Origin of the sequence: Pseudomonas fuscovaginae SE-1 (assembly GCF_000364705.1) — a bacterium.
GTDB lineage: Bacteria > Pseudomonadota > Gammaproteobacteria > Pseudomonadales > Pseudomonadaceae > Aquipseudomonas > Aquipseudomonas fuscovaginae_A.
Genome location: NZ_AQOH01000243.1, coordinates 1 through 55912, shown reverse-complemented (window position 1 = coordinate 55912; position 55912 = coordinate 1). Strand labels below are relative to the sequence as shown.

Sequence of the window (55912 nt, the reverse complement as noted above, 5' to 3'; positions counted from 1 at the left end):
AGGGGCCGCGATGGGGTTTCAAAGGTTTTCATACAGAACCTAAGAGCCCCTTGGACGCCTACTGGCGAGCTTTAGAGAAAAGGGCGGATCGATTCGTCAGCCCAATGCCGCTTCAAGTGACTTCCGCCCCCAATGACTCGCAAGTAGCTTGCGGTCGGCCATTGATCCGACCACTCCTGCCAGATGAAGAACCTCAAGGAAAAAGGGGCAGAAATCCTAATGTTTCCCAGCGTGCAAACCAGCCGAGAGTCGGATCCAAGCGCAAATTCTTTCGAAATTCGGAACGTCCATCCTGCTAGCCCTGTGCTAGCCCGCCCCAAAAATAAAAAAGGCCTGCATCGCTGCAAGCCTTGATTTTACTGGTGCCGGAGACAGGAATCGAACCTGCGACCTTCGCGTTACGAGTGCGCTGCTCTACCGACTGAGCTACACCGGCGTGGCGCTAACGCTAGCATCGGGCGACGAACGGAGCAAGCTAATCGGGCTTGATCGCGATTACGCCCTGGGCCCAGAAACGGGGTTGGAGATGTCCGCCGTATTGCTGCTGGTAGAGTTTGTTGCGCTCATCCAGGTGCGGCACATCGCGGATTGCCACGTAGGCCAGGAACAGTACGGCGGCGGTACTGATGCCCATCCATGACCAGTGGATGAAGGCATTGGGTTTGGCGGGCTCGCTTTTCCAGACATGAATGCCCATCAGCCAACCGACCACCAGGGACAGCCACAACTGGGAGTACGGCATCACGATCACGCCGTCGACCATCGATTGGGCCAGGGCGCCGATCAGGCTGGCGAACAGGCAGACGCGCAGCAGGTCGACCGGGTCGTTGGAGTCGGCGCGCTCGCGGACCAGGCGGAAGGTCGCCCAGAGCCCGCGGCCGACCAGCCACATTACCAGCAGGGTGGAGGGGATACCCCATTCGCAGGCCCATTGCAGGATGGCCTGGTGCGGGTGGGCGGCGATGGGGTTGTGGATATCGGCGAAGTGCATGGGGCCGAAGCCGAGCCAGGGGCGTTCGCGGATCATGTCCCAGGCTTGTTGCCAGATGACGTCCCGAGCGGAAAGGGAAGTGGTCAGGCGTTCGCTGACGACATTGGTGACTTCAATGCCAAGGTAGCCCGGAAAGGCACTGAAGAGGAGACAGTAGAGGGTAATGCCAGTAAAAATGGCCAACAGCTGCCATATTATCCAGCGTCTGCCGGAGCGGCCCACTGAAGACAATACGCAGGCCGCTAACGCCATTCCAAGCCAAGTACCACGAGTACCTCCGGTTATCGCGATAAGCCACCAAAAGCTCAAAAAAAAGAAGACCACAATACGCGAGGAGCGCTTGAGTGCGAACAGCAACAAGGGTAGAGACAGTATAGGGATAGTGAACGTCTGAAACTGACCATAAAAGCGTCTATTTGAAAAACCCTCAAAAAGCAGACTTGTATCTAAAATCCCCGCCCCGCCCCAAAAAACAGAGGTCACGCCAACAAAAAATTGAGCTATCTTGGCCGCGCACAAAAAAAAAGTAAAACCCAAAAATAACTTGTCACCCCGCTCCCCGGCAGACACCCTATAGCTATAGAACATCAGCGCAGAAGCTCCCAACACAATAAAAACCGAAAGCTCTACGAAAGCCCAGCCAACCTGATTACTGTCTAATGAAGAAAAAAAACCCAAAAGCACAATAAAAAAAAGGACACTAGCTACTCCCCCGCCCCAAAAACCACGAAACTTTTCCTTAGAAAAAAAACAAAAAAACACTATAAAAACCTGCCCCACCCTCTGCAAATCATGACCATACGGGGCGCAAGCAATGTAAACCATCACAAGAAAGCAAGAAAAAACCGCCCACCGAACATTGAGCACATGAAAAAACATTCGGCACCTCAAGCCAAAACAAAAAAGCGCCTCGAAAGACGCTTATATTGAAAACCAAAACTCTCAATCAACTGCCAACTTGTTTACACAGAACTGGCACAGCACCACTATTTTGAGTAGAAAGGCAACCACTTGCCGCATCAACACTCCAAGTCAAAGCCGCCGTACCCAAAACTGGATTAAGAATGAGAGTAGAGGCAGTACTTGTAGTCGCTGTAGGTGTTACGGTTATCTTCCCGTCGGTCACCGCGACACTACCCACGTGGGTCGTTGCGACACTCCCTGGAATCCCATTCGTCCCCAAGCTGCATCCAGTAAGTGTGCCTTTTTCCTGAGCACAAGAGGCCACAGCCGTTTGGTAAGTATTAGCGACAGACGTAACCTCAGAAAATTTTGCTCTGTATGTATAGTTTTGATACACGGGAAGCGCGACCGCTGCCAGAATCCCGACGATCGCCACAACGATCATCAGTTCGATCAAGGTGAAACCCTTTTGAGCATTCATATTTCGTCTCCAGACGTGAAAAGGCCGTGTGGCTCGTTTACACCAAAGCACGCGCCGTGCCATGCCTGACAGGACTGATCCACGCCGGCGATAAAGCATCTTCCGATGGCAAAGACTGCTCCGGAACAACAAAACCTGACATTTTTTGTCACTCCCCCATCCCCGATTTGGCACCACCGCCCGACTACGCTATAAAACTCGCAATGTCCGTGTCTGGTACCTACATGAACGATATCGCCCTCTCCGGCCTCGCCAAGCAGTTGGTGGCAGCCGAGCTGATTACCGACAAGAACGCTCAGCAGGCGTATCAGCAAGCCCAACGCAATCGGATGTCCCTGGTCAGCTACCTGGTGCAGAACAAGCTGGTGAAAAGCCGCGAGGTCGCGGAGATTGCCTCCGAACACTTTGGCGTCGCCCTGCTCGACCTGAACTGCCTCGACAAGGAAAGCCAGCCCAAGGGCCTGGTCAGTGAGAAACTGATCCGCCAGCACCATGTTCTGCCTCTATGGCGACGTGGCAACAAGCTGTTCGTCGGTATCTCCGACCCGAGCAACCACCAGGCGATCACCGATATCCAGTTCAGCACCGGCCTCAACACCGAGGCAATTCTGGTGGAGGACGACAAGCTCACCGACGCCATCGACAAATTTTTCGACAGCGGTACCAGCGGCCTCGAAGAGATGGCCGATGTCGATCTCGATGGCCTGGACATCGAATCAGCCCATGACAAGGAACACGACCCCATCGCCGGCCAGGACGCCGACGACGCCCCCGTCGTGCGCTTCGTCAACAAGATGCTGCTGGATGCCATCAAGGGCGGCTCTTCCGACCTGCACTTCGAGCCCTATGAAAAGGTCTACCGTGTGCGCCTGCGCACCGACGGCATGCTCCGGGAAGTCGCGCGGCCGCCGATTCACCTGGCAGGCCGGATCGCCGCCCGCCTGAAGGTCATGGCCAACCTGGATATTTCCGAGCGCCGCAAGCCGCAGGACGGCCGGATCAAGATGCGCATCTCGAAGACCAAGGCCATCGACTTCCGGGTCAACACCCTGCCGACGCTGTGGGGTGAGAAGATCGTGATGCGGATCCTCGATCCGTCCAGCGCGCAGATGGGCATCGATGCACTGGGCTACGAACCGGATCAGAAAGACCTCTACATGGCGGCCCTCAAGCAACCGCAGGGCATGATCCTGGTCACCGGCCCCACCGGCTCGGGTAAAACCGTTTCTCTGTATACGGGCCTGAATATCCTCAACACTGTGGATATCAACATTTCCACTGCCGAAGACCCGGTGGAAATCAACATGGAAGGCATCAACCAGGTCAACGTCAACCCGAAACAGGGGCTGGATTTCGCCCAGGCCCTGCGCTCGTTCCTGCGTCAGGACCCGGACGTGATCATGGTCGGCGAGATCCGTGACCTGGAAACCGCCGAAATCGCGATCAAGGCGGCTCAGACCGGCCACCTGGTGCTGTCGACCCTGCATACCAACAGCGCTGCGGAAACCCTGACCCGCCTGCAGAACATGGGTATCCCCGGGTTCAACATCGCCACCTCGGTGAGCTTGATCATTGCCCAGCGCCTGGCACGCAAACTGTGCCCGCACTGCAAAAAGGAAATCGACATTCCCCAGGAGACGCTCCTGAAAGAAGGCTTCCCCGCGGATCAGATCGGCAAGTTCAAGGTCTACGAACCTGTGGGCTGCGACCAATGCAATGGCGGCTACAAGGGCCGTGTCGGCATTTACGAGGTGGTGAAGAACACCCCCGACCTGCAACGATTGATCATGGCCGAAGGCAACGCGATCGAGATCGCCGAGCAGATGCGCAAGGAAGGCTTCAACGACCTGCGGACCTCAGGCCTGCGAAAGGCCATGCAGGGCCTGACCAGCCTGGAAGAAGTCAACCGGGTCACCAAGGACTGATTCATGGCGACGAAAGCGGCAAAGATAAGTACCTACGCCTGGGAAGGCACCGACAAGAAAGGCACCAAGGTCTCCGGCGAACTGACCGGCCACAATCCGGCACTGGTCAAGGCGCAGTTGCGCAAGCAGGGGATCAACCCGGGCCGGGTGCGCAAGAAAGGCACCTCGCTGTTCAGCAAGGGCAAGCGTATCAAGCCCCTGGACATCGCCCTGTTCACCCGCCAGATGGCCACCATGATGAAAGCCGGCGTGCCGCTGCTGCAGTCTTTCGACATCATCGCCGAGGGTTTCGACAACCCCAACATGCGCAAGCTGGTGGACGAGATCAAGCAGGAAGTCGCGGCGGGCAACAGCTTCGCGGCCTCCCTGCGCAAGAAACCGGAATATTTCGATGACCTGTACTGCAACCTGGTCGATGCGGGCGAACAGGCCGGCGCCCTGGAGAGCCTGCTCTCGCGGGTAGCGACCTACAAGGAAAAGACCGAGGCGCTCAAGGCCAAGATCAGGAAGGCCATGAACTACCCGATCGCGGTCATTCTGGTGGCGATCGTTGTCTCCGGGATCCTGCTGATCAAGGTGGTGCCACAGTTCCAGGCGATCTTTGCCGGCTTCGGCGCGGAACTGCCGGCCTTCACCCTGATGGTGATCGGGCTTTCGCAGATCCTGCAGGACTGGTGGTGGGTGGTGATCCTGGGCCTGGGCGGCGGTATCTATGGGCTGATACGCGCGCACAAGACATCCGCGCGCTTTCGCAACTGGATGGACCGCACGCTGCTGAAAATCCCGATCATCGGGCCGATCATCTACAAGTCCGCCGTGGCCCGCTTTGCCCGTACCCTGTCGACCACCTTCGCCGCCGGCGTACCGCTGGTCGAAGCCTTGGACTCGGTCTCGGGTGCAACCGGCAACGTGGTGTTCAGGAACGCCGTCAACCGGGTCAAGCAGGATGTTTCCACCGGCATGCAGTTGAACTTCTCCATGCGCACCACCGGGGTTTTCCCCAGCATGGCACTGCAGATGACCGCAATCGGCGAAGAGTCCGGCGCCCTCGACGACATGCTCGACAAGGTCGCGACCTACTATGAAACCGAAGTCGACAACAGCGTCGACAGCCTCACCAGCTTGATGGAACCGCTCATCATGGCCGTACTCGGCGTGATCGTCGGCGGCCTGGTGATCGCCATGTACCTGCCTATCTTCAAGCTTGGCCAAGTGGTCTAAACGATGCCCCTACCCGACTTCCTGGCCAGCCACCCGCTGGCCTTTGTTTTTTGCGCACTCATCCTCGGCCTGATCGTCGGCAGTTTCATCAACGTCGTCGTCTGGCGCCTGCCGAAAATGTTGGAGCGTGACTGGCGCGAGGAAGCCCACCGGATCCTCGACCTGCCCCTGCCCGAGCCTGCACCGACCTACAATCTGTTGTTGCCCCACTCCCACTGCCCGCACTGCAATCATCGCATCCGCGCCTGGGAAAACCTGCCGCTGCTCAGCTACGCGCTGCTGCGCGGCAAATGCTCCCGTTGCAAGGCCCCGATCAGCAAGCGCTACCCTCTGACCGAACTGGCCTGTGGCCTGCTGTCGGCATTCATCGCCTGGCATTTCGGCTTCGGCTGGCCCGCCGGCTTGCTGCTGGCGCTGACCTGGGGCCTGCTGGCGATGAGCCTGATCGACGCCGACCATCAGATACTGCCCGATGCGTTGGTCCTGCCCCTGCTCTGGCTGGGTCTGATCGCCAACCACTTCGCCCTATTCACCACCCTGAGCGATGCTCTCTGGGGGGCGGTCGCCGGCTACCTGAGCCTGTGGTCGGTGTATTGGATATTCAAGCTGCTGACCGGCAAGGAAGGCATGGGCCATGGTGACTTCAAGCTGCTGGCGATGCTCGGCGCCTGGGGCGGCTGGCAGATCCTGCCGCTGACGATCCTGCTGTCATCGCTGGTGGGCGCGATACTGGGGCTGATGCTGTTGCGCCTGCGCAACGCCCAGACCTCGACGCCAATCCCCTTTGGCCCCTATCTGGCGATTGCCGGCTGGATTGCATTGCTCTGGGGTGGTCAAATAACCACTTCCTATCTGCACTTTGCCGGCTTTCAATGACCACATCCGCGACAAAACCCTGGATCCTCGGCCTGACCGGCGGCATCGGCAGCGGCAAGAGCGCCGCCGCCCAGCACTTCATAGACCTGGGCATCCACGCCGTGGATGCCGACCACGCCGCCCGCTGGGTGGTGGAACCGGGGCGTCCGGCGCTGCTGAAGATCGCCGAGCACTTCGGCCCCGGCGTGCTGCAGGCCGACGGCCAACTGGACCGGAGCGCTCTGCGCCAGCTGATTTTCGCGGACGCCGAACAGCGACGCTGGCTCGAAGCGCTGCTGCATCCGCTGATTGCCGCGGAGATCGCCAGCCACCTGGCCAAGGCACAGTCGCCCTACGCGATCCTGGTCTCACCGCTGCTGATCGAGTCCGGCCAATACGCTACCACCCAGCGCGTGCTGGTGATCGATGCGCCGCAAGCGCTGCAGGTCGAGCGCACGCTGCTGCGCGACCAGACCAGCGAGGAGCAGGTTCAGGCCATTCTCAAGGCCCAGGCCAGCCGCGAGGAGCGCCTGAAATACGCCGATGACGTCCTGGTCAACGATCGCGACCTCGCCTGGCTGCACAGCGAAGTCGAGCGCCTGCACAACTTCTACCTGACTTTACGAGGAGGCCGAACATGAGCCAGCCCCTGACCGTCGAATGCCCAACCTGCGGAGCCCCCGTGGAATGGAAAGCGACCAACACCAACCGACCGTTCTGCTCCGACCGCTGCAAGCTGATCGACCTGGGCGCCTGGGCGGCGGAAGAGCACAAGATCCCGGTCGCCCCGGATGCCGAGGACGAGCTGTTCTCCGAAGAACTGTCGCCGCGCACTCACTGATCGCAAGGATCAGGGCCGCATGAAGCCGTAATCCTGATCGTCATCGAGGTTTTCGGCGAGAAACTGCAGCTCGTCGGCCAGATCCTCGGCACTGCGCACCGCCCTGCTCTGCTGCACCACCGCACTGAGCAGGGCGCGCAACCCCAGCCCCGGCTCGAAGCCTGCCGCGTGCGCGGCATCCAGGCTGGCCCGCACTTCCTGACGCGCCCATTCGTACACACTCATCACTGCGCCCCTCCCCGGGTGTTTTTCCGAGCATGAGCGCCATGCGGATCGGCTTACTTGATGCAGATCAACGAGAGTTCCCGGGCGGCTCGTTGTCCTTCCACGGTGCCGACAGGTAGCGTGTGCGGTTGAAGGTTTCCAGCCATTCGGGGCAGAACACCACCAGTGCACTGATCACCATGCCGTTGATGAACGCCTCGGGAAAGAGGATCAGCCACAGGTAGCCGATGAAGTCTTCCAGCCACTCCGGCATCGCGAAGCGCTCGTCGAACCACAGCAAAGCCAGGCTCGACAGCAGGCACAACAACGCCGCCAGGGCCGCGGCAAAGAAGCCCGAACAGAAGATGTAGACGAAGAGATTGCGTGGCTGGGCACGCTCCACCAGCACCGCACAGACCTCAGTGACCAACACTGGCAACAGGATCAACAACGTGCCATTGACGCCCAAGGCTGCCAGGTCCTGCCGCCCCAACAGCACCAGTCCGAGCTGCGCCACCAGTGCACCGACGATCGCCAACGGCCAGTCGAGCAGCAAGGTGACCGCGGTCAGGCCAATGAAGTGATAGGACACACCGCTATCGAAGTCACGACGCAGCAACCAGAGCAGGAACAGGGCGAACACAGTACCGAACAGCAGGTGCTGGCGGCGACTGTCGGTGAACAGCTCGACCCACGGCGAACGCCAGACTACCCAAAGCACCACCGGCAGATAGATCAGCCAGCCGATAACCAGACTGGCAGGCGACAGCAATTGCGCACCGATCATAAGCACCTCTGCGTCACACCTGGAACTCCCTGCCCGGATAAGCCCTACAGTCTACACGGGTAAACAACTGGCAGCCCGGAGATAGTCCCCGGGACACTACCTGTTGTCACGATTTCAACGCTAAGCTTGGGCCATGGACGACTCAGACTTCTTACGTTTGCTGACCATCCAGGCCGAGCAAGCCAACACGTTTCTATCCAATGCCCGCAAATGGGAGCGTGAGCGTTGGGTCTGCCAGCGCCTGCTGCAGGGACTGAACGTGCCCTACCGTCACGAGGACTTCCATCCCGCCGGCCAGGAGCCGCCGGACGCGCTGTTTCGCGATGCCCGCTTCGAGGTGTTCTTCGTCCTTGATGAAGGCCGTCGACTCAACGACGAATGGCGCGAGGAGCTCCAGCGTCGACGCAGCGCATTTTCCCTGAGCCAACTGGTGCGCCGCGAGGCCAAGCCGCGACGCATTCCCGCTTCCGAGCTGTTGCTGCGCCTGGCCCCGACCCTGCGCAAGAAGTCTCACAACTACAAGGAGCGCGGCCTGGACCTGAGCGAACTGGACATCATCGCGTTCGCCAGCCTGAAGCGCGAAGTGCTCGACCTCAACAGCCACTTCCCGCCGCCCACCGAGTACCTGCGTCAGGGCTGGCGCTCGCTGTCACTGGTGGGACCGACCTTCGCCCGGGTGCTGTTCGCCCACCCGGACGCGCCCGACTTCCTGCGTGGCAACCTGGGGCGCAGCATCGTCTTCGACGTGGGTATCAGCCTGTAATTTCGTGCCGAAATTGCCGCCGCCAATGATACAAAGCGTTATCATCTGCCGGAATCGTCCAGCAGCCAGAACCTTTTCCTGGCGGCTATGCTCAAATGAGCGCTGCAGGGGTTTCAGCTAGTGGGCATCGGGGACAGTGTTGCCCAGACATGCCCACATGTAGCGTTTGCACATTCGGTAACGTCTACCTGACAGAGACCTTCTTCATGAGCAGCCGACTGACCCCGCAAGACCAGAAACATGTCGACGAGTACCTGCAACTCTCCCAGCACCAGGTCGAGCGCCGGCCCTTTCGGCCGTGGATGCTCCTGGTGGTGGTGCTCGTCGCGGTGATCGGCCTGGGCCTGTTGAGCCGCCTCCTGAGTTATCTGGCGCTATGAGCTGCCTCGCGCTCGCCCGGGTAACGCAGGCACAGATTTCCTTTAGCCTTGCGAGATATCCCCATGACCCATCGTATCGTGATCGTTGGCGGCGGCGCCGGCGGCCTGGAGTTGGCGACCCGCCTGGGTAAGACTCTGGGTAAACGCGGCAGTGCCAGCATCGTGCTGGTCGACGCGAACCTGACCCACATCTGGAAGCCCCTGCTGCACGAAGTGGCCGCCGGCTCCCTGAACTCTTCGGAAGACGAACTCAACTATGTCGCCCAGGCGAAATGGAACCACTTCGAGTTCCAGCTCGGCCGCATGAGCGGGCTTGATCGCGCCGGTAAAAAAATCCAGTTGGCCGCGACCTACGACGAAAACGGCGTAGAGTTGCTGCCGGCTCGCGAGCTGGGCTACGACACCCTGGTGATCGCCGTCGGCAGTACCACCAATGACTTCGGCACCCAGGGCGCGGCGCAGCACTGCCTGTTCCTCGATACCCGCAAGCAGGCCGAGCGCTTCCACCAGCAGCTACTCAACCACTACCTGCGTGCCCATGCCGCCGGACACAACGACACGCCGGAACAGATGATCAGTGTCGCCATCGTCGGCGCCGGTGCCACCGGCGTGGAACTGGCCGCAGAACTGCACAACGCCGCCCATGAACTGGCGGCCTACGGCCTGGACCGGATCAAGCCGGAAAACATGCACATCACCCTGATCGAAGCCGGTCCGCGGGTGCTGCCAGCCTTGCCGGAGCGGATCAGCGGGCCGGTGCACAAGACCCTGGAAAAACTTGGCGTGCGGGTCATGACCAACGCGGCGGTCAGCGAGGTCACCACCGAAAGCCTGCTTACCGCCGATGGCCAGGTGATTCCGGCCAGCCTGAAGGTCTGGGCAGCCGGTATCCGCGCGCCTGGCTTCCTGAAGGACATTGACGGTCTGGAGACCAACCGGATCAACCAGCTCCAGGTCCTGCCGACGCTGCAGACCACTCGCGATGAAAACATCTTCGCCTTCGGCGACTGCGCGGCCTGCCCGCAGCCGGGCAGCGATCGCAATGTACCGCCACGCGCACAAGCGGCCCACCAGCAGGCGTCGCTGCTGGCCAAGTCGCTGAAGCAAAGGATCGAGGGCAAGGCTGGAGCCCTGCCGGAGTACCGCTACACCGACTATGGCTCGCTGATTTCGCTGTCGCGCTTCTCGGCGGTGGGCAACCTGATGGGCAACCTGACCGGCAGCGTGATGCTCGAAGGCTGGCTGGCGCGGATGTTCTATGTGTCGTTGTATCGCATGCACCAGATGGCGCTGTACGGCACGTTCCGTACGTTGATGCTGATGCTGGGGAGCCGGATCGGGCGTGGGACGGATCCGCGGTTGAAGTTACACTGATCGAGCGGTGTGTCGGCGGGGCGGCGTTGCGGCTGCCCTTGCCGGCAATGGCTTAGTGCCAGCGAGCAGCATGAAAAAACAGCCGTAAAACTCGCGAACACGATAGGCCCGGTATTCGGCGCGCACAGGCTTTGGGGGCGCTTCGCCCCCCAGCGCAGGCAAGCCTGCTCGCCACATGAGGTTGCGCTCCATATGGGAGTTGCTTTCCGGTTGACCGGGAAACTTTATTCAGGACGGGACAGTTCTCCTGAAAAACTCAGAAGCTGCAAACTCTACTCAGAACGAAATACGTGGGCAAAAAAAAGCACCCTTGCGGGTGCTTTTTTTCTGAATATGGTCGGGGTAAGGGGATTCGAACTCCTGACATCCTGCTCCCAAAGCAGGCGCGCTACCGGACTGCGCTATACCCCGGTTTGAAATTGGCTCCGTGACCAGGACTCGAACCTGGGACCCAATGATTAACAGTCATTTGCTCTACCGACTGAGCTATCACGGAACGACACATTTCAAGCTACAACTCTAACGCTTCACCCCATCGCTGGAAGCTTACTCTTCGTCACTTTCGCATTTCTGCGTTTGCGTCTCTGAGGCGCGTCATTTTACAACCTTTCAACTCTCTGTCAACCCCTAAATTGCTTTCAAGACACTGAATTTGCAATCTTTTTTTGGAATTCCCTTTGCGGGGGCGTTCCGGGGATGACCGTGTTGCGGGGCGCACTTTACAAGCCTTTTTCATTGAATTCAACGCCTTGGCGAAAAAAAAGGCCTCGCGATGCGAGGCCCTTCCTTCCAGTGCCGCAACCACTCAGGCAAAGACGATCTCGTCGTTCTCCACCTGGCCGGTGATGCTGCTCCCCGGCACGAAGCGTCCCGACAGGATCAACTGGGCCAGCGGGTTCTCGATCCAGCGCTGGATCGCCCGTTTCAGCGGCCGTGCGCCATAGACCGGGTCGTAGCCAACGGCGATCAACTTGTCCAGCGCCTCGTCGCTCAACGTCAGCGTCAGCTCGCGCTCGGCCAGGCGGCCACGCAGGCGGCCCAACTGGATCTCGGTGATACCGGCGATCTGCTCACGCGCCAGCGGCTCGAAGATCACCACTTCATCGACCCGGTTGATGAACTCCGGCCGGAAATGGCTGCCCAGGGCATCCATGACCGCCGCCCGCTGCGCCTCTCGATCACCCACCAGCTCCTGGATCTGCGTCGAGCCGAGGTTGGAGGTCATCACCACCACGGTGTTGCGGAAGTCCACGGTGCGGCCGTGACTGTCGGTCAGGCGACCATCTTCCAGCACCTGCAGCAGGATATTGAACACATCCGGGTGCGCCTTCTCGACCTCGTCCAGCAGGATCACCGAATATGGCTTGCGCCGCACGGCCTCGGTCAGGTAGCCACCTTCCTCATAACCGACATACCCTGGAGGCGCACCGATCAGGCGAGCCACGGAGTGTTTTTCCATGAACTCGGACATGTCGATCCGCACCATGGCCTCTTCGGTATCGAACAGGAACTCGGCCAGGGCCTTGCACAGTTCGGTCTTGCCCACCCCGGTCGGGCCGAGGAACATGAACGAACCGCTCGGACGATTCGGATCCGACAACCCGGCACGGGAACGCCGTACCGCGTTGGCCACCGCCACCACCGCCTCGCTCTGGCCGATGACACGCTGGTGCAGCAGGCTTTCCATCTTCAGCAGCTTCTCACGCTCGCCCTCGAGCATTTTCGAGACCGGGATGCCGGTCCACTTCGAAACCACCTCGGCGATCTCCTCCTCGGTGACCTTGCTGCGCAGCAACTGGTTCTCGCTGTGACCATGCTGGTCGACCATCTGCAGGCTGCGCTCCAGGTCCGGGATCACCCCATACTGCAGTTCCGCCATGCGATTGAGGTCGCCCTTGCGACGTGCCGCCTCCAGTTCCTGACGCGACTGCTCGATTTTCTGCTGGATCTGCGCCGAGCCCTGTACCTCGGCCTTTTCCGAGGCCCAGACGTCTTCCAGGTCGGAGTACTCACGCTCCAGCCGGGCAATGTCTTCCTGGAGCTTGTCAAGGCGCTTGATCGCTGCCTCGTCGTCCTCTTTCTTCAGGGCCTGGGCTTCGACCTTGAGCTGAATCAGGCGTCGCTCCAGGCGATCGAGCACTTCCGGCTTGGAGTCGATCTCCATGCGGATGCGGCTGGCGGCTTCGTCGATCAGGTCGATGGCCTTGTCCGGCAACTGGCGGTCAGTGATGTAGCGATGGCTGAGCTTGGCGGCCGCAATGATCGCGCCGTCGGTGATGGCCACCTTGTGGTGCACTTCATAACGCTCTTTCAGGCCGCGCAGGATGGCAATGGTGTCCTCCTCGCTCGGCTCGTCCACCAGCACCTTCTGGAAGCGCCGCTCAAGGGCCGCGTCCTTCTCTATATATTGACGGTACTCGTTGAGGGTGGTCGCACCGACACAATGCAGTTCGCCACGCGCCAGAGCCGGCTTGAGCATGTTGCCCGCATCCATCGAGCCTTCGCCCTTGCCGGCGCCGACCATGGTGTGCAGTTCGTCGATGAACAGAATGATCTGCCCTTCCTGCTTCGACAGTTCGTTGAGCAGTGCCTTGAGGCGCTCCTCGAACTCTCCGCGGTACTTGGCCCCGGCGATCAGCGCGCCCATGTCCAGCGACAGCAGACGCTTGCCCTTGAGGCCATCGGGCACTTCGCCATTGATGATGCGCTGGGCCAGGCCTTCGGCGATGGCGGTCTTGCCCACGCCAGGCTCGCCGATCAGCACCGGGTTGTTCTTGGTCCGCCGTTGCAGTACCTGAATGGTACGGCGAATCTCGTCGTCACGGCCGATCACCGGGTCGAGCTTGCCGTCTTCGGCACGCTTGGTCAGGTCGACGGTGTACTTGTCCAGGGCCTGGCGCGATTCCTCGACGTTGGCGTCATTGACCGCCGCGCCACCCCGCAGGTTGTTGATCGCGTTCTCCAGGGCCTTCTTGCTCACGCCCTGGCCCAGCAGCAACTTGCCGAGTTTGCTGTTCTCGTCCATGGCGGCGAGCAGCACCAGTTCGCTGGAGATGAATTGGTCGCCCTTCTGCTGGGCCAGGCGATCGGCCTGGTTCAACAGGCGCGCCAGATCCTGCGACATGTTCACATCGCCGGTGGGATTCTGGATTTTCGGCAGCTTGTCGAGCTCCTTGCTCAACTCCTTGCGCAGGCTGTTGACCTCGAAGCCAACCTGCATCAGCAGGGGTTTGATCGAACCACCCTGCTGTTCCAGCAATGCCTGCAACAGGTGGGTCGGTTCGATGGCCGGGTGATCCAGGCCGACGGCCAGGGATTGGGCATCGGACAAGGCCAACTGCAACTTGCTGGTTAATCGGTCTATACGCATTAGTCACCTTCCTTTTGAGCAGGCCGGAGCGATGGACACACCTGAATGGAGAAGCCTGCCAGATGCACCTATAGATACGGTCGATTCTGGGAGTTTCAAGCGTCGGACGATTGACGCAGATCAGAAGAGTCTAGTCGGCCAGCCAGACCAGAGAGGCGAAACGACCGGTACGCGGGTTGCGCCGGTAGGAATAGAAGCGCGGGTCGGACACCGTGCAGAAGCCGCCACCGTAGACGGCGGTGACTCCGCGCGCGGCCAGGCGCAGGCGGGCCAGGGCATAGATGTCGGCCATGAAACGGCCGGCGTTGCGGCTGGGAACGAAGGCCTCGACGGTTTCCGGATGAGTGGCAACGAAGGCCTCGCGCACTTCCGCGCCCACCTCGAAAGCCTGGGGACCGATCGCCGGGCCAAGCCAGACCAGTATTTCCGAAGACGCCACACCGAGACTGTCGACCGCTGCCTCCAGCACACCGGCTGCCAGGCCACGCCAACCGGCATGGGCCGCCGCCACGCGGGTCCCGGCACGATCGCAGAACAAGGCCGGCAGGCAATCGGCGGTCATCGCCGTACAAGCCACCCCGGGAGTCATCGTCCAACTGCCATCGGCCTCGGCGGTCACCTCCGGGTCAGCCTCGACCACCACCACGCCATGCACCTGGCGCAACCAGGCCGGGCGGATAGAGAAGGTCGTATTGAGGCGCCGACGGTTTTCCGCGACCGCGGCCGGGTCATCCTCGACATGATCGCCCAGGTTGAGGCTATCGAACGGCGCCTGGCTGACGCCCCCCGCACGAGTGGTCACGCAGGCCCTGACCCGCGCCGGCGCGGGCCAGTCCGGAATCAGGAAGTCGCTCACCCGACGAAGGCCTCGCGGTCCTGCTTGAGCAGCGACAGCAGCCAGACGAAATCGTCCGGCAGCGGCGACTCCCAACTCATGCGCTTGCCGGTGGTCGGATGTTCCAGCTCCAGGAACCGCGCATGCAGGGCCTGACGCGGGAAGTTTTTCAGCGAATCGACCATGGTCGGGCTGGCTGCCGGCGGAATGCGGAAACGGCCACCGTAGACAGGGTCACCCACCAACGGGAAGTTGATGTGCGCCATGTGCACGCGGATCTGGTGGGTCCGGCCGGTTTCCAGTTTCACCCGCACATGGGTATGGGAGCGGAAGCGCTCGAGTACACGATAGTGGCTGACCGCCGGCTTGCCGCCTTCCATCACGGCCATGCGCTGGCGCTGCTGGCCGTGCCGGCCGATCGGGGCATTGATCTTGCCGCCCGCGGTGACCACGCCGATCACGATGCACTCATAGATACGGCTGACGGTCCGGCTCTGCAACTGGGCCACCAGTTGCGTCTGCGCCTGGATGGTCTTGGCCACCACCATCAGCCCGGTGGTGTCCTTGTCCAGCCGGTGCACGATACCGGCGCGAGGCACGTTGACGATGTCCGGCACGTGGTGCAACAACGCGTTGAGCAGGGTACCGCTGGCATGTCCGGCCGCCGGGTGCACGACCAGCCCCGCCGGCTTGTTGATCACCAGGATATCGTCATCTTCGTAGACGATATCGAGCTCGATATCCTGGGCTACCCATTCACCCTGAGCTTCCTGTTCGGCGGTCAGTTCGAGAACGGAGCCGCCGTGGACGATATCGCGCGGGCGGATCACCGCACCATCCACCGTCAGGCGGCCGTCCTTGATCCAGGTGGAAAGGCGCGAGCGCGAGTGCTCGGAAAACAGTTGGGCGGCGACTTGATCGAGGCGTTGACCGCCCAGTTCGGACGGCACCTCTGCGCGAAGTTCAATTTTATCGGACATGCTCGGACTGGGCGTCGGCACAGCCTTTGGTTTCGGCTGCGCGCTTGTGGTTAAATACGGCGTCTTTTGCCCCGAGGCTTTTCAACGGGGCGTTCATCATAACAGGACGGCACCGCCCAAGACAGCGGCCGTCATAGGGACGCAAGCCGCCATGCAAGTGAAACACCTGCTGCTGATCGCCATCCTCGCACTGACCGCTGCTTGCTCGTCGAAGGAAGTCGTTGACGAAAACCTGAGCGAAGTCGAGCTGTACCAGCAGGCACAGGCCGACCTGGACAACAACAGCTATACCGCCGCCACCGCCAAGCTCAAGGCCCTGGAGTCGCGTTATCCGTTCGGACGCTATGCCGACCAGGCACAGCTCGAGCTGATCTACGCCAACTACAAGAACTCCGAGCCGGAAGCCGCCAAGTCCGCCGCCGAGCGTTTCATCCGCCTGCACCCGCAGCACCCGAACGTGGATTACGCCTACTACCTCAAGGGCCTGACCTCGTTCGACCAGGACGTTGGCCTGCTGGCGCGTTTCCTGCCGCTGGACATGACCAAGCGTGACCCGGGTGCCGCCCGCGACTCCTACAACGAGTTCGCCCAGTTGACCAGCCGCTACCCGAACAGCCGCTACGCGCCGGACGCCAAGCAGCGCATGATCTACCTGCGCAACCTGCTGGCGGCCTACGAAATCCACGTGGCCGACTACTACCTGACCCGTCAGGCCTATGTCGCCGCCGCCAACCGCGGCCGCTACGTGGTGGAAAACTTCCAGGAAACCCCTTCGGTCGGCGACGGCCTGGCGGTGATGGTCGAATCCTACCAGCGCCTGCACCTGGACGAACTGGCTGCCACCAGCCTGGAAGTGCTGAAGGCCAACTACCCGAACCACCCGAGCCTGGTCGACGGCCAGTTCGTGCCACGTGTCGCCGAGGCGGACAACCGCTCCTGGCTGAGCAAGGCCACCCTCGGCCTGATCGAGTCGCGCCCACCGCTGCCACCGGGAGAAACCCGCGCCAACCAGGACGTGATGAAACAGTTCCAGGACGCCAAGGACGCCATTCCGGCCGACCTGAAACCGACCGAAGGCGATGCCGCCCAGGAAGAGCAGCACGAAGCCGAAGGCAACAACAGCGACCGTTCGTGGTTCAGCTACATGACCTTCGGCCTGTTCGACTGAAAGCCAGGGTTGCCTACAGAAAAGAGCCTCTCGGGGCTCTTTTTTTTGCCTTGGGCCCAGCACCCCGCAATTGCACTGGGCTCGCGCCATGAGCTTGGCTAAACTGCCGGATCATTCGTCGAAAAGCGGGTTGCCATGCTTCGTCTACTGTTCTGGATCGCACTGATCGCCGCTGCCGTATGGTTCTGGCGCAAGTTCAAACGGGCCGCAACCGCCAGCCGTCCCGCCGACGAACCCAACGCCCCGCCCATGGTGCGCTGTGCCCATTGTGGCGTTCACCTGCCCCGCGACCGCGCCCTGAGCCAGCAACAAGAGTGGTATTGCAGCCAGGCTCACCTCGAGCAAGGCCCGAGCCCTCGTGACCGCTGAGACCTTCAGTCTCGGCGGAGCCCAGGCGCAGCGCCTGCTCAGGCTCTACAACCTCTACCGCTTGAGCATCGGCATCGCCCTGGTCCTGCTGATTTCCAGCAGGATGGACGACAAGCTGCTGGAACTGACCGACGGCGAACTGTTTCGCACCGGCAGCTGGATCTACCTGATCCTGAACATCCTGGTAGTGGTGCTGCTGGAAAATCCCAGGCGCCAGGCCCAGGTCTTCAGCCTGGCACTGGCCGACGCGGTGATGCTGTCGGGCCTGTTCTATGCCGCAGGTGGCCCGCCGAGTGGTCTCGGCAACCTGCTGATCGCCTCGGTCGCCATCAGCAACGTGCTGCTGCGCGGCCGCATGGGGTTGCTGATCGCGGCCATTTCAGCCAGCGGCATCATCTACCTGACCTTCTACCTGAGCTTCAGCCTCCCGGCGGCAGCCAACTACTATGTGCAAGCCGGGCTGCTGGGCGTGCTGTGCTTCGCCGCGTCCTTCCTCGTCCAGGGGCTGACCCGCCTGCTGAACGTCAGCGAAACCCTGGCCGAACAACGTGCCAGCGATGTGACCAAGCTTGAGGAACTCAATGCCCTGATCCTGCAGCGCATGCATACCGGCATCCTCGTGCTCGACGCCGAGCATCGCGTGCAACTGGCCAACCAGAGTGGGCTGATGCTGCTGGGCCAGGAGCATCTGCTCGGGCGACTGATCGAATCCTACTCACCGGAGCTGATCGCCCGCCTGCGCCTGTGGCAGAGCAACCCAACATTGCGTCCGCAAAGCCTCAAGGTCGCCGGCAGTGACGTGGTCCTGCAGCCCAGCTTCATCGCCCTGCAGCGGGGCGAGCAGCGCCAGACGCTGATCTTCCTCGAAGACCTGTCGAAAATCGCCCAACAGGCCCAGCAACTCAAACTCGCCGCCCTGGGCCGGCTGACCGCCGGGATCGCCCACGAAATCCGCAATCCCCTCGGAGCCATCAGCCACGCCGCCCAACTGCTGCTGGAATCGGAGGAACTGCAAGATCCCGACCGACGTCTCACGCAAATAATCCAGGACCAGTCCAAGCGCATGAATCTGGTGATCGAGAACGTCCTGCAACTGTCGCGGCGACGCCAGGCCGAGCCGCAATTGCTCGACCTGAGCCCCTGGCTGCAAGCCTTTGTCAGCGACTGGCGCGAAAGAGCCGGCCCAGGCCAGCACTTGCATCTGCGGATCGAGAACGACTGGCTGAAAACCCATGCCGACCCGCAGCAAATGACCCAGGTGCTGAACAACCTGCTGGAGAACGGCCTGCGCTACAGCGCCCAACTGCATGAGCAGGCCGAGGTCTGGCTGACATTGTCGCGCGAGCGCAAGAACGACCTGCCGACGCTTGAAATCCGCGACAACGGCCCCGGCGTCGCCGCAGAACAGTTGCAGCACCTGTTCGAACCCTTCTTCACCACCGAAAGCCAGGGCACGGGTCTGGGCCTGTACCTGTCCCGCGAGTTATGCGAAAGCAACCAGGCCCGCCTAGACTATTCCAGGCACGAAGGCGGCAGTTGCTTTCGCATCACCTTCGCACACGTACTGAGACAGAGTTGAACATGAGCCCACGGCAAAAGGTCCTGATCGTCGATGATGAGCCGGATATCCGCGAACTCCTGGAAATCACCCTGGGCCGAATGAAGCTCGACACCCAGAGCGCCCGCAATGTCGGCGAAGCCCGCGACAAGCTGACCCGAGACACCTTTGATCTGTGCCTGACGGATATGCGCCTGCCGGACGGCACCGGCCTGGAGCTGGTGCAGCACATCCAGCAGCGGCACCCCCAGGTACCGGTGGCGATGATCACCGCCTACGGCAGCCTCGATACCGCCATCAATGCACTCAAGTCCGGCGCCTTCGACTTTCTCACCAAGCCGGTGGACCTGGCCCGCCTGCGCGAACTGGTCGCCAGCGCCCTGCGCCTGCCGGTGGCCGGGCACAAACCGGCGACCATCGACACCCGACTGCTCGGTGACTCGCTGCCGATGCGCGCCCTGCGCAAGCAGATCGACAAGCTGGCGCGCAGCCAGGCACCGGTGTACATCAGCGGCGAGTCGGGCAGTGGCAAGGAACTGGTGGCGCGCCTGATCCACGAGCAGGGCCCGCGGGCCGAACGACCGTTCGTACCGGTCAACTGCGGGGCAATTCCGTCGGAACTGATGGAAAGCGAGTTCTTCGGCCACCGCAAGGGCAGTTTCAGCGGCGCGGTCGAGGATAAGCCCGGGCTGTTCCAGGCGGCCAACGGCGGCACGCTGTTCCTCGACGAAGTGGCCGACCTGCCGCTGGCGATGCAGGTCAAACTGTTGCGGGCCATCCAGGAGAAGGCCATACGCAGTATCGGCGGGCAACAGGAGGAAGTGGTGGATGTGCGCATCCTTTGCGCCACCCACAAGGACCTGAACGCCGAAGTGGCTGCCGAGCGGTTTCGCCAGGACCTCTACTACCGGCTGAATGTCATCGAACTGCGTGTCCCGGCCCTGCGTGAGCGCCGGGACGATATCGAGCCCCTGGCGACCCATGTACTCGAACGTCTGGCCTCGGGCAGCGGCCAGCCGGCCGCCAGGCTGCACCCGCAAGCGTTGGATACGCTCAAGGGCTATCGTTTTCCCGGCAACGTGCGGGAACTGGAAAACATGCTCGAACGGGCCTACACCCTCTGCGAAAACGACCAGATCGAAGCCAGCGACCTGCGTCTGGCGGAAGCCGCGGGCAACATGGCCGAGGCCGGTGAACCCAGCCTGGCACAGATCGACAACCTTGAGGACTACCTGGAGAATGTCGAGCGCAAACTGATCCTCCAGGCCCTGGAGGAAACCCGCTGGAACCGGACCGCGGCAGCCCAGCGCTTGAGCCTGTCGTTTCGCTCGATGCGCTATCGCCTGAAGAAGCTGGGGCTGGACTGAGCCACCCAATCGTCCTCACTCTCCACCAAGGACAGCCCTTGTGGGAGCCGGCTTGCTGGCGATTGCGGTGTATCAGTCAACTACGCTATCGAATGGCAGATTGCCATCACCAGCAAGCCGGTTCCTACAGAATGCGTCCGGCAGGCGCGTAAGGCGCAGGATCGATGATCGGCTCACGCCCCAGCAGCAGGTCGGCAAACAACTGGCAGGACGCTGGCGCCAATACCAAGCCATTGCGATAGTGGCCGCAGTTGAGCCAGAGCCCGTCGAAACCAGGCACCGGTCCGATGAAGGGAATCCCCTCCGGAGAGCCTGGCCGCAAGCCCGCCCAGTGGGCAACCGGCTCGACACCCGCGAGTGCTGGAATCAACTCCTGCGCCGACGCCTTGAGACTGTCCAGCGCCGGCACGGTCGGGGTCTTGTCGAAACCTTCATGCTCCAGGGTACTGCCAATCAGGATATGCCCGTCACGCCGCGGAATCGCATAACGGCCCTTGGCCAGAATCATGCTCGGCAGGAAGTCTGCCGCACATTTGTACAAAATCATCTGGCCCTTGACCGGCTCGACCGGCAGTTCCAACCCCAGGTTCTTCAGCAGTTCGCCACTCCAGGCACCGGCGGCCAGGACGATCTGCTCGGCACGCAGCTCACCCACCGAGGTGCGCACACCCACGACTTTATCGTCTTCGCGAATGAAGTCGCCGACTTCGCACTGCTCGTGGATCGTGACATTGGGCAATGCCTGCAGGGCTGCCTTGAGCGACTTCACCAGCCGCGGGTTGCGCACGTTGGCGACATGCGCCATATGGATCGCCCGGGAGTAGCCATCCCCCATCACCGGCACCGCGTCACGAACCGCCGAGATATCCACACGGCTCAGTGGGCGCTGCTCGCGCTCGGCCCAGGCCAGGGCTTCGGCCTCGTCATCGAGGTCCAGCCAGTAGAGGCCGGTGACATGGACTTCCGGATCGACGCCAGTGCTGGCGAACAGGCGCTCGCCCAACTGCGGGTAGAAATCCTGCGACCAATGGGCCAGGGCCGTGACGGCCGCGCTGTAGCGCCATGGATACAACGGCGAGACGATCCCGCCACCGGCCCAGGAGGACTCCCGGCCCAGGCCTGCGCGATCGAGCAGAATCACTCGCTCGACATTCCCCGCCAGATTGAAGGCGGTCAACAAGCCAATCACGCCGCCCCCCACGATTATCACTTGTTGCTGCCTGCTCATCTGTCGATCCAAACCTGTAGGGAGCGTGCTCAACCACTCCTGAAAAAAGTCAGCGCCCCCAACAGTCCTTTGTCGTCACACCTGAGCTGGCGCCCGGGTTGCTGCGTGCACCCGTCTGGGTAATGGTGAAACCGCCACACTTGTCGCCCACCATCATCGAGCCTGCCGCCGCCGTAGCTGCCAGGGTGAAATCCTGGGCGTTCAAGGTAGCGGCAATGGAGTAGTAGCCGTTCCCGGTGGAAACACTGGCGTTGGTGTAAAAGCCGTTCCTCGAATAGTAACGCTCCAGATTCTGTGCCTGCTCCGAGAGCAGTCCGGCAATCTCCGTGCGATGGGTACGCTTCGAGTACTCGATATAACTGGGATAGGCCACCGCCGCAAGGATACCGACAATGGCCACGACAATCATGAGTTCGATCAAGGTGAAGCCTTTGGCTGCCTGCGTCATACACGTTCTTTCCTATTGGATTTGTCGCCACATGATCCGTCGACTGCCGCCACCGCCTTTTTCCGCCATGGAGGTGGTGCCACCGCTGGAGTCGCTGAAGATTTTAGTCTGCCCCCCACTGCCGCCCATGATGCCGGTCAGGTTGGGGATGGCAGAAAAATTGAACCCGCTCGAACGCAGGTCACCACCGTCGACAACCCCGTCACCGCTGGTATCGAGCACGGCATAGCTGAGCATTTTCCCGGTGAACGCATCCAGCTCCACCACCCGGCCGGTACCGAAACTGGCGCAGGGATCGGTGGTATCGACGGCAGCGGTGGTGAAGACAATTCGCCCCAGGGTCGTGCGCGCCGGGTAGATCACCCGTTCCCCCGTGGCCACATTGTTATAGATCAGCGGCAGGTACCAGCCGCTCTGTGCCGGGTAAACCACCGGGTTTTCGCTGGTGGTGATGAACTGCACGCCATTGGAGGTGAAGACACCGGTAATCGACTGGGCCACCAGGTTGCTCACGGTGATCCTGCCTGCCCCGCCATCGGCATCCCATATACCGTAGAAGGCCTGCCCGTCCTTGCTCAACTTGTCAGAGGTTTCATTGAATTTCCCGGTACCGAAAAACACCATTTTGCCGTTGATCGGATGGTCGATCAGCAACGGTTGCGCGGTGATGGGCTGGCTGGCACCACCGGGTGCGGTAAACAATGGTGAACCGGCAAAGGCCAGGCCCCAGCTGTTGATCGTGGTGGAACTCAGGTCGAACTTCCACAGGCGCCCCTTGAGGTCGCCGCCATAGGCTGCCTGGACCACGTTCTGGGCATTCACCTTCAGCTTCACCGAGGATAGGCCATTGGTCGTTTCGCTACTGTCGACCACGATTTTTCTGATCAGCGAACCGTCACGGATATCGACGATGTACAACGCCGCGACACCGGAATTGCTGCCATAGCCGTTGGCGATGAACGCCGCCCAGCGGCCGTCGGGCAATCGGGCAACTTCGGGCCTGGCATAGGCGTAGCCGATATCGTTCAGCGGATTGCCGGTATCCGCGATGTCGGGGGCGCGTAACTCCCAGAGGGCGTTGTAGACATTGCCCAGCGTGGCATCGAACAACTGGACGGCAAAGAATGCCTTGCCGCCTGCCCCCACTCCACCCAGCGCCACGGTCTTCCAGGCACTGTTGTTGAACTGTGCATCGAATACGCCAACCTGACCATCATTGAGGAATTTATGGCTGGTACCGTTGATATAGGCCGGGTCGGCAATGAAATGCAGCGATGGCAGCACACTGCTGGGCATGTAGGCGTAAACCCGGGCACCGGTACTGGAATTGATCACGCTCATGAAGCCGTCGTTGCCATTGACCACCAGGTTGCTGTTCATCCTGCTGGCCTTGGTGCTCAGGTAGACGCTGTAGCTGCTGTCGCCCACCAGATCGGAAGCGGTCTGCTCGCTGGGCAAGGCCACCACCAGCGGCGAGTTGATGATATCGCCGAGCAACAGCGTACGCGTCTTCAGCCCGGTTTTGTTGGTGCCCTTGCTCCACTCCACCAGGTCATTGCCCACGATACCGCTGGGCAGGCCCAGGTTGAGCGCCGCTCGTTGCGTCGTGGAGAAGTTGTTGAATGCCAGGGCCACCACCGTGTTGCTCGTGGTATTCCATGACTGATACAGGGGCGCGGTGGAACTGGTCCTGATGGTGGTGTCGGTGCTCCAGTTCAACGCGGCGGTATTGACCGTACCATTGGTATTGAAGCCGTACGACTTGATCGTGCCGTGCCAGTCCGCCGGGTCATAGCCGGTCTGGAAGTAACTGGCGCTCGTGGAGGCGGTACCGGCAATGGCCGAACCCCCACCACCGGAACCGGCCTTGGAGGTGATGTCGCTGAAGGCGGCGGACAGCGCGGTACTCAGGCCGGCGCTGTCGATCGCCTGGTAGTACCTGCCCTGCCCATAGCTGGCGGCATCGGAGAGCATCTGGTTGGCCGCCGTGAACCCCACCGTGTAGGTGCTCATGTTCTGTTTTGGAAAATCGGCGCTGTTCCAGCTCTTGCCTGCGGCATCGGTTCCGGATGAACGCATGTCGATGTCATAGGCAAACTTGGCAATGTCATCGAGGTAAAGGCTGTCGCCCTCGCCATCCCCGCCCGTGGGGTTGTCGCCGTCGTTGTTTTTCCCATCCCAGTTGGGCAACCTGTTCGTCCCCTGGGCCTGGGGATCATTCGACGGAAACGTCCGGTCGTAGGTCGGCAACCCGTCGGTTATCACCACGCCATAGTTCTTCTGGCAGCGGTATTGGATAGGGCTGGTGTAGGTGCTCGGCGAGGCGTTGTAGTAGGGCGTCATGCCACGAAAGTAGCGGGTGATCTCGTAATAGGTTTCCGCCAATGGCGTGTTGGCAATGGCGCCCAAGCCATTGATGGAACTGATCAGCGAGTTGTAGTTGGTATTCGCCTGAGTCTGGGTCACCGAACCGCTGACGGGTGACAGGTCGGCGACCGAACGGACGATATAGCCGCCGGGACCGGGATCACTGAAGGTCGGCGGGTTGAAGGTCGCCAGGCCAATGCGCAGCGAACGGTTCTGCGTCACCAGGGTCTTGGAGACCTCCCGCGCAACGTTGATGCGATAGTCGTTGGGCACCAGCGTGCCCGTGGTGAAGTCGGTGTTCACCCCATTGGCCTTTCTCAGCAGGTAGGCCAGGTAGGCCGTCGAATAGCGGGTATTGCCGCCGCCCACCGGATCGGGCAGGCGCAAACACACGGACGACTGAAGAAGGCCTCTATAGAAACGATACCAGTTGCCGCTGAGGGAACAGCCGCCACCATAGAGGTTGCCAACGAAGACATTGGTGTCGTCGGCATCCAGCGTTTGCGAGCCGAGGCAAAGGAAGTCCGCACAGTTCACTACAGTCCCCCAGTTCGCATTGGGGTCGAAGTCGGCGGCCCAGATGATGCTGTTCATGCTGCCGGAATCATCGACCAGCAGCATGACATTGGGAGCGACGGCCGCCGCGCTCAGCAAGGGCGCGTCGGCGGGCGTGAAGGCATAGGCCGGGGCCGCGAGATACAGGCCCAGCAAGGCCCCCGCCGCTGCCTTCAGGCAACGCCGGGGCCAACTGTCGCGAGGTCTAGTACTTGGCATAGATGCTCTCCAGAACCGTGCGCGAATTGCCCGAAATGGCGACTGCGGTGATTCGATACAGGGTCGCGGAGGTATTGCTCGGCAGGCTGACTGCCGTCATCGACGTTCCGATGTTCTGTACCCCATAGAAACCGCCGCCCGCTGCGACCCAGACCACCCCTGACGTGGCATCCGTCTGCGCAGCAACCAGGGTCGCGGACTCGGGAGGCGGCGCACAACGGACGGCGTTTGTGCAGACCGCCAATGAGTAATTGCTCTGCTGGACCGCATTCTCGCCCATCCGCAGGACCGCCTCGGCGGTCTGGAATGACGTATTGCGCAAGGTCACGCTGCCCGCCATCTTTTCCTGCAATGTCGCGCTTTGCATGGAGGAAATGCCGATCAGGGTCAACAGCAGCAGAAACACCAGGCTGACCAGCAAGGCCATGCCGCTCTGCTGCCTGCGACCAATAGGGGGTGGGGCTTGCCGTGAGCGATTCATGCACTTACCTACTGAAGCCGGTTTCGCAAGGCGGCCACCGCCGTGAAAGTCTGGTTCCTGACTCGATTGCTCGGGTCGGATAGGGTGATGCTCAGACGTACGCTGCGGATGGTGGCGGGATCGCTGGGGTTGCTGTTGTAATTGAGCACGGCGGTGTCGGTAGCATTGGCCGCGACACCGAACCTCACGTCGAAAGCCGCGACATTGTTGACCAACGCCGCCCCGGTGCCAGTCCCCGTACCTGCCAGCAGCAATAGCTGGTTGCCGCTATAGGTGTAGGTCAGCTTGCGAATGGGGAACGCCTGCTGGCCGCTGGCGGGCGTCGCCGCTCCGGTATAGGCCGTGGCAGTGGTGCGACAGTCGGAAGTGATCGTCCAGGTGGGCACACCGCCCCCGGTGCCGATATCAGCCGTCACCAGGACCAGCGACTTGTTGGCATTGTTCCACGAGATCGGCGTGGTGGCGTTGGTGGCGAACGTGGCAGGATTGCTCCCGTCGACAATCGCGGCGGTCGTCAGGCAGCCGAACATTCCCACCATCCGTATTTCCTGGATCATCTTGCTCAGAATGAAGCGCGCATCCTCCTGCATGGCGGCGGCCGCGTTCTGGCTGGCGTAGGTGTTCCTGGCGGAGAGGAATATCTGGGTGATGCCGGCCACGATCACCAGGCCGAGGACGAGGGCGATCATCAGCTCGATCAGGCCAAAGCCCCTGGACAGCCTTTTCATGGTGTCGCCACCGGGTCGGTGGCCACCCGGCTGGTCAGCACGAAGGTGCGGGTCGGCGCATTCGCCGTCGTCGCATCGTCGGCCCGCTTGTCCCCCCAGCCGATGGTGATGGTCACCACGCGGTTGTTGACCGCAATGCTGCCGCTGCCATCCGTCGCGGCAAAATTGTTGATGTTGTTCTTGAAGTCGTAGAGGTCGGCATCCCGTGCCGCAGTCGAGCCCGCCGTCGCCGTGATGCTCTGCAGGTTGCTCACGGCGTAGTTCGCGTCCGGATTCGCACGGATACGATCGAGCATGTCATAGGCGATGAAGCTGGCCTGGCTGGTCATCATCGAACTGTCGGTATACTTCAGCGCATTGAGCTGGATAGCCGCCGCGCCCAGCAGACCCACGGCGAGAATCAGCACCGACACCATCACTTCGATCAGGGTCAGGCCAGCCTGCTTTCCACCGACGATGCATGCCATCAGCAACTCCCCAGGACGACCCTGCCGTTCGGACAGACATTCAAGGTACGGGTTTGCGCGCCGAGCGTGTAGACGAAGGTCGCAGCGGTGGAGACCCCACCCAGGTTGTTGAAATCCAGGCTGCCGACCCCGGCCGTCACATCCAACGTGGCGCCACTGCTCATCGGCGGGATGACCTGATAGTAGTTGGTGCGGCCGGCCGAATCGTCAGCCACCGACATCACCACCAGTTGGCTGGTCCAGGCGCCATTGGCAACCTGGGGACGGATACGCGTGCCGATCCCCCGGTCGATGGCTTCCAGGCGCGCATAACTGAGCCCCCGCATCAGATCGTTGACCTCGGTATCGGCCTTGGTTCTGTCGCTGGAGCTTTTATAGGATGGCAGCGCAATCGCCACGAGAATCGCGAAGACCGCGAGGGTGAGCATCAGCTCGACCAGCGTAAATCCCTTGTTACCACTGTCCATTGCGTACCCCTCAAGTACCTGGACTATAACTGGCTCTACAACCTGGAACATTCTTCGCCAGGACGTACGGTTGTTTTCTCGGGATCAACGCGAGTCTGTCGTCCCGGCCACTCCACGGAGGGAGAGCCCATGCACCAACGAGGCCTGAGCCTGGTGGAACTGCTGGCCGTGCTGGTGGTTATCGCCGTGCTGGCAAGGCTGGCGGCACCGTCATTCGGCGAGCGGCTCGCCTCACAACGTCGCCAACTGTCCGCCGAACAGCTCGCCCTCGGCCTGCAAACGGCCCGCACCGAGGCGATCCTGCGCAACCAGGCCGTGATCATCCACGCGCTGAACGATGACTGGAGCCAGGGCTGGCGTATCATTCTCGACCTGAGCGGCCAAGGCCCCGGAGACGACAGCAACCCAACCCTGGTCGAACGACAGGACAGCAGTGCCGGGCCGATTGTCGGCAATCAGCACGTAAGAAGTTTCGTGCGGTTCTCATCGATCGGTGCGCCGACCAACGACGGCGTGGCAGGCGGAACCCTGCACATCTGCGCCGCGAACAAGCCACTGAGCCAACACCGCGTGGTGCTCGCCAGGACAGGTCGGATCAGGCTAGAAACAGGCGAGAAGCAGGAGGCGCTCTGCGGCGCCCCAGGCTCAGGGGAGCGTGCGAACGCGTAGTTCCTTGGGCATGGAGAAGGTGATGTTCTCCTCGCGGCCGGCCAGCTCATCGGCACCGGTCGCACCCCAGGCCTGAAGCTGCTGGATCACGCCGCGCACCAGGACTTCCGGGGCAGAAGCGCCGGCGGTGATGCCGATCCGCTCGACACCGTCGAACCAACTGCGCTGCATGTCCTCGGCACCGTCGATCAGGTAGGCCGGTGTCGACATGCGCTCGGCCAGTTCACGCAGGCGGTTGGAATTGGAGCTGTTCGGGCTGCCCACCACCAGCACCACATCGCACTCGTCGGCCAGTTGCTTGACCGCATCCTGGCGATTCTGCGTGGCGTAGCAGATGTCGTCCTTGCGCGGCCCGCCAATCGCCGGGAAGCGCGTGCGCAGGGCATCGATGACGCGACTGGTGTCATCCATCGACAAGGTGGTCTGGGTCACGAACGCCAGCCTGTCGGGATTGCGCACCTGCAGGGCGGCGACGTCCTTCTCGTCCTCCACCAGGTAGATCGCACCACCGTTGCTGGCGTCGTACTGGCCCATGGTGCCTTCCACTTCCGGATGCCCGGCGTGGCCGATCAGGATGCACTCACGACCGTCACGGCTGTAGCGCGCCACTTCGATATGCACCTTGGTCACCAGCGGGCAGGTGGCATCGAAGACCTTCAGGCCACGCCCGGCCGCTTCGCTGCGCACGGCCTGGGAAACGCCGTGGGCACTGAAGATGACGATGACATCGTCCGGTACCTGGTCCAGTTCCTCGACGAAGACAGCACCGCGGGCACGCAGGTCTTCGACGACGAATTTGTTATGCACCACCTCGTGACGCACGTAGATCGGCGGACCGAAGACCTCCAGGGCCCGGTTGACGATTTCGATCGCCCGGTCCACGCCGGCGCAGAAGCCACGGGGGTTGGCGAGTTTGATTTGCATGCTGTGCCTCGTGTCTTGCGCGCAAGGGTTGGAACATTCTACCGCTTGCGCGGCATATCGCTACGGTATGGCGCCGCGAGGATGCGGCGCCTACCAGGGCGGAGTCTCAGGACAGTGCCTTGACTTCGATGATCTCCACATCGAAGGTCAGCACCTTGCCGGCCAGCGGGTGGTTGAAGTCGACGGTCACCTGGGCGTCGTCGAACGCCTTGACCACGCCCGGCAGCTCGGTATTGGCGGCGTCGTTGAAGATCACCAGCAGGCCTTCCGACAGCTCCATGTCCTGGAACTGCGAGCGTGGCATGACCTGCACGTTCTGTGGATTGGGCTGACCAAAGGCGTTTTCCACCGGGATGGTCAGGCTGCGCTTGTCGCCGGCCTTGAAGCCGAACAGCGCGGCCTCGAAACCGGGCAGCAGGTTGCCGTCACCGACCTTGAAGGTCGCCGGTGCCTTGTCGAACGTGCTGTCGACCGTGTCGCCGTTTTCCAGGCGCAGGGCGAAATGCAGGGTGACCTGGGTGTTCTGACCGATCCGTTGCTCAGCCACTGCGTGTTCAGTCATGAACGGGTTCTCCGGACTTTTTGCTCTTGAACATGTCCAGCGCCAGCATCACCGCGCCCACGGTGATGGCGCTGTCGGCAAAGTTGAACGCCGGGAAGTACCAGCGGTTCTGCCAGTGCACGAGAATGAAGTCGATGACATGGCCCAGTGCCATGCGATCGTAGAGGTTGCCCAGCGCCCCACCCAACACCAGCGACAGGGCGATGGCCAGCCAGGTCTCGTTGCGCCCCAGGCGCTTGAGCCAGACCACCAGAACCGCGCTGACCACTACCGCGATCAGGGCGAACAGCCAGCGCTGCCAGCCGGAGCTTTCGGCCAGAAAACTGAAGGCCGCCCCGGTGTTGTAGGCCAGGGTCCAACTGAAATAGTCGGGAATGATCACGATCTGCTGGTACAGGGTCAGCGAGCTTTCGAAGTGGAACTTGCTGGCCTGGTCGATGACCAGGACCAGCACGCTCAACCACAGCCAGCCCAGGCGGCCGAAACGGCCGGCACCGGCATTAGGCATAGTGACGCACCTCGCCTTCGCCACTGATGTTGTCGACGCAACGACCGCAGATTTCCGGATGCTCCGGGTTCACCCCGACATCCTCGCGGCAGTGCCAGCAGCGGGCGCACTTGGCGTGGCCGGACTTGACCACCTTGAGCTTCAGGCCCGGCACCTCGGTGGCCACCGCATCCGCCGGGGCCAGCGCCAGCGGCGCGACCGTCGCGGTGGAGGTGATCAGCACGAAGCGCAGTTCGTTGCTCAGCTTGTCCAGGTCGGCGACCAGCGCCTTTTCGGCGAACAGGGTCACTTCGGCCTGCAGGTTGCCGCCCACCGCCTTCGCGGCACGCTGCACTTCCAGTTCCTTGTTGACCGCGACCTTGACCGCCATGACTCGCTCCCAGTACTCGCGACCCAGCTCGAAGCCTTCCGGCAGCTCGCTGAGACCTTCATACCAGGTGTTGAGCATCACCGATTCGTTGCGCTCGCCCGGCAGGTACTGCCACAGCTCGTCGGCGGTGAACGCCAGGATCGGCGCGATCCAGCGCACCAGTGCCTCGGAGATGTGGAACAGAGCGGTCTGGCAGGAGCGCCGGGCCTTGCTGTTGGCGCCGGTGGTGTACTGGCGGTCCTTGATGATATCGAGATAGAAGCCGCCCAATTCCTGCACGCAGAAATTGTGCACCTTGGAGTAGACGTTCCAGAAGCGGTACTCGCCGTAGTGAGCTTCCAGCTCGCGTTGCAGCAGCAGCGTGCGGTCCACGGCCCAGCGATCCAGGGCGAGCATCTCCTCGGCCGGGACGATATCGGTGGCCGGATTGAAGCCGCTCAGGTTGGAGAGCAGGAAGCGCGCGGTGTTGCGGATACGCCGGTAGGCGTCGGCGCTGCGCTGCAGGATCTGCTCGGAAACGGCCATCTCGCCCGAGTAGTCGGTCGAGGCGACCCACAGGCGCATGATGTCGGCGCCCAGGGTGTCGTTGACCTTCTGCGGCGCGATCACGTTGCCCAGGGACTTGGACATCTTGCGGCCGGCCTCGTCGACGGTGAAACCGTGGGTCAGCAGCTCGCGGTACGGCGCGTGGTTGTCGATGGCGCAGCCGGTCAGCAGCGACGAGTGGAACCAGCCGCGGTGCTGGTCGGAGCCTTCCAGGTAGAGGTCGGCACGCGGGCCGTTCTCATGACCGAACGGGTGCGAACCGCGCAGGACGTGCCAGTGGGTGGTCCCCGAGTCGAACCACACGTCGAGGGTGTCGCTGATCTTGTCGTACTGCGCGGCCTCGTCGCCCAGCAGCTCGGCGGCGTCCAGCTTGAACCAGGCCTCGATGCCTTCCTTCTCGACGCGCTGGGCCACCTGTTCCATCAGTTCGACGGTGCGCGGGTGCAGCTCGCCGCTTTCCTTGTCGAGGAAGAACGGGATCGGCACGCCCCAGTTGCGCTGGCGGGAGATGCACCAGTCCGGACGGTTGGCGATCATCGAGTGCAGGCGCGCCTGCCCCCAGGCCGGGACGAACCGGGTGTCCTCGATGGCCTTGAGCGAACGTTCGCGCAGGGTGTCGCCGGCTACCGGCGCCTTGTCCATGCCGATGAACCACTGCGCGGTGGCGCGGTAGATCAGCGGAGTCTTGTGGCGCCAGCAGTGCATGTAGCTGTGGCTGATGGTTTCGGTGTGCAGCAGCGCACCGACTTCATTCAGCTTTTCGATGATGGCCGGGTTGGCCTTGAAGATGAACTGGCCGCCGAAGAACTCCAGGGAGTCGACATACACGCCATTGCTCTGCACCGGCGTGAGGATGTCGTCGTTACCCATCCCATAGTGCTTGCAGCTCTTGAAGTCGTCCTCGCCGTAGGCCGGTGCGGAGTGAACCACGCCGGTACCGGCGCCCAGTTCGACATACTCGGCCAGATACAGAGGCGACAGGCGGTCATAGAACGGGTGACGGAAGTTGATCAGTTCCAGGGCCTGACCCTTGGCGACCGCCACCACCGAACCTTCCAGCTTGTAACGCGCCAGGCACGACTCGACCAGTTCCTCGGCCAGCACCAGCAGGCGCTCGCCCACATCCACCAGCGCGTAGTTGAATTCCGGATGGACGTTCAGCGCCTGGTTGGCCGGAATGGTCCATGGGGTAGTGGTCCAGATCACGATCGCGGCCGGCTTGGCCAGGGACGCCAGGCCGAACGCAGCGGCCAGCCTGTCCTGGTCGGCGACCGGGAAGGCCACGTCGATGGTCTGGGACTTCTTGTCCTGGTATTCGACCTCGGCTTCGGCCAGCGCCGAGCCGCAATCGAAGCACCAGTTCACCGGCTTGAGGCCCTTGAACACGAAGCCGCCCTTGACGATTTCGGCCAGGGCGCGGATTTCCCCGGCCTCGTTCTTGAAGTCCATGGTCTTGTAGGGGTTGGCGAAGTCGCCCAGCACGCCCAGGCGGATGAACTCGGACTTCTGCCCCTCGATCTGCTCGCTGGCATAGGCGCGGCAGAGTTCACGGGTCTTGTCCGCGCCCAGGTTCTTGCCGTGGGTCACTTCGACCTTGTGTTCGATCGGCAGGCCATGGCAGTCCCAACCCGGCACATAGGGGGCGTCGAAGCCGGCCAGGGTCTTGGAGCGGACGATCATGTCCTTGAGAATCTTGTTCAGCGCGTGACCGATGTGAATCGTGCCGTTGGCGTAGGGAGGACCGTCGTGAAGGATGAACTTCGGACGATCCTTGCCAATCTCGCGCAACTTCCCGTACAGGCCAATGCTGTCCCAGCGCTGCAGAATCTGAGGTTCGCGCTGTGGCAGGCCGGCCTTCATCGGGAAGGCGGTGTCCGGGAGGTTAAGCGTGGCTTTGTAGTCGGTCATTTCAGGCTCTTTGTAAGCGGTGAACCCTGCCAATGGGCACGGGCGGCGGCGACGTCCGCATTGATCGCCGTCTTGAGCGCCTCCAGGGAGGCGAATCGCTGCTCATCGCGCAGCTTGTGGTGGAAAACCACGGTCAAACGCCGGTTATACAGATCACCGGCAAAATCCAGCAGATGCACTTCCAGGTGGGCATTGCCATCACCTGCTACCGTGGGCCGCACGCCGATATTGGCGACACCCGGCCACGGCTGGCCGTCGATCTCGACACTGGCCAGGTAGACCCCGGTCAATGGCACGCGACGGCGCTTGAGCTGTACGTTGGCCGTTGGCGTGCCCAGTTGGCGCGCCAGTTTCTGCCCATGCAGCACCCGCCCGGCGATCCGGAACGGACGCCCCAGCAGGCGTTCGGCCAAGGGGAAATCGGCCGCCGCCAGGGCATTACGCACCTGAGTGCTGCTGACCCGCAGGCCATCGAGTTCGACGGTCTGTGCCGCCTCGACGGTAAAGCCACTGGCCTTGCCGGCCTGCAGCAGGAAATCGAAATCACCGGCACGGTCGCAGCCGAAACGGAAGTCGTCGCCGACTTCCAGGTGCTGTACGCCCAGGCCTTCGACCAGGATGGTGTCGACGAACTCGGCGGCGCTGAGCTTGCTCAGACGCTGGTTGAACGCCAGGCACAGTACCCGGTCGACACCTTCGGCAGCCAGCAGCTGCAGCTTGTCGCGCAAGCGCGCCAGGCGTGCCGGAGCCGTCCGCAGAGCAAAGAACTCGCGCGGTTGCGGCTCGAAAATCACCACGCAGCTGGGCACCCCCAGCTCACGCGCACGCTCGCGCAACCGCGCCAGGATAGCCTGGTGACCACGATGAACACCGTCAAAGTTGCCAATGGTGGCGACACAGCCCCGGTGCCGGGGGCGCAGGTTGTGAAGGCCTCGAACCAGCTGCATAACGCGCTTCTTGCTCATAAAGTGGTCGATTATAACCATACCCGGCCGAGCTTAGTACCCGTCATGCGTCGACATCCGCCACTGCGATTACATCAACGACTTGCGATTGAAATGCCGCAGGCGCAGGCCCATCAGCAGCAACATGCCGAAGTAGGCCACCACACCGGCCACCACCAGGGCGCCCAGGCGCAGGAAGCGTTCGAGCATGTGCCCCTGATCCCAGGCCGGCATCACGTGCATCAGCCCCAGCAGTACGGCCGACATCACACTCACGGCCACCACCAGCTTCAACAGGTACAGGCCCCAGCCCGCCTGGGCGACGAACAGTTTCTGCCGGCGCAACTGCCAGAACAGCAGCCCGGCATTGAGACAGGCACCACCGCTGATGGCCAACGCCAGCCCGGCATGGGCCAGCGGGCCGACCAGGACCAGGTTGAGCAACTGGGTCACCGTCAGGGTGAAGACCGCGATCTTCACCGGCGTGCGAATGTTCTGCTGGGCATAAAAGCCGGGCGCCAGCACCTTGATCATGATGATGCCCAGCAGACCGACCGAATAGGCGATCAGCGCCCGCTGGGTCATGGCCGCATCGAAGGCGCTGAACTGGCCGTACTGGAACAGCGACACCGTCAGTGGCTCGGAGAGGATCGCCAGCGCCAGGGAACACGGCAGCACCAGCACGAAGCACAGCCGCAAGCCCCAGTCGAGAATCCGCGAGTACTCGTGGCGGTCCTTGTTGGCATAGGTCTTGGACAGGATCGGCAGCAGGATCGTGCCGAGCGCCACCCCGAGCACGCCGGAAGGCAACTCCATCAGGCGATCGGCGTAGTACATCCATGAGACCGAGCCGGCAACGAGGAACGAGGCGAAGATCGTGTTGATGATCAGCGAGATCTGACTGACCGACACCCCGAGGATCGCCGGCAGCATCTGCTTCATCACCCGCCACACGCCACTGTCGCGCAGATTGACCCGCGGCAACACCAGCATGCCGATTTTCTTCAGGTGCGGCAGTTGATAGAGCAACTGCGCCAGGCCACCGGCCAGCACCGCCCAGCCGAGCGCCATCACCGGCGGATCGAAGTACGGCGTCAGGAACAGGGCAAAGATGATCATGCTGATATTCAGCAGGGTCGGCACGAAGGCCGGGACCGAGAAACGGTTCCACGTGTTGAGGATCGCCCCGGCCAGGGACGACAGCGAGATCAGCAATATATAAGGAAAGGTCACCCGCAGCAGGTCGGAGGTCAGCCTGAACTTCTCCGGCGTATCGGCGAACCCGGGCGCAGTCGCCCAGATCACCCACGGCGCGGCGAGCATGCCCAATGCGGTCACCAGCGCCAGCACCAGGGTCAGCAGACCGCTGACATAAGCGATGAAGGTACGGGTCGCCTCCTCGCCCTTCTGGCTTTTGTACTCGGCCAGGATCGGCACGAACGCCTGGGAGAATGCGCCTTCGGCGAAGATCCGCCGCAGCAGGTTGGGCAATTTGAAGGCGATGAAGAAGGCATCGGTCGCCATCCCGGCACCAAAGGCCCGGGCCAGGATAGTGTCGCGCACGAAACCCAGCACCCGGGAAAGCATCGTGATGGAACTGACGGCAGCCAACGACTTGAGCAGATTCATTGAAAAATAGTGCGCCCTTGGATGAAGAAGCAGGCGAATATGGCGCCCGACTGTGCGATACTCCGCGCCGCAACAGCACAGAGCCAAAGCTCGCGAGTTTACAGGTCGTACGCTGGAAAGAAACATCCGGCGCTCCACATCTACCACTCGGCGGAGCGCATCGTTCGCCCTTGACAAGACTTCAACTCATCGGCATGATTCGCGGCCTATTTTGTTTGCTATTCCCTAAAAAGTCTTTCGAGGAGCTCGACGGTGGCCAACTCACCTTCCGCCAAAAAACGTGCTAAACAGGCTGAGAAGCGTCGCAGCCACAACGCCAGCCTGCGTTCCATGGTTCGTACCTACATCAAGAACGTAGTGAAAGCCATCGACGCAAAAGACGCCGCCAAAGCACAAGCCGCCTACGTTCTGGCCGTGCCTGTTATCGACCGCATGGCCGACAAGGGCATCATCCACAAGAACAAGGCCGCTCGTCATAAGAGCCGTCTGAATGGCCACATCAAGGCCCTGGCTGTTGCTGCCTAAGCGACCAGCCTGCTGAAAAACCGACCCAAGGGTCGGTTTTTTATTGCCTGCCTGCAGGAGCCGGGCTTGCCCGCGAAGCTTTTAACGATCTGAAGATCCCTTTCGCAGGCAAGCCTCACCCCTATAAAAAGGCGGCGCACACCAAGATGCGCACCGCCTCGAATCCTACTGATTCGGCCACGGCAGAATCGGAATCGCCGTCACCGCATTCTGCGGACTGCCCTCGATCAGACGATCGCTATAGACCAGGTAAACCAGGGTATTGCGCTTCTTGTCGAGGAAGCGCACCACCTGCATGGTCTTGAACACCAGCGAAGTGCGCTCCTTGAATACCTCATCGCCATCCTTGAGCTCACCACTGAAGCGGATCGGCCCGACCTGACGACAGGCGATCGACGCCTCGGCACGATCCTCCGCCAAGCCCAGACCACCCTTCAGGCCGCCGGTCTTGGCCCGCGACAGATAACAGGTCACACCTTCGACCTTTGGATCATCGAACGCCTCGACCACGATCCGGTCATTCGGCCCGACGAACTTGAACACCGTCGACACCTGGCCGATTTCCTCGGCCGACGCCAGCAACGGCAACGCCAGCAGCAACCCGAACAACCCTTTTGCCAAACCCATGGCCACTTTCCTCGAATCCATCACACCAGAATAAGATTGTCACGGTGAACCAGCTCCGGCTCCGCCATGTAGCCCAACAGGCCCACGATGGAGTCAGATGACTGCCCAATGATCTTCTGCGCCTCAAGCGCACTGTAGTTGGCCAGTCCGCGAGCAATTTCGCGACCGTCCGGCGCCACACACACCACCATTTCACCGCGACGGAAGCTGCCCTGGACCAGCTTGACCCCGACCGGCAACAGACTCTTGTGATCACGCGCCAACGCATTCACCGCCCCCTCGTCGAGCACCAGAGTGCCACGAGTCTGCAGATGACCGGCCAGCCATTGCTTGCGCGCCGCCAGCATGCCGCGCTCCGGCGACAACAGGGTACCGATGCGTTCACCCGCCTTGAGCCGATCCAATACCCGCTCCAGACGACCACCCACGATGATGGTATGCGCCCCCGAACGCGCCGCCAGACGCGCCGCGCGCAGCTTGGTCTGCATACCGCCACGCCCCAGCGCACCACCGGTACCACCCGCCACCGCATCCAGCGTCGGATCATCGGCACGCGCTTCATAGATCAACTGGGCATCGGGATTGTTGCGCGGGTCGGCATCGAACATGCCGTCGCGATCCGTCAGGATCACCAGCAGATCAGCCTCCACCAGATTGGCGACCAGCGCCGCCAGCGTATCGTTGTCACCGAAACGAATTTCATCGGTGACCACCGTGTCGTTCTCGTTGATCACCGGAATGACCTTGAGCTCCACCAGCGCCCGCAAGGTACTGCGCGCATTGAGGTAACGCTTGCGGTCGGACAGGTCGTCATGGGTCAGCAGGATCTGCGCGGTATGGCGACCATGCTCGGCAAAGCTCGACTCCCAGGCCTGCACCAGCCCCATCTGGCCGATCGCCGCCGCGGCCTGCAATTCATGCATGGCACTCGGTCGAGCAGTCCAGCCAAGCCGGCTCATGCCCGCCGCGACCGCGCCGGACGACACCAGCACCAGCTCCACGCCAGCCTCGTGCAAGGCCACCATCTGCTCAACCCAGACACCCATTGCCGTGCGATCCAGGCCCTTGCCGTCCGCTGTCAGCAGTGCGCTGCCGATCTTCACGACCCAACGCCGCGCACCTGTCACCTTGCTCCGCATGATCTTCCAACCCTTGCCAGCAGGCAGCGCAACCGGGCGCTACCCACGCGATTATGTGATTTACGTGTTACGGATACCAAAACGCCGCTCTGGGAGCGGCGTTCTAGTTTACCGAATGAATCAGTCGCGGACGTAAATGATTTCCGGGCCATCTTCATCATCGACATCTTCTTCGTCCCAGTCATCGTCGCCGATGTCGTGAACGCTCTTGACGCCGCTGCGACGCAGGGCACGCTGGTCATCCAGCGCCTGCAACTGGGCCCGCGCCTCGTCCTCGATCCGCTGGTCGAGCTCGCGCAACTCGTCGGCATAGGCCGGGTCGCTGGCCAGGCGATCGAGACGATCCTCCAGGTAGCGCATGATGTCACGCGTCAGACGCTCGGTACCCTCGCTGGCGATCGCCGAGATCACGTAGACCGGACCGGTCCACTGCAGACGATCGACCACTTCCTTGACCCGCGCCTCATGCTCCTCCTCGAGGATCTGGTCGCACTTGTTCAGCACCAGCCAGCGATCACGCTCCACCAGCGACGGACTGAAGCGCGCCAGCTCGTTGACGATCACTTCAGCCGCATCCGCGGCACTGCTTTCATCCAACGGCGCCATGTCGACGAGATGCAGCAGCAGACGAGTACGCGCCAGGTGCTTGAGGAAGCGAATCCCCAGGCCGGCACCCTCGGAGGCCCCCTCGATCAAGCCCGGAATGTCGGCGATGACGAAGCTTTTCCAACGATCGACACTGACCACGCCCAGGTTCGGCACCAGCGTGGTGAACGGATAGTCCGCCACTTTCGGACGAGCGGCCGACACCGAACGAATGAAAGTACTCTTGCCGGCATTCGGCAAGCCCAGCAGACCGACGTCGGCCAGCACCTTCATTTCCAGCTTGAGGTCACGCTGCTCGCCCGGCTTGCCCGGCGTGGTCTGGCGCGGCGCGCGGTTGGTACTGGACTTGAAGCGGGTGTTGCCCAGGCCATGCCAGCCACCATGAGCCACCAGCAGGCGCTGGCCGTGCTTGACCAGGTCGCCGATGACCTCCTGGGTCGCGGAATCGATCACCGTGGTGCCAACCGGTACGCGCAGGTCCAGATCATCACCTTTCTTGCCGGTGCAGTCGGTGCTGCCACCGTTCGAACCACGCTCGGCCTCGAAGTGCCGGGTATAGCGGTAATCCACCAGGGTATTGAGGTTTTCGTCGGCGATCATGTAGACCGAGCCGCCATCGCCACCATCACCGCCGTTGGGACCACCCTTCTCGATAAACTTTTCCCGACGAAAACTCATGCAACCGTTGCCGCCGTCGCCAGCCTTCACCCGAATCGATACTTCATCAACAAACTTCATAACACGCCTCTCGTCACCGGGACGAGCCGATGGAAATCAAGACATAAGACTCTTGCAAAGATGAGCGTAGCGCCACCTATCCACCCATGAAACCAGCGCACGGCTCACACGAACAGCTTTGCAAGAGACTCACCCCACAAACGAAAAAGCCCCGTCGCAAGACAGGGCTTCTCCAGCATTGCCGCGATTAAGCTGCGACGACGCTCACGTAACGACGACCGAAGGCGCCTTTTACTTCGAACTTGATCACGCCTTCGACTTTAGCGAACAGGGTGTGATCCTTACCCATGCCAACGCCATAACCGGCGTGGAATTGGGTGCCGCGCTGACGCACGATGATGTTGCCCGCTTTGATAGCCTGGCCGCCGTACATCTTCACGCCAAGTCGTTTGGCTTCTGAGTCGCGACCGTTACGGGTACTACCACCAGCTTTTTTGTGTGCCATGAGTTCAATACTCCAAAAAGGGGATTAGGCGAATTAAGCCTGAATACCGGTGATTTTGATCTCGGTGTACCACTGACGGTGACCCATGCGCTTCATGTGGTGCTTACGACGGCGGAACTTGATGATGCGGACCTTGTCGTGACGGCCTTGGGAAACCACTTCAGCCGAAACGGTAGCGCCAGCAACCACTGGAGCACCGATGTTCACGTCGTCGCCATTGGCAACCAACAGAACGCGATCAAAGGTAACGGATTCGCCGGTGGCGACTTCCAGTTTTTCAATCTTCAGGTATTCACCTGGGGCGACTTTGTACTGCTTGCCGCCGGTAACGATTACTGCGTAAGACATGGTATTTCTCCGATAATCCTGCTCACCCAGCGCTTAATAGGTAAAGGTATTGGCTGGCATGGCTGCATGGGGCTGGAACGGCCCAAGTGCAATTGCGTAAGGCAGGTGCTGCCCAGGAAGTTCAGGGTGCGCGATTGTACGCAAGCCACAGAATCCTTGCAAGTGGCAGGGTCTGGCGCCTTGACAGGCCGTACCCCCCGCCCTAGCATGCCGCGCAACCCCTATGGAGCGACTCTGGCTGATGCAACCCCAAGCTTTCTACCGCGCGGTGGCGGACGACTTTAGCGCCGTCGACGGCATCATCAAGAAGCAGCTGACTTCCCGGGTACCGCTGGTCTCGAAAATCGGTGACTACATTACCTCGGCCGGGGGCAAGCGCCTGCGTCCTTTATTGGTACTGCTGTGTGGCAAGGCACTCGGCCGCGAAGGCGAGGACCTGCGGCTGCTGGCGGCAACCATCGAATTCCTGCACACCGCCACCCTGTTGCATGACGATGTGGTCGACATGTCCGGCATGCGCCGCGGCCGCTCGACCGCCAACGCCATGTGGGGCAACGCACCCAGCGTCCTGGTCGGTGACTTCCTGTACTCGCGCTCCTTCGAGATGATGGTCGAACTCGGCTCGATGCCGGTGATGAAGATCCTCTCCCAGGCCACCCGCATCATCGCCGAAGGCGAAGTGCTGCAACTGTCCAAGGTCCGCGACGCCAGCACCACCGAAGAAACCTATATGGAAGTCATCCGCGGCAAGACCGCGATGCTCTTCGAGGCCTCGACCCATAGCGCCGCCGCCCTGTGCGGCGCGACAGCGGAACAGGCCGAGGCCCTGCGTACCTTTGGCGACCACCTGGGCGTGGCCTTCCAACTGGTCGACGACCTGCTGGACTACAAGGGCGACGCCGAAACCCTGGGCAAGAACGTCGGCGACGACCTGGCCGAAGGCAAGCCTACCCTGCCGCTGATCTACACCATGCGCGAAGGTACGCCGGAACAGGCCGCCCTGGTCCGCCAGGCGATCCAGAAAGGCGGGATCGAGGACCTGGAGAGTATCCGCGTTGCCGTGGAAGCCTCCGGCTCCCTGCAATACACCGCCCAGTTGGCCCGTGACTACGTGGCCCGCGCCATCGCCTGCCTGGAAGCCCTGCCTGCCAGCGAGTACCGCGACGCGCTGGTCGAGCTGAGCGAATTCGCCATCGCCCGCACCCACTAAAAGACGACATCCCACTTGCAGGAGCAACCTGCCCGCGAATGACGCCTTGAGGCCGCCAAAAGCTTCGCGGCCAGGCCTCGCTCCTACAAGCGTCCGCATCGCCCGCCCGCTCGCTGACAAAACCCTATATAATGTGCGCTTTTAGCCTTCCCAGAACCTGAGGAGCCCTAGTGAGCACGTTGCCACCCTGCCCCAAATGCAATTCCGAATTCACCTACGAAGATGGCGTCCAACTGGTCTGCCCGGAGTGCGCCCATGAGTGGTCCGCCAACGGCGAAGCCGAGGCGGCGTCCGACGACAACGTGAAGAAGGACTCCGTGGGCAACATCCTCCAGGACGGCGACACCATCACCGTGATCAAGGACCTCAAGGTCAAGGGCACCTCCCTGGTGGTCAAGGTCGGCACCAAGGTCAAGAACATCCGCTTGTGCGACGGCGACCACGACATCGACTGCAAGATCGACGGCATCGGCCCGATGAAGCTCAAGTCGGAATTCGTCAGGAAAGCCTGAGGAAATACCGCGCTGGCGATACCCCCCTGTCGCCAGCAGCCCCGCCCCTGCCACAAGCATCTGCCTGCCCCCTTCGTCCCTCCCTGTCGTTGATTTCAGACAAATTCCCCCACAGAAAAACCAGGAATCCATCAATAGGCACTTGCTATTCTTTGAATAAGAATTATTCTCATTGCAACCCATCAAGGAGATGAGACCATGACTTATTTGATCGATGCCTGGCTGGACCGCCCACACCCTTACCTGCGCATCCTGCATCGGGAAACGGGTGAAGTCTGTGCGGTACTGGAGGAAGAAGCGCTGCATGAGCTGCAGGACCAGGGCGACCTGGATGTCAGCGGGTTGAGTTCCAGCGAACCGCTGGTGCTCAAGGAAATGGTGCGCAACCTGTTCCTGTTCTGCTACGCCCGGGCATTGCGCCCGACGGCGGACCTGAATGCCAGGATCCAGTTGTGACACGCATGTGCTTTACGTGGGAGCCGGCTTGCTGGCGATTGCAGCCTGTCATTCAGCCAATTGACTGCCTGACACCCCGCGATCGCCAGCAGTCGACGCTTCCACGGCACGGCCTACCAGGTGACCCCGTGAAAGCCGACCGATGATCATTACAGAACGGCGAGCAGCTCGACGTCGAATACCAGCACACTGTGCGGCGGGATGCTGCCAACGCCCTGGGCGCCGTAGGCCAGTTCGCTCGGCACGTACAGGCGCCACTTGCTGCCGGCGTTCATCAGTTGCAGGGCCTCGGTCCAACCGGCGATAACGCCGCCGACCGGGAATTCGGCAGGTTGGCCACGCTCGTAGGAGCTGTCGAACACGCTGCCGTCGATCAGGGTGCCGTGGTAGTGGGTACGCACGGTGTCCTCACGGGTCGGCTTGGCGCCGTCACCTTGAGTCAGCACTTCGAACTGCAGGCCCGAAGCCAGTGTGGTGATACCGTCACGCTTGGCGTTTTCAGCCAGGAATGCCAGACCGGCACCGGCTGCGGCCTCAGCCTTGGCCGCTGCTTCGGCCTGCATGATTTCACGGATGACCTTGAAGCTGGCGGACAGTTCTGCCTGGCCCACACGGCTTGGCTGGCCGTTGAAGGCGTCGGTCAGACCGGCCAGGATCGCGTCCAGGCTGACGCCTGGTGGCGGGTTGTCGCGCAGCTGGTCACCCAGCTGACGGCCAATGCCGTAGCTGACGCGGGTTTCGTCGGTGGACAGATTTACTTCGGACATCATACTGCTCCGCTGTGGGACTGCTCCGGAACATACCCTGAAAACACGGCATCTCCCCTCGCGCCCGGAACCAAAAAGGGCAGGCAGACTAGCACAGAAGCACTCGCGGTTAGCAGCCTCCGGTAGCCTGCACGGCTAATTCGCCGACTCACGGCCACCCGTCCGGAAACGACACCGCCCGTGCGTTTCACAACGAACGGGCGGCGCGAGTCGGCGGAGCAGCCGGGGATCAGTGCTTGGTCACCTTGTCCAGGTAACCCATGGCGAACGCCGAAACCACAAATGTCATGTGGATGATCACATACCACTGCAGATGCACCGGATCGACATTCTTGGCATCCATGAACACCCGCAGCAGGTGGATCGATGAGATCGCCACGATGGACGCCGCCACTTTCATTTTCAACGAAGTGGAGTCCATCTTGCCCAGCCAGCTGAGCTTTTCCTTGTCGTCGGAAATATCCAGCTGGGAAACGAAGTTCTCGTAGCCGGACATCATCACCATCACCAGCAGGCCGCCCACCAGCGCCATGTCGATCATCGACAGCAGCACCAGAATCAGCTCGGACTCGGCCATGGAAAACACGTTGGGAATGACATGAAACACTTCCTGGAAGAATTTCAGGGCCAGTGCCAGCAAGCCCAGGGACAAGCCGAAGTAGATCGGCGCCAACAGCCAGCGCGATGCATACATCGCATTTTCGATAAACCGTTCCATGAATCTCACATATCGCCTGAAAATGTCCGCGAGTATACCAGCGCCTAAACCCGAGAGAAAAAGCCCGCGTCCACACACCTCGTTCAACGGCAGGACAGCTGCGTCCGTGCAATTTTCTGCTAGTGTCGGCATCAATGACATCGCGCGTGTACTGTGGACAGGAAACTGAACAATGGATTTGCGACGCCCCCTGGGCTGCCTCGGACTCTCGGTCGCTCTGCTGCTGAACGCTTGCTCGCCCCACGACAAGCCGCCACAGGCCAGCCTTGAGGAACGGACCGCACAGTTCGAGAAAACCCTGGACAGCATTCAGGACCCCAAGCTCAAGGACGCCGTGGCGGACCTCGGCGGCTCGTTGCTGCTGCTCGAGCGGGCCCGCCTGCGCCTGCGCGACAGACCGATCGAGACCGAGTACGCTGACGATGCCCTGGCGCTGCTCAAGCACTACGCGACCCCGCAGGCCCTGGCCGAGACCTACATCGACGGGCTGTTCGTGCTGCGCAAGAGATCCAGCTCCGACTACCTGACCGATCTGCAGCCGATCTTCCCGTTCAGCTTCAACTACCCGACCGAGTTCCCCTTCCCCCACGCGTTGGAATGGCAGTCGGTGACCCTCAGCAACAAGGAGGTGATCCCCTTCCAGCCCGAGTGGTCGGAAACCGATCCCGGTATCCAGTTGAGCCCGTCCAGCGCCAACCTGACCAACCCGGATGACCTGACCATCAGCTACCCCTATATCGAGGGGCTGGAGATCGACAACAGCAAGCAGCCGCAGCCCGTCACCCTGCATGGCAAGATCGAGGTGATCGCTCCCCGCCGGATCGTGAGCTTCAGCCTGACCGGCAAGGACATCGGCAAGCGCCAGGTCCAGGGCAACATCAGCCTGACCCTGGTGTCCCTCGACAGGAACAATGCCGAAATCGAACTGAGCAACAGCGCGCCGCAAGCCCCACAACTCGGCGATACCCCCTTGAACCCGCTGATCGTCCAGGCCCGGGACAAGACCGGACAATTCCTCTCACGCTCGGGTTCGATCAACGAGAACGCTGCCCAGCTCGCCTTCTATCAGAAGCAACTGGACGAAATGCTCCGGCAGAAGAGCTGGAGCGAGGAATTCGAGAAAAAACTCGACGACGAACAGAAAGCCTTCCAAGCCGGCCAGCCCAACCGTTACACCCGCGTGTACTTCAATGGCCTGGTCGACAGGCTCGAAATCAGCGTGATGGATTTCTCCGATGCGGTGGTCAACCGCAAGGACCTGGACCTGCCGGTGCGCCAATTCGACAACACCACCGGCAAGGACATCCAGCCGCTGCCGATGCCGGTGGTGGTCTACGACGACCAGGCCGCCAACTACCTCAAGGACGCCAACCTCGATGCCGAACGCCTGAAGAAAAGCGTCAGCATCAGCCAGTCGGTCGAGGATGCCAGCGCCGCGCGCATCGAGTTCGATCACCCCAGGACCTTCAACGACGAACTGCTCGGCACCTCCTTCAGCCTCGGCGACAGCCCGGTGACCTTTTTCGCCGAAGACGAACGGGGCAAGCGCGGCGAGCCACTGGAACTGCCCAAGGAAGCCTTCGAAGTCGACCCGATGGAAGGCTCGATCACCTATGATCTCAACCTGTTTCCGGAAACACCGGCCTACGCCATCGGCTCGATCCCGCTGTTCCTCGCCAACATCCAGAAGAACAGCCTTGATGTCCACCGGTTGCCCAAGGGCCTGGAGCTACGCGGCAATGCCCTGGTGGTCGACCAGAAACAGTTCCCCGCCGAGGCCTGGCGCTTTTATGCCAAGGACGACAGCGGCAACTACCTGAAAGAGATTCTCACCAGCCACCACGACGAAAAAGCCGGCTCGGCGCCGGCTTATGAGGTGCATTACTTCTATGGCCAGCCCACGCAACTGGAAAGCTATCAGCGCACCGAGCTGCAGACCGTCGAGTACGGCTTCGAGGTCAAGCTCGACAAGGTCCAGAACAACGAACCGGCCGAATGATTGCTCAATGCAGTTGTCGGCCGCGCTCGCCGTTGATCTGCCGTAGCTGCGCCTGCAGATGCAGCCGCCAGATCTGCGGCTCCTCGGCCAACTGGTAGCCGTGCAGGGTCAGGCTTTCGACGATCGAGTCGAGGATGGATTCGGCGACGAAGGGGCCATGGAACGGGCCCTGGGACTTGATCGCGGAGGGTTGCTCACCGGCCATTCCAGCGGCGAACAGCAGGGTCCACATGCCGTTATCCCCGGCAAGTGGGCGAATGACACATTCGATGCGGGTGACCAGACCCAGACATTGGCGGGTGAGACACAGGCTGCGCGACATGACGGCGACCCTCGGTAGATCCTGTCTTCAGACCCCGATGGAGCCTGTATCGTTCCAGTGACTACAGTGGATGTCCTTACCCAGAGAATAGAATAAATCCAGGCAGGACAAGAGCCTGGAGGACAAACGGACACCTTTTCGCAAAACGTCAAACTCTTGACCCAAGCTCGTGCGAAGCAGGCGCCCTTGAGGGCGCCAGAAAAGCTTCGCGGGCAAGCGGAGCGCCGCCCGGCCGGCTCCCACAGTGACCGCGCCAGGATCTTACCCTGTGGGTGCAGGATTTACCGAGGCGTCGGACCGCCGCGAATGGGCCCTCCAGTCTCGCACCAGACCATAGCCCCCCACAGGAAACCGGCTGCTACGCGCCCGTCAGGACGGCTTGACCTCCGCCAACGCCTGCTCGGCGGCCTCTTTCTCGGCCTCCTTGAGATCGTCCTCGCTGATCAATTCGGCAATCGCCCGCAGGCGTTCCACCACTCGCGCGTTGACGCTGCCTTCCGGGAACTGGCCATCGGCGTCCGGTTCACCGGCAGGTTCGCCCACCAACAGGCTCAGTGCCTCATCGGCCTGACGCACCGCATACACATGGAACATCCCGGCCCGCACCGCCTGCAATACCTTCTCGTCGAGCATCAGCGTCGCGACGTTGGCCTGCGGGATGATCGCGCCCTGCTCGCCGGTCAGGCCACGGGCCTCGCAGAGCCGGAAGAAGCCCTCGATCTTCTCGTTGACCCCACCGACCGCCTGCACCTCGCCGAACTGGTTGATCGAGCCGGTAATGGCAAAACACTGCTTGAGCGGTGTCTTCGACAGGGCTGAAATCAGCGTACAGGCCTCGCCGAGGGACGCGCTGTCGCCGTCGACATAACCGTAGGACTGCTCCAGGGCGATGCTCGCTGAGATCGCCAAGGGAAACTCCTGGGCATACCGGCTACCCAGGTAGCCGGTGAGAATCATTACCCCCTTGGAGTGAATCGGCTGGCCAAGGTTCACCTCGCGCTCGATATCGACGATACCGCTGCCCCCCGGATAGACCGTGGCGGAAATCCGCGCCGGCACGCCAAACGCCGAATCGCCGACTTCCAGCACCGTCAGCCCGTTGCACTTGCCGACCGCGGCCCCGTCGGTATCGATCAGGATGATACCGGCCAGCATGTCGTCGAGAATCCGCGCCGACACCCGGCCAGTGCGCGTCGCCTTGGCCTTCAGCGCCCGTTCGATATGCCCGGCATCGGTGCGCTCGTCACCGGCCAGGTGACGGATGAAATCCGCCTCGCTGACCAGTTGGAACAGATCGCCGATGCGCGCCGACAAGCGCCCCTGGTGCTCGGCCAGCCGCGCGCTGTAGGTGGCCAGGCGCGCCACCGCATCGGCGGTCAGCGGCGCCATGCCCTCTTCCGAGGTACGGGTCTTGAGCAACTGGGCGAACTGCTCCAGGCTCTCGTCGACCATGGGAATGTCTTCGTCGAAGTCCACCAGCACGCGGAACATCTCCTGGAAGTCCGGGTCCAGGTCCTGCAGCGTGTAGTACAGATGGCGCGCGCCGATGATGATGACCTTGAGCTGCAGCGGAATCATCTGCGGCGTCAGAGTCACGGTCGCCAGGCGCCCCAGCTCGCCCAACGGCGACTCCATCTTCAGCTTGCGCGACTGCAAGGCACGCTTGAGGGCATCCCAGACGAACGGCTCGCTGAGCATCTTCTCGGCTTCGAGGATCAGGAAGCCGCCATTGGCCCGATGCAGCGCACCCGGGCGCAATTGCCGGTAGGTGGTGTACAGCGCCCCCTGGTCGGTGCTGTATTCGATCCGACCGAACAGGTTGTCGTAGGTCGGATGCGGTTCGAACACCACCGGTGCGCCACCGCTGGCCGGATGACCGACCACCAGGCTCGGGGCATACTGCTCCTCGAGCAACTTGCGCGCCACGGCGTCGGTCTTGCTGTCATCCACCAACTGTTCGACCACGGTGCGCAGCAGGTTGACCTGCATGGCCTGCAGATAACCGCAGACCGCCGCGTTTTCCGCATACTTTTCCGACAGTGGTGCCAGCAGCGGCTGCAGCGTCAGGGTGATGGTTTCCTCGTTCAACTGGCGCAACTGATTGCTCGACTCACGCTTCCACTGCGGCAGGCTGGCCAGTTCCTCGTTGAGGCGTTCCTCGAGTTCGGCGATATCGTTGTGGAAACGCTCGCGCTCGGCCTCCGGCAATTGGGAGAACTCCGCCTCGTCGAGGGCCTTGCCGTCGCTCATCGGCGTGAACGCGATATTGCTGCTGTCGCGGTACAGCGCGACTTCCTTTTCCAGCGCCAGGCGTTCGATCACGTCGAGGGCGCGGTCATAACGCTGGTTGAAGGCACGGTCGATGCCGCTCTTTTTCTGCTGGTAGGACGGGTGCTCGAAAACCGCCGGAAAGGTCGCCAGCAGGTTGTCGATCAGGCCACCGATATCGCTGATGAAGGCACCGGCCTCGCCCGCAGGCAGCTCCAGCGCCCGCGGCTCGCGCGGCTCATCGAAATTGTTGACATAGACCCAGTCCGAAGGGGTCTGCAGGCGTTTGCCCTCGGCCTTCAGGTAACGTTTGACGAACGAGAAGCGGCCGGTTCCCGGCTCGCCCATGACGAATACGTTGTAACCGGGGCGTGGCATCGCCACACCGAACTGCAACGCTTCGACCGCACGTTCCTGGCCGAGCACACCGCGAAAAGGCTCCAGATCATTGGTGGTGGAGAAGCTGAACTGTTCAGCGGAAAAAGGGCGAGTCAGCGCTTCGGGCGCAAGACGCAGGCTGGCAGCAACAGAATCAGACATCGGGCTTCCTTACATCAGGCGGGGCGGATAAGGCATTCTGGCGCTGGCCGCACCCGGCTGGCAAGGCAACAGACAGGTGAATCCTGCGGGGAAGGCAAAAGCCCTCGGAACCTGCCTACGCGCCATACACCTCAATATTCAAGCAAAAAATCACGGAACCCTTGGAACGTGCCTAAACTCCAACGTGCGCGGCCGGAGAGATAACCGGCCCACCGGCGCTGGCACAGGCCGGCTCCTTGTTTTGGCATGCACATAAAGAGAACAAAGCTATGAAACGGATTCTTCTCGGTACTCTCTTCACCGTTGTCTCGATCCAGGCCATGGCCCAGGCGCCAGGTGGCCCGGATTGCGGTTGGGGCAACATGCTGTTCAAAGGCCAGCGCGGTACCCCGGCGCACTTCCTGGCCTCCACCACCAACGGCACCTCCGGTAACGCCACCTTCGGCATGACCTCCGGGACCAACGGCTGTTCGACCAAGGACGCGCTGACCTATGGCGGCAAATCCTGGATCGCCATGAATGGCATGATGAACGAACTGTCGGAAGACATGGCCAAGGGCCAAGGCGAAGCCCTGACCACCTACGCCGTGGTACTCGGCGTGGCACCGGAAGATCGTGCGCATTTCGCCGCCGTGACCCACGAGCACTTCCAGCAGATCTTCAACAAGGCCGACGTGACCGCCGACGACGTGCATACCAACACCCTGGCCGTTCTCAAGAACGACCCACGCCTGGCCAAGTACGCCACCCAGGCCTGAGCTTGACCCGCCCGCCCCTCGGGGCGGGCATTCCCTGCCCGACCCGGACAACAGTTGCCCACCATGCTCAAACGCCTTGCCTATCTGGCGCTCTGTGCCTGCACTCCGCTCCAGGCCGCTTCACACCTCGACGATCAACGTTTGCAGCAACTGGCCAACGATCCCTTCTGGATATCCCTGGGCCACTACGAACACGCCAAGCTCGGCGGCTGGCGCAGCTATGTCAGCGACAGCAAGTTCTTTCTCGCCACCGATGGCGCCCATCATCCCGATGCGGAGCTGAAGGCCACCGTCACCGCACTCTACGCACCGGCCAGCGCCGGCAACCAGCACGCCCAGTGCGTCTACCCGGCACGCACGCGCTGGCTCAAGGCGCAATTGCAACTCAAGAACCTGCCGACACCGGACTGCTCGGAATTCAACCAGTGGTTCAAGGATGTCTCGCCCCACAGCACGGTGATGATCTTTCCCGCGGCCTACCTGAACAGCCCGTCGTCGATGTTCGGTCACACCCTGCTGCGAATCGACCAGGCCGACGTGCAGCGTGACCAGACCTCGCTGCTCAGCTACGCGATCAACTTCGGCGCCTATATCGAAGGCTCGGACAACAGCATTCTCTATGCCTGGAAGGGCCTGATGGGCGGCTATCCGGGGCTGTTCGCCCTGGTGCCCTACCAGGAAAAGCTTTCCGAATACCGCAGTCTGGAAAACCGCGACCTGTGGGAGTACCGGCTGAACCTGACCCCGGAAGAAACCGCGCGCATGGTCGAACACGTCTGGGAGCTGAAGCAGGTCCAGTTCGACTACTTCTTCTTCGATGAAAACTGCTCCTACCGCCTGCTGGAACTGTTGCAGGTCGCCCGCCCCAGCCTGCGCCTCACCGGGCAGTTCCCGCTGACAGCGATCCCCACCGACACCGTGAAGGCGGTCAAGGCGGCGGGCCTGGTGGAGAAGGTCGACTACCGCCCGTCCCGCGAACGCGAGTTGCTGGAGCGGGCCAAGCCGCTGGACCCGGAGGAACAGCAGTGGGTACTTCAAGTCAGCGCCGACCAGAACGCTCTGCAGGACCCGGCCTTCAAGGCCCAGCCACGTGATCGCCAGGCGCTGATCATCGACGCCGCCTACCGGCTCGAGCGCTACCGGGCCAACGGCCAGGAACGCGACCCGGTGCGTGCGCAACGCAGCTTCGAGCTACTGCGGGCGATCAACCGCAACCCGGCGCCGGAGTTGCAGATCACCCCGCCGGGGCTGCCGGAAAACGGCCATGAATCACGTACCTGGCAGGCCGGGCTCGGCACCCGCGGCAGCCAGGCCTTCGGCGAATACGGCCTGCGCATGGCCTACCACGACCTGAACGACAACGCCGAAAGTTTTCCGCTCGGTGCCCAGATCGAAATCCTGCAGATGAAACTGCGCCAGTACGAGGGCAACCACTGGCAACTGCAACGACTGGACCTGGCGACCATCCGTTCGCTGACGCCGCGCAATGCACTGCTGCAGCCGTGGTCCTGGCAAGTCACCGGAGGCCTGGAGCGGGTGCCCGGCAAGCATGACGACCAGACCCTGGTCAGCCACGTCAACGGCGGCGCCGGTGGCACCTGGCAGTTGAGCGACGACCTGCTCGGCTTTGCCCTGGGCACCGTGCGCCTGGAGCACAATGCCGATTTCGCCGCCTTCGTCTCGCCAGCCAGTGGTTTCAATACCGGCCTGCTGTGGAAAAACCCGCTGGGCAATCTGAGCCTGGAGGCCAAGGGCGACTACTTCACCAACGGTGAAGTGCGCCGCAGCCTGAGCCTCAACCAGCAATGGGAACTGTCGCGCAACCTCGGTCTGCGCCTGAGCGCCCAACGTGAATTCAGCAAACTGGCTTCAGCGGAAAATGAAGTGATGCTCGAGGTGAAGTGGTATCACTATTGATCGTACTCAAGTCGGGCCCGCGGCAGGGCGGGCCACGATGTTTCTCCAGATCAGTGACACAGGTCCTGGGTGCGCGCGGGGTCATGATAGCGATCGCGATCGCGCTCCAATGCCTGCTCCAGCAGACGCTGGCAATGTTGCTGATCGCGCCTGATCATATTATCGATGCTGATGTTGCCGACGCTCTCCGGCGGCGACCGCTCCTCGAAGCGAATATTCACTGCCGGTAGCTCGGGCTGCAGCTTGAACAGGCTGGGAGGTTCTTCGGCGGGTTTGCTGGCTGGCTCCTTCACGGTAGCAGCGGGTAAATCCTCCACGGTCATGCCATAACGGCTCAACAGGGAACTCTCGGGCAGGGGCTCACCCATGGCAACGCAGGCCGACAAGGTCAGGCCGACACCCATGCCATGGGCTTTGAAACAACTCATACACACTCTCTTTCTTTGACGACAACCGTCCCCGCACACGGGCGCGGGGCTGAAACACCCGGCGCAGAGCGCTCGAAACGCTACTGACCGACATCGCATGATAACGACCTGCACCCGGAAAATTTACCCATCGGCGGCATAAACCGCTCAAGCGCAACGGATTGACGACAGCGCCTTCACCTCCCACTCACAAAGAACGACCTACACTCAAAGACGGGCGAATCAAGCGATCAGGGTGTCGGAAATGTGGCGTTGGCTGTTGTTGGGCGTGGTGATCACATTCGCCGGTTGCGAGTCGACCCACGACCATCTGCTCATGCAAGGCTATCCACCGGCCTTCGCCGACGGTTTTGACGACGGTTGCAGCAGCGGCCGACAAGCGGCCGGAGCGATCACCGGCCAATTCAGGAAAAACGTGCCCCGCTACCTCCAGCAGCATGAGTACGCCACCGGCTGGGACGACGGTTTCCGCCAGTGCCAGGCCATGCGCGAGAACGAGGATCGCGAGGCCTACAGGGACCGCCACTGGGACGAACGCGAGCGGGCCTGGCAGCAGGAAAAGGACCGCGACGCGGCACGGGCCTACCGTTCGCAGTAGGTCGCTTTCGGACAACCGTGAGTTTTCGGATCCTGCGAGCATGGTGCCCATGCCATCCAGGGGAGAACGCCATGAGTCGCGCCTTCGTCAATGAAGACAGCGCCGCCGCCCAAGCCAGCCAGCCGGTTGAGCGCCAGGTCAGCACGCAACCCAACTACGTCACCCCGGCGGGCCTGGCCCAGTTGCAGGCGCGTGTCGCCGACCTGCAAGCCGAACATGCCCAGCAGGGCGCCTTGGGTGAACAGGCCGACAAGCAGCGCCTGGCCGACATCGAACGTGACCTGCGCTATTTCCACCAGCGCCTGGCCAGCGCCCAGCTCGCCGCGCCGGCGACTTCCAGCGAAGTGGTGCAGATTGGCAGCCAGGTGACCTTCATCGATGAACAGGAGCAGCAACAGCAGGTGCAACTGGTGGGGGAAGACCAGGCCGACTACGCCAGCGGCCTGATCAACTGGGCCTCGCCCCTGGGACGGGCGCTGCTGGGCGCCCGCCTCGGCGATGAAGTGCTGTGGAAACGTCCGGCCGGCGACCAGATGATCGAGATCACCCGGATCGACCCGGCCTAGTGTCGGTCAGACCACGCCCTGGGCCAGCATCGCTTCGGCGACCTTGACGAAACCGGCGATATTCGCGCCCTTGACGTAGTTGACCCGGCCATTCTCCTCGCCGTAGTGCACGCAGGCATGGTGGATCGACTGCATGATGCCGTGCAGCTTGCTGTCGACCTCACCGGCGGTCCACAGCAGGCGCATGGCGTTCTGCGACATTTCCAGGCCGCTGACCGCCACGCCACCGGCATTCGAAGCCTTGCCCGGGGCGAACAGGGTGCCGGCCTCGATAAAGATATCCACAGCCTCCAGGGTGGTCGGCATGTTCGCGCCTTCGGCCACGCAGATGCAGCCGTTGCACAGCAGAGTCCGGGCGGCCTCGGCATCCAGCTCGTTCTGGGTCGCACAGGGCAGCGCGATGTCGCAGCTCAGGTTCCATGGGTGCTCACCGGCCAGGAACTCCAGGCCGAAACGTTGCGCCAGCTCGCTGATCCGCCCGCGCTGGACGTTCTTCAGGTCCATCAGCGCCTGCCATTGCTCTTCGCTCAAGCCCGCCTCGCAGTACAGCGTGCCTTCGGAGTCGGACAGCGAGATCACCTTGCCGCCCAGGTCCATGACCTTGCGCGCCGCGTACTGGGCGACGTTGCCGGAACCGGAGATCGCCGCCCGCTTGCCTTCGACGCGGTCGCCGTTGCGCTTGAGCATTTCCTCGGCGAAGTACACGCAACCGAAGCCGGTGGCTTCCGGACGGATCAGGCTGCCGCCGTAGCTCATGCCCTTGCCGGTCAGCACCGAAGTGAACTGGTTGGCCAGGCGCTTGTACTGCCCGAAGAGGAAGCCGATCTCGCGGGCTCCGACGCCGATGTCACCGGCCGGCACATCCAAGTCTGCACCGATGTGGCGATACAGCTCGCTCATGAACGCCTGGCAGAAGCGCATGACTTCCGCGTCGCTCTTGCCCTTGGGATCGAAGTCCGAGCCACCCTTGCCGCCGCCCATCGGCAGCGAGGTCAGGGCGTTCTTGAAGCTCTGCTCGAAAGCGAGGAACTTCAGCACGCCGAGGTTCACCGACGGATGGAAGCGCAAGCCGCCCTTGTACGGGCCGATGGCGCTGTTCATCTGGATGCGGAAGCCACGATTGACCTGAACCTTGCCCTGATCGTCGACCCACGACACGCGAAACGTGATGGCCCGTTCCGGCTCACACAGACGCTCGAGGATGCCCGAGCTCAGGTAGTGCGGATTGGCCTCCAGAAAAGGCCACAGGCTGCGCAGAACCTCCTCCACCGCCTGGTGGAATTCCGGTTGGTCCGGATCGCGTTTTTTCAGACGGGCAAGGAAGTGGTCGACTGATTCGATCATGGGGAAGGGTCTCGTCAATGAGTTGTCGTTTTCAATAAGTCGACCCGGACTTTAGCAACTGATCTGGCACTATAACAGTGCAAAATGTCGCACTTATGAATTTAAATGGTGCTTTTTATGTAAGTTCGTAAGAAAAACAGGCCCTGAAAGCACCAAAAAAAAGCATAAAACCACTACGACGCACCAAGGCGGAAACAGCGCAAAGGCGCACATAAAAAAACGGAGCCCGAGGGCTCCGCTTTTTTCCACCACCGGCCCGATCAGGCCAGTTTCTTGTGCCGCACGCGATGCGGCTGGGCCGCCGCGTCGCCGAGGCGCTTCTTGCGATCGGCTTCGTACTCGGTGTAGTTGCCTTCGAAGAACACCGCTTGCGAATCGTCCTCGTAGGCCAGGATGTGGGTGGCCACGCGGTCCAGGAACCAACGGTCGTGGGAGATCACGATGGCCGCGCCAGGGAAGTCCAGCAGGGCTTCTTCCAGGGAACGCAGGGTCTCGACGTCGAGGTCGTTGGACGGTTCGTCGAGCAGCAGGACGTTGCCGCCCTCCTTCAGGGTCAGGGCCAGATGCAGGCGACCGCGCTCACCACCGGACAGGTCCTTGACGAACTTCTGCTGGTCGCCGCCCTTGAAGTTGAAGCGACCGACGTAGGTGCGCGAGGGGATCTCGTAGTTGCCGATGCGGATCTGGTCGGAACCGTCGGAGATCTGCTGGAACACGGTCTTGCTGCCGTCCAGGTCCTCGCGACTCTGGTCGACACAGGCCAGTTGTACGGTTTCGCCGATCTCGATGGTGCCCGAGTCCGGGGTTTCCTTGCCCATGATCATACGGAACAGTGTCGATTTACCGGCACCGTTACCCCCGATCACACCGACGATTGCGCCCTTGGGCATGCTGAACGACAGGTTGTCGATCAGAACGCGATCACCGTAACCCTTGGTGACGTTCTTGAATTCGATGACCTTGTCACCCAGGCGTGGGCCGGCCGGGATGTAGATCTCGTTGGTCTCGCTGCGCTTCTGGAATTCCTGCGACTGCATTTCCTCGAAGCGCTGCAGACGGGCCTTGGATTTCGACTGGCGTGCCTTGGCGCCCTTGCGCACCCACTCCAGTTCTTCCTTCATGGCCTTCTCGTGAGCCGACTGCTGCTTGGACTCCTGGGCCAGACGCTCGGACTTGGCCTCCAGCCAGCCCGAGTAGTTGCCTTCGTACGGAATACCGGCGCCGCGGTCGAGTTCGAGAATCCAGCCGGCGACGTTGTCCAGGAAGTAACGGTCGTGGGTGATCGCCACCACGGTACCCGGGAAGTCGTGCAGGAAGTGCTCCAGCCAGGCGACGGAGTCGGCGTCCAGGTGGTTGGTCGGTTCGTCGAGCAGCAGCATGTCCGGGGCCGACAGCAGCAAGCGGCACAGGGCCACGCGACGCTTCTCGCCACCGGACAGGTGTTCGACACGGGCATCCCAGGCCGGCAGGCGCAGCGCATCGGCGGCGACTTCCAGCTGGCGCTCCAGATTGTGGCCATCGCTGGCCTGCAGGATCGCTTCCAGCCTGGCCTGTTCGGCGGCCAGCTTGTCGAAGTCGGCATCCGGCTCGGCGTAGGCGGCGTAGACCTCGTCCAGGCGGGTCTGGGCATCCTTGATCACGCTGACCGCTTCCTCGACCACTTCGCGCACGCTCTTGGTCGGATCCAGT

54 protein-coding genes and 3 tRNA genes are annotated in these 55912 nt (G+C 61.9%); 22 read left to right on the top strand and 35 right to left on the bottom strand.

The genetic code is table 11. The features are described 5' to 3' along the window. Positions 1-360: 360 nt before the first annotated feature. From K675_RS0120935 to K675_RS32460, 3 genes are all read right to left on the bottom strand, one after another. Positions 361-436, bottom strand: a tRNA-Thr gene (locus tag K675_RS0120935). A 39-nt stretch (positions 437-475) separates the two neighbouring features. Further along, positions 476-1870, bottom strand: coding sequence for an O-antigen ligase family protein (locus tag K675_RS32465; protein WP_051070760.1), 1395 nt, complete (start codon positions 1868-1870; stop codon positions 476-478). Between the two features lie 67 nt (positions 1871-1937). After that, the gene (locus K675_RS32460) at positions 1938-2375 is read right to left on the bottom strand and encodes a pilin (protein WP_026145393.1); all 438 of its coding nucleotides are present in this window, start codon (positions 2373-2375) and stop codon (positions 1938-1940) included. A gap of 224 nt (positions 2376-2599) precedes the next feature. On the opposite strand from K675_RS32460, the gene pilB reads away from it, so the two are divergent. The 5 genes from pilB to yacG are packed head-to-tail and all read left to right on the top strand — an operon-like array spanning position 2600 to position 7217. After that, entirely contained in the window at positions 2600-4300 is a 1701-nt protein-coding gene (pilB, locus tag K675_RS0120920) for a type IV-A pilus assembly ATPase PilB (protein ID WP_017905429.1), read from the top strand. Between the two features lie 3 nt (positions 4301-4303). Then, the gene (locus tag K675_RS0120915) at positions 4304-5521 is read left to right on the top strand and encodes a type II secretion system F family protein (RefSeq protein WP_017905428.1); all 1218 of its coding nucleotides are present in this window, start codon (positions 4304-4306) and stop codon (positions 5519-5521) included. A gap of 3 nt (positions 5522-5524) precedes the next feature. Next, positions 5525-6397: a prepilin peptidase gene (locus tag K675_RS0120910; RefSeq protein ID WP_017905427.1), complete on the top strand. Its 873-nt coding sequence runs from the start codon at positions 5525-5527 to the stop codon at positions 6395-6397. Beyond that, positions 6394-7017 (top strand): dephospho-CoA kinase, encoded by a 624-nt coding sequence (gene coaE / locus K675_RS0120905; RefSeq protein ID WP_017905426.1) that lies wholly within the window; start codon positions 6394-6396, stop codon positions 7015-7017. Before K675_RS0120910 ends, coaE begins: the two co-directional genes overlap by 4 nt. Beyond that, positions 7014-7217, top strand: coding sequence for a DNA gyrase inhibitor YacG (gene yacG, locus K675_RS0120900; protein ID WP_017905425.1), 204 nt, complete (start codon positions 7014-7016; stop codon positions 7215-7217). The genes coaE and yacG overlap by 4 nt, the downstream gene beginning before the upstream one ends. A gap of 9 nt (positions 7218-7226) precedes the next feature. Here yacG and K675_RS0120895 read toward each other — a convergent pair whose 3' ends face one another. After that, positions 7227-7442, bottom strand: coding sequence for a hypothetical protein (locus tag K675_RS0120895; RefSeq protein ID WP_017905424.1), 216 nt, complete (start codon positions 7440-7442; stop codon positions 7227-7229). Positions 7443-7509: 67 nt separating this feature from the next. Further along, a complete protein-coding gene (locus K675_RS0120890; RefSeq protein ID WP_017905423.1) occupies positions 7510-8208 on the bottom strand; it encodes an energy-coupling factor ABC transporter permease in 699 nt (232 codons plus the stop codon). Between the two features lie 133 nt (positions 8209-8341). On the opposite strand from K675_RS0120890, the gene K675_RS0120885 reads away from it, so the two are divergent. The 3 genes from K675_RS0120885 to K675_RS0120875 all read left to right on the top strand — a co-directional run bounded on the left by K675_RS0120885 (position 8342) and on the right by K675_RS0120875 (position 10725). Next, positions 8342-8971, top strand: coding sequence for a DUF1780 domain-containing protein (locus tag K675_RS0120885; protein WP_026145392.1), 630 nt, complete (start codon positions 8342-8344; stop codon positions 8969-8971). A gap of 206 nt (positions 8972-9177) precedes the next feature. After that, on the top strand, positions 9178-9351 hold the full coding sequence (locus K675_RS31155) for a DUF3094 family protein (RefSeq protein WP_017905421.1): 174 nt from the start codon (positions 9178-9180) through the stop codon (positions 9349-9351). A gap of 63 nt (positions 9352-9414) precedes the next feature. Next, positions 9415-10725: an NAD(P)/FAD-dependent oxidoreductase gene (locus K675_RS0120875; RefSeq protein WP_017905420.1), complete on the top strand. Its 1311-nt coding sequence runs from the start codon at positions 9415-9417 to the stop codon at positions 10723-10725. Positions 10726-11059: 334 nt separating this feature from the next. Here the strand turns inward: K675_RS0120875 and K675_RS0120870 are convergent. The 5 genes from K675_RS0120870 to rluD all read right to left on the bottom strand — a co-directional run bounded on the left by K675_RS0120870 (position 11060) and on the right by rluD (position 15910). Continuing rightward, a tRNA-Pro gene (locus K675_RS0120870) sits at positions 11060-11136 on the bottom strand. A gap of 9 nt (positions 11137-11145) precedes the next feature. Then, positions 11146-11221 (bottom strand) — tRNA-Asn (locus tag K675_RS0120865). A 309-nt stretch (positions 11222-11530) separates the two neighbouring features. Next, on the bottom strand, positions 11531-14095 hold the full coding sequence (gene clpB, locus K675_RS0120860) for an ATP-dependent chaperone ClpB (protein WP_017905419.1): 2565 nt from the start codon (positions 14093-14095) through the stop codon (positions 11531-11533). Positions 14096-14225: 130 nt separating this feature from the next. Next, entirely contained in the window at positions 14226-14951 is a 726-nt protein-coding gene (gene pgeF / locus K675_RS0120855; RefSeq protein WP_017905418.1) for a peptidoglycan editing factor PgeF, read from the bottom strand. Beyond that, the gene (gene rluD, locus K675_RS0120850) at positions 14948-15910 is read right to left on the bottom strand and encodes a 23S rRNA pseudouridine(1911/1915/1917) synthase RluD (RefSeq protein ID WP_026145391.1); all 963 of its coding nucleotides are present in this window, start codon (positions 15908-15910) and stop codon (positions 14948-14950) included. The genes pgeF and rluD overlap by 4 nt, the downstream gene beginning before the upstream one ends. 151 nt (positions 15911-16061) lie before the next feature. Here rluD and K675_RS0120845 point away from each other — a divergent pair, with 151 nt between their 5' ends. From K675_RS0120845 to K675_RS0120830, 4 genes are all read left to right on the top strand, one after another. Continuing rightward, entirely contained in the window at positions 16062-17078 is a 1017-nt protein-coding gene (locus K675_RS0120845) for an outer membrane protein assembly factor BamD (RefSeq protein ID WP_017905416.1), read from the top strand. A 135-nt stretch (positions 17079-17213) separates the two neighbouring features. Continuing rightward, on the top strand, positions 17214-17447 hold the full coding sequence (locus K675_RS0120840; protein ID WP_017905415.1) for a PP0621 family protein: 234 nt from the start codon (positions 17214-17216) through the stop codon (positions 17445-17447). Then, complete coding sequence (locus tag K675_RS0120835) at positions 17437-19026, top strand: sensor histidine kinase (RefSeq protein ID WP_017905414.1); 1590 nt, start codon at positions 17437-17439, stop codon at positions 19024-19026. The genes K675_RS0120840 and K675_RS0120835 overlap by 11 nt, the downstream gene beginning before the upstream one ends. Positions 19027-19028: 2 nt before the next feature. Next, positions 19029-20372: a sigma-54-dependent transcriptional regulator gene (locus K675_RS0120830; RefSeq protein WP_017905413.1), complete on the top strand. Its 1344-nt coding sequence runs from the start codon at positions 19029-19031 to the stop codon at positions 20370-20372. A 124-nt stretch (positions 20373-20496) separates the two neighbouring features. Here K675_RS0120830 and thiO read toward each other — a convergent pair whose 3' ends face one another. The 7 genes from thiO to K675_RS0120795 form a co-directional block, all read right to left on the bottom strand. After that, a complete protein-coding gene (gene thiO / locus K675_RS0120825) occupies positions 20497-21600 on the bottom strand; it encodes a glycine oxidase ThiO (RefSeq protein WP_017905412.1) in 1104 nt (367 codons plus the stop codon). A 49-nt stretch (positions 21601-21649) separates the two neighbouring features. Next, entirely contained in the window at positions 21650-22048 is a 399-nt protein-coding gene (locus K675_RS0120820; RefSeq protein WP_017905411.1) for a type IV pilin protein, read from the bottom strand. A 12-nt stretch (positions 22049-22060) separates the two neighbouring features. Next, positions 22061-25189 carry a pilus assembly protein gene (locus tag K675_RS0120815; protein ID WP_026145390.1) on the bottom strand — a complete coding sequence of 1043 codons (3129 nt, stop codon included), beginning with the start codon at positions 25187-25189 and terminating at the stop codon, positions 22061-22063. Then, entirely contained in the window at positions 25176-25616 is a 441-nt protein-coding gene (locus tag K675_RS0120810) for a pilus assembly PilX family protein (RefSeq protein WP_017905409.1), read from the bottom strand. Before K675_RS0120810 ends, K675_RS0120815 begins: the two co-directional genes overlap by 14 nt. Before the next feature lie 62 nt (positions 25617-25678). Continuing rightward, on the bottom strand, positions 25679-26398 hold the full coding sequence (locus K675_RS0120805) for a PilW family protein (RefSeq protein WP_017905408.1): 720 nt from the start codon (positions 26396-26398) through the stop codon (positions 25679-25681). Then, complete coding sequence (pilV, locus tag K675_RS0120800) at positions 26395-26865, bottom strand: type IV pilus modification protein PilV (RefSeq protein ID WP_017905407.1); 471 nt, start codon at positions 26863-26865, stop codon at positions 26395-26397. The genes K675_RS0120805 and pilV overlap by 4 nt, the downstream gene beginning before the upstream one ends. Then, positions 26865-27332 (bottom strand): GspH/FimT family pseudopilin, encoded by a 468-nt coding sequence (locus K675_RS0120795; protein ID WP_017905406.1) that lies wholly within the window; start codon positions 27330-27332, stop codon positions 26865-26867. Before K675_RS0120795 ends, pilV begins: the two co-directional genes overlap by 1 nt. Positions 27333-27461: 129 nt before the next feature. Between K675_RS0120795 and K675_RS0120790 the strand changes: the two genes are divergently transcribed. Next, positions 27462-28001, top strand: coding sequence for a GspH/FimT family pseudopilin (locus K675_RS0120790; protein ID WP_017905405.1), 540 nt, complete (start codon positions 27462-27464; stop codon positions 27999-28001). On the opposite strand, the gene ispH is transcribed toward K675_RS0120790, so the two are convergent. From ispH to murJ, 6 genes are all read right to left on the bottom strand, one after another. Then, positions 27978-28925, bottom strand: coding sequence for a 4-hydroxy-3-methylbut-2-enyl diphosphate reductase (ispH, locus tag K675_RS0120785; protein ID WP_017905404.1), 948 nt, complete (start codon positions 28923-28925; stop codon positions 27978-27980). The genes K675_RS0120790 and ispH overlap by 24 nt on opposite strands. Positions 28926-29031: 106 nt before the next feature. Then, positions 29032-29472, bottom strand: coding sequence for an FKBP-type peptidyl-prolyl cis-trans isomerase (gene fkpB / locus K675_RS0120780; protein ID WP_198291665.1), 441 nt, complete (start codon positions 29470-29472; stop codon positions 29032-29034). Positions 29473-29479: 7 nt separating this feature from the next. Continuing rightward, the gene (lspA, locus tag K675_RS0120775; RefSeq protein ID WP_017905402.1) at positions 29480-29995 is read right to left on the bottom strand and encodes a signal peptidase II; all 516 of its coding nucleotides are present in this window, start codon (positions 29993-29995) and stop codon (positions 29480-29482) included. Next, the gene (ileS, locus tag K675_RS0120770; protein ID WP_017905401.1) at positions 29988-32819 is read right to left on the bottom strand and encodes an isoleucine--tRNA ligase; all 2832 of its coding nucleotides are present in this window, start codon (positions 32817-32819) and stop codon (positions 29988-29990) included. Before ileS ends, lspA begins: the two co-directional genes overlap by 8 nt. Beyond that, complete coding sequence (gene ribF / locus K675_RS0120765) at positions 32816-33766, bottom strand: bifunctional riboflavin kinase/FAD synthetase (RefSeq protein ID WP_017905400.1); 951 nt, start codon at positions 33764-33766, stop codon at positions 32816-32818. Before ribF ends, ileS begins: the two co-directional genes overlap by 4 nt. 87 nt (positions 33767-33853) lie before the next feature. Further along, positions 33854-35392 (bottom strand): murein biosynthesis integral membrane protein MurJ, encoded by a 1539-nt coding sequence (murJ, locus tag K675_RS0120760; RefSeq protein WP_017905399.1) that lies wholly within the window; start codon positions 35390-35392, stop codon positions 33854-33856. 252 nt (positions 35393-35644) lie between these two features. Here murJ and rpsT point away from each other — a divergent pair, with 252 nt between their 5' ends. Beyond that, positions 35645-35917: a 30S ribosomal protein S20 gene (gene rpsT / locus K675_RS0120755; RefSeq protein WP_010451812.1), complete on the top strand. Its 273-nt coding sequence runs from the start codon at positions 35645-35647 to the stop codon at positions 35915-35917. A gap of 165 nt (positions 35918-36082) precedes the next feature. Here the strand turns inward: rpsT and K675_RS0120750 are convergent, their stop codons facing one another. From K675_RS0120750 to rplU, 5 genes are all read right to left on the bottom strand, one after another. Next, a complete protein-coding gene (locus tag K675_RS0120750) occupies positions 36083-36544 on the bottom strand; it encodes a CreA family protein (RefSeq protein ID WP_017905398.1) in 462 nt (153 codons plus the stop codon). A 20-nt stretch (positions 36545-36564) separates the two neighbouring features. Then, positions 36565-37683, bottom strand: a complete 1119-nt coding sequence (gene proB, locus K675_RS0120745) for a glutamate 5-kinase (RefSeq protein ID WP_017905397.1) — start codon at positions 37681-37683, stop codon at positions 36565-36567. Positions 37684-37803: 120 nt separating this feature from the next. Next, a complete protein-coding gene (gene cgtA / locus K675_RS0120740) occupies positions 37804-39027 on the bottom strand; it encodes an Obg family GTPase CgtA (protein WP_017905396.1) in 1224 nt (407 codons plus the stop codon). 187 nt (positions 39028-39214) lie between these two features. Then, positions 39215-39472: a 50S ribosomal protein L27 gene (rpmA, locus tag K675_RS0120735; RefSeq protein ID WP_003281574.1), complete on the bottom strand. Its 258-nt coding sequence runs from the start codon at positions 39470-39472 to the stop codon at positions 39215-39217. 33 nt (positions 39473-39505) lie between these two features. Beyond that, on the bottom strand, positions 39506-39820 hold the full coding sequence (rplU, locus tag K675_RS0120730; protein WP_017905394.1) for a 50S ribosomal protein L21: 315 nt from the start codon (positions 39818-39820) through the stop codon (positions 39506-39508). Positions 39821-40061: 241 nt separating this feature from the next. On the opposite strand from rplU, the gene K675_RS0120725 reads away from it, so the two are divergent. From K675_RS0120725 to K675_RS0120715, 3 genes are all read left to right on the top strand, one after another. After that, positions 40062-41030, top strand: a complete 969-nt coding sequence (locus K675_RS0120725) for a polyprenyl synthetase family protein (RefSeq protein ID WP_017905393.1) — start codon at positions 40062-40064, stop codon at positions 41028-41030. Between the two features lie 170 nt (positions 41031-41200). Then, positions 41201-41542, top strand: a complete 342-nt coding sequence (locus tag K675_RS0120720) for a zinc ribbon domain-containing protein YjdM (RefSeq protein ID WP_017905392.1) — start codon at positions 41201-41203, stop codon at positions 41540-41542. Between the two features lie 198 nt (positions 41543-41740). After that, positions 41741-41998 carry a hypothetical protein gene (locus K675_RS0120715; protein ID WP_017905391.1) on the top strand — a complete coding sequence of 86 codons (258 nt, stop codon included), beginning with the start codon at positions 41741-41743 and terminating at the stop codon, positions 41996-41998. Positions 41999-42147: 149 nt separating this feature from the next. On the opposite strand, the gene K675_RS0120710 is transcribed toward K675_RS0120715, so the two are convergent. Then, complete coding sequence (locus tag K675_RS0120710; protein WP_017905390.1) at positions 42148-42765, bottom strand: FKBP-type peptidyl-prolyl cis-trans isomerase; 618 nt, start codon at positions 42763-42765, stop codon at positions 42148-42150. 229 nt (positions 42766-42994) lie between these two features. Next, the gene (locus tag K675_RS0120705) at positions 42995-43483 is read right to left on the bottom strand and encodes a TIGR00645 family protein (protein ID WP_017905389.1); all 489 of its coding nucleotides are present in this window, start codon (positions 43481-43483) and stop codon (positions 42995-42997) included. A 172-nt stretch (positions 43484-43655) separates the two neighbouring features. Here K675_RS0120705 and K675_RS0120700 point away from each other — a divergent pair, with 172 nt between their 5' ends. Continuing rightward, positions 43656-45482, top strand: coding sequence for a hypothetical protein (locus K675_RS0120700; protein WP_017905388.1), 1827 nt, complete (start codon positions 43656-43658; stop codon positions 45480-45482). A gap of 4 nt (positions 45483-45486) precedes the next feature. On the opposite strand, the gene K675_RS0120695 is transcribed toward K675_RS0120700, so the two are convergent. Then, complete coding sequence (locus K675_RS0120695) at positions 45487-45804, bottom strand: hypothetical protein (RefSeq protein WP_017905387.1); 318 nt, start codon at positions 45802-45804, stop codon at positions 45487-45489. 369 nt (positions 45805-46173) lie between these two features. Next, positions 46174-48612 carry a Lon protease family protein gene (locus K675_RS0120690; protein WP_017905386.1) on the bottom strand — a complete coding sequence of 813 codons (2439 nt, stop codon included), beginning with the start codon at positions 48610-48612 and terminating at the stop codon, positions 46174-46176. Positions 48613-48881: 269 nt separating this feature from the next. Here K675_RS0120690 and K675_RS0120685 point away from each other — a divergent pair, with 269 nt between their 5' ends. Both K675_RS0120685 and K675_RS0120680 read left to right on the top strand, forming a co-directional pair. Then, positions 48882-49370, top strand: a complete 489-nt coding sequence (locus tag K675_RS0120685; protein ID WP_017905385.1) for a DUF3015 domain-containing protein — start codon at positions 48882-48884, stop codon at positions 49368-49370. A 63-nt stretch (positions 49371-49433) separates the two neighbouring features. Beyond that, positions 49434-51287, top strand: coding sequence for a DUF4105 domain-containing protein (locus tag K675_RS0120680; RefSeq protein WP_017905384.1), 1854 nt, complete (start codon positions 49434-49436; stop codon positions 51285-51287). A gap of 50 nt (positions 51288-51337) precedes the next feature. Here the strand turns inward: K675_RS0120680 and K675_RS0120675 are convergent, their stop codons facing one another. Beyond that, positions 51338-51715, bottom strand: a complete 378-nt coding sequence (locus tag K675_RS0120675; protein WP_017905383.1) for a hypothetical protein — start codon at positions 51713-51715, stop codon at positions 51338-51340. Between the two features lie 244 nt (positions 51716-51959). On the opposite strand from K675_RS0120675, the gene K675_RS0120670 reads away from it, so the two are divergent. Together K675_RS0120670 and K675_RS0120665 are read left to right on the top strand one after the other, a co-directional pair. After that, positions 51960-52313: a hypothetical protein gene (locus K675_RS0120670; protein ID WP_017905382.1), complete on the top strand. Its 354-nt coding sequence runs from the start codon at positions 51960-51962 to the stop codon at positions 52311-52313. Positions 52314-52384: 71 nt separating this feature from the next. Beyond that, complete coding sequence (locus K675_RS0120665) at positions 52385-52879, top strand: GreA/GreB family elongation factor (RefSeq protein WP_017905381.1); 495 nt, start codon at positions 52385-52387, stop codon at positions 52877-52879. A gap of 6 nt (positions 52880-52885) precedes the next feature. On the opposite strand, the gene gdhA is transcribed toward K675_RS0120665, so the two are convergent. Next, positions 52886-54223 (bottom strand): NADP-specific glutamate dehydrogenase, encoded by a 1338-nt coding sequence (gdhA, locus tag K675_RS0120660; protein ID WP_017905380.1) that lies wholly within the window; start codon positions 54221-54223, stop codon positions 52886-52888. Between the two features lie 260 nt (positions 54224-54483). Further along, the coding region (gene ettA, locus K675_RS0120655) for an energy-dependent translational throttle protein EttA (RefSeq protein ID WP_017905379.1) at positions 54484-55912 on the bottom strand (1429 nt) is incomplete at its 5' end.

Excerpts from the sequence above, each read along its gene's own strand:
- K675_RS0120725 (WP_017905393.1), top strand. The coding sequence starts at position 40,062 with ATGCAACCCCAAGCTTTCTACCGCGCGGTGGCGGACGACTTTAGCGCC.
- K675_RS0120915 (WP_017905428.1), top strand. The coding sequence starts at position 4,304 with ATGGCGACGAAAGCGGCAAAGATAAGTACCTACGCCTGGGAAGGCACC.
- thiO (WP_017905412.1), bottom strand. The coding sequence starts at position 21,600 with ATGAGCAGGCAGCAACAAGTGATAATCGTGGGGGGCGGCGTGATTGGC.
- K675_RS0120695 (WP_017905387.1), bottom strand. The coding sequence starts at position 45,804 with ATGTCGCGCAGCCTGTGTCTCACCCGCCAATGTCTGGGTCTGGTCACC.
- K675_RS0120895 (WP_017905424.1), bottom strand. The coding sequence starts at position 7,442 with ATGAGTGTGTACGAATGGGCGCGTCAGGAAGTGCGGGCCAGCCTGGAT.
- K675_RS0120670 (WP_017905382.1), top strand. The coding sequence starts at position 51,960 with ATGTGGCGTTGGCTGTTGTTGGGCGTGGTGATCACATTCGCCGGTTGC.
- K675_RS0120705 (WP_017905389.1), bottom strand. The coding sequence starts at position 43,483 with ATGGAACGGTTTATCGAAAATGCGATGTATGCATCGCGCTGGCTGTTG.
- gdhA (WP_017905380.1), bottom strand. The coding sequence starts at position 54,223 with ATGATCGAATCAGTCGACCACTTCCTTGCCCGTCTGAAAAAACGCGAT.
- clpB (WP_017905419.1), bottom strand. The coding sequence starts at position 14,095 with ATGCGTATAGACCGATTAACCAGCAAGTTGCAGTTGGCCTTGTCCGAT.
- K675_RS0120790 (WP_017905405.1), top strand. The coding sequence starts at position 27,462 with ATGCACCAACGAGGCCTGAGCCTGGTGGAACTGCTGGCCGTGCTGGTG.
- pilB (WP_017905429.1), top strand. The coding sequence starts at position 2,600 with ATGAACGATATCGCCCTCTCCGGCCTCGCCAAGCAGTTGGTGGCAGCC.
- K675_RS0120890 (WP_017905423.1), bottom strand. The coding sequence starts at position 8,208 with ATGATCGGTGCGCAATTGCTGTCGCCTGCCAGTCTGGTTATCGGCTGG.
- K675_RS0120750 (WP_017905398.1), bottom strand. The coding sequence starts at position 36,544 with ATGGGTTTGGCAAAAGGGTTGTTCGGGTTGCTGCTGGCGTTGCCGTTG.
- K675_RS0120715 (WP_017905391.1), top strand. The coding sequence starts at position 41,741 with ATGACTTATTTGATCGATGCCTGGCTGGACCGCCCACACCCTTACCTG.
- ileS (WP_017905401.1), bottom strand. The coding sequence starts at position 32,819 with ATGACCGACTACAAAGCCACGCTTAACCTCCCGGACACCGCCTTCCCG.
- murJ (WP_017905399.1), bottom strand. The coding sequence starts at position 35,392 with ATGAATCTGCTCAAGTCGTTGGCTGCCGTCAGTTCCATCACGATGCTT.
- K675_RS0120675 (WP_017905383.1), bottom strand. The coding sequence starts at position 51,715 with ATGAGTTGTTTCAAAGCCCATGGCATGGGTGTCGGCCTGACCTTGTCG.
- yacG (WP_017905425.1), top strand. The coding sequence starts at position 7,014 with ATGAGCCAGCCCCTGACCGTCGAATGCCCAACCTGCGGAGCCCCCGTG.
- pilV (WP_017905407.1), bottom strand. The coding sequence starts at position 26,865 with ATGGCATGCATCGTCGGTGGAAAGCAGGCTGGCCTGACCCTGATCGAA.
- K675_RS32465 (WP_051070760.1), bottom strand. The coding sequence starts at position 1,870 with ATGTTTTTTCATGTGCTCAATGTTCGGTGGGCGGTTTTTTCTTGCTTT.
- K675_RS0120805 (WP_017905408.1), bottom strand. The coding sequence starts at position 26,398 with ATGAAAAGGCTGTCCAGGGGCTTTGGCCTGATCGAGCTGATGATCGCC.
- rluD (WP_026145391.1), bottom strand. The coding sequence starts at position 15,910 with ATGTCCGATAAAATTGAACTTCGCGCAGAGGTGCCGTCCGAACTGGGC.
- K675_RS0120830 (WP_017905413.1), top strand. The coding sequence starts at position 19,029 with ATGAGCCCACGGCAAAAGGTCCTGATCGTCGATGATGAGCCGGATATC.
- K675_RS0120700 (WP_017905388.1), top strand. The coding sequence starts at position 43,656 with ATGGATTTGCGACGCCCCCTGGGCTGCCTCGGACTCTCGGTCGCTCTG.
- K675_RS0120885 (WP_026145392.1), top strand. The coding sequence starts at position 8,342 with ATGGACGACTCAGACTTCTTACGTTTGCTGACCATCCAGGCCGAGCAA.
- K675_RS0120690 (WP_017905386.1), bottom strand. The coding sequence starts at position 48,612 with ATGTCTGATTCTGTTGCTGCCAGCCTGCGTCTTGCGCCCGAAGCGCTG.
- K675_RS0120665 (WP_017905381.1), top strand. The coding sequence starts at position 52,385 with ATGAGTCGCGCCTTCGTCAATGAAGACAGCGCCGCCGCCCAAGCCAGC.
- cgtA (WP_017905396.1), bottom strand. The coding sequence starts at position 39,027 with ATGAAGTTTGTTGATGAAGTATCGATTCGGGTGAAGGCTGGCGACGGC.
- coaE (WP_017905426.1), top strand. The coding sequence starts at position 6,394 with ATGACCACATCCGCGACAAAACCCTGGATCCTCGGCCTGACCGGCGGC.
- K675_RS32460 (WP_026145393.1), bottom strand. The coding sequence starts at position 2,375 with ATGAATGCTCAAAAGGGTTTCACCTTGATCGAACTGATGATCGTTGTG.
- K675_RS31155 (WP_017905421.1), top strand. The coding sequence starts at position 9,178 with ATGAGCAGCCGACTGACCCCGCAAGACCAGAAACATGTCGACGAGTAC.
- K675_RS0120685 (WP_017905385.1), top strand. The coding sequence starts at position 48,882 with ATGAAACGGATTCTTCTCGGTACTCTCTTCACCGTTGTCTCGATCCAG.
- K675_RS0120910 (WP_017905427.1), top strand. The coding sequence starts at position 5,525 with ATGCCCCTACCCGACTTCCTGGCCAGCCACCCGCTGGCCTTTGTTTTT.
- K675_RS0120710 (WP_017905390.1), bottom strand. The coding sequence starts at position 42,765 with ATGTCCGAAGTAAATCTGTCCACCGACGAAACCCGCGTCAGCTACGGC.
- rplU (WP_017905394.1), bottom strand. The coding sequence starts at position 39,820 with ATGTCTTACGCAGTAATCGTTACCGGCGGCAAGCAGTACAAAGTCGCC.
- proB (WP_017905397.1), bottom strand. The coding sequence starts at position 37,683 with ATGCGGAGCAAGGTGACAGGTGCGCGGCGTTGGGTCGTGAAGATCGGC.
- ribF (WP_017905400.1), bottom strand. The coding sequence starts at position 33,766 with ATGCAGCTGGTTCGAGGCCTTCACAACCTGCGCCCCCGGCACCGGGGC.
- lspA (WP_017905402.1), bottom strand. The coding sequence starts at position 29,995 with ATGCCTAATGCCGGTGCCGGCCGTTTCGGCCGCCTGGGCTGGCTGTGG.
- K675_RS0120795 (WP_017905406.1), bottom strand. The coding sequence starts at position 27,332 with ATGGACAGTGGTAACAAGGGATTTACGCTGGTCGAGCTGATGCTCACC.
- K675_RS0120810 (WP_017905409.1), bottom strand. The coding sequence starts at position 25,616 with ATGGCCTTGCTGGTCAGCCTGGTGTTTCTGCTGCTGTTGACCCTGATC.
- ispH (WP_017905404.1), bottom strand. The coding sequence starts at position 28,925 with ATGCAAATCAAACTCGCCAACCCCCGTGGCTTCTGCGCCGGCGTGGAC.
- rpmA (WP_003281574.1), bottom strand. The coding sequence starts at position 39,472 with ATGGCACACAAAAAAGCTGGTGGTAGTACCCGTAACGGTCGCGACTCA.
- K675_RS0120845 (WP_017905416.1), top strand. The coding sequence starts at position 16,062 with ATGCAAGTGAAACACCTGCTGCTGATCGCCATCCTCGCACTGACCGCT.
- K675_RS0120820 (WP_017905411.1), bottom strand. The coding sequence starts at position 22,048 with ATGACGCAGGCAGCCAAAGGCTTCACCTTGATCGAACTCATGATTGTC.
- K675_RS0120815 (WP_026145390.1), bottom strand. The coding sequence starts at position 25,189 with ATGCCAAGTACTAGACCTCGCGACAGTTGGCCCCGGCGTTGCCTGAAG.
- K675_RS0120875 (WP_017905420.1), top strand. The coding sequence starts at position 9,415 with ATGACCCATCGTATCGTGATCGTTGGCGGCGGCGCCGGCGGCCTGGAG.
- K675_RS0120840 (WP_017905415.1), top strand. The coding sequence starts at position 17,214 with ATGCTTCGTCTACTGTTCTGGATCGCACTGATCGCCGCTGCCGTATGG.
- K675_RS0120680 (WP_017905384.1), top strand. The coding sequence starts at position 49,434 with ATGCTCAAACGCCTTGCCTATCTGGCGCTCTGTGCCTGCACTCCGCTC.